The organism is Neobacillus vireti (assembly GCF_036962465.1).
Taxonomy (GTDB): Bacteria; Bacillota; Bacilli; order Bacillales; family Cytobacillaceae; genus Neobacillus; species Neobacillus vireti_B.
In genome coordinates this window covers 1-47,260 of the sequence record NZ_JBALNF010000031.1, presented here as the reverse complement: position 1 = coordinate 47,260, position 47,260 = coordinate 1, and the positions used below count along the sequence as shown (strand labels likewise).

General features: G+C 38.6%; 39 protein-coding genes and 1 pseudogene. 18 read left to right on the top strand and 22 right to left on the bottom strand.

Annotation, left to right across the window (positions count from 1 at the left end; genetic code table 11):
- Positions 1 to 1,216, bottom strand: a 1,216-nt coding sequence (locus V7077_RS14010; protein ID WP_335502598.1) for an AraC family transcriptional regulator, incomplete at its 3' end; no start/stop codon positions are given.
- 151 nt (positions 1,217 to 1,367) lie between these two features.
- Here V7077_RS14010 and V7077_RS14005 point away from each other — a divergent pair.
- The 3 genes and pseudogenes from V7077_RS14005 (at position 1,368) to V7077_RS13995 (ending at position 3,667) form a co-directional block, all read left to right on the top strand.
- Positions 1,368 to 1,961, top strand: coding sequence for a sugar-binding domain-containing protein (locus V7077_RS14005; RefSeq protein WP_335502595.1), 594 nt, complete (start codon positions 1,368 to 1,370; stop codon positions 1,959 to 1,961).
- A 14-nt stretch (positions 1,962 to 1,975) separates the two neighbouring features.
- A pseudogene (locus V7077_RS14000) lies at positions 1,976 to 2,125 on the top strand (hypothetical protein); the annotation flags it as partial.
- Between the two features lie 6 nt (positions 2,126 to 2,131).
- Complete coding sequence (locus V7077_RS13995) at positions 2,132 to 3,667, top strand: glycoside hydrolase family 2 TIM barrel-domain containing protein (RefSeq protein WP_335502592.1); 1,536 nt, start codon at positions 2,132 to 2,134, stop codon at positions 3,665 to 3,667.
- A gap of 53 nt (positions 3,668 to 3,720) precedes the next feature.
- On the opposite strand, the gene nasC is transcribed toward V7077_RS13995, so the two are convergent.
- Together nasC and nirB are read right to left on the bottom strand one after the other, a co-directional pair.
- Positions 3,721 to 5,853, bottom strand: coding sequence for an assimilatory nitrate reductase catalytic subunit NasC (nasC, locus tag V7077_RS13990; RefSeq protein ID WP_335502590.1), 2,133 nt, complete (start codon positions 5,851 to 5,853; stop codon positions 3,721 to 3,723).
- Positions 5,850 to 7,943 carry a nitrite reductase large subunit NirB gene (gene nirB / locus V7077_RS13985; protein ID WP_335502587.1) on the bottom strand — a complete coding sequence of 698 codons (2,094 nt, stop codon included), beginning with the start codon at positions 7,941 to 7,943 and terminating at the stop codon, positions 5,850 to 5,852. The genes nasC and nirB overlap by 4 nt, the downstream gene beginning before the upstream one ends.
- A gap of 353 nt (positions 7,944 to 8,296) precedes the next feature.
- On the opposite strand from nirB, the gene V7077_RS13980 reads away from it, so the two are divergent.
- Positions 8,297 to 9,502 (top strand): MFS transporter, encoded by a 1,206-nt coding sequence (locus tag V7077_RS13980; RefSeq protein WP_335502584.1) that lies wholly within the window; start codon positions 8,297 to 8,299, stop codon positions 9,500 to 9,502.
- Positions 9,503 to 9,777: 275 nt separating this feature from the next.
- On the top strand, positions 9,778 to 11,160 hold the full coding sequence (locus tag V7077_RS13975) for a L,D-transpeptidase family protein (protein ID WP_335502581.1): 1,383 nt from the start codon (positions 9,778 to 9,780) through the stop codon (positions 11,158 to 11,160).
- A gap of 152 nt (positions 11,161 to 11,312) precedes the next feature.
- On the opposite strand, the gene V7077_RS13970 is transcribed toward V7077_RS13975, so the two are convergent.
- The gene (locus V7077_RS13970; RefSeq protein WP_335502578.1) at positions 11,313 to 12,173 is read right to left on the bottom strand and encodes an NAD-dependent epimerase/dehydratase family protein; all 861 of its coding nucleotides are present in this window, start codon (positions 12,171 to 12,173) and stop codon (positions 11,313 to 11,315) included.
- A 198-nt stretch (positions 12,174 to 12,371) separates the two neighbouring features.
- Here V7077_RS13970 and V7077_RS13965 point away from each other — a divergent pair, with 198 nt between their 5' ends.
- The 3 genes from V7077_RS13965 (at position 12,372) to V7077_RS13955 (ending at position 15,680) form a co-directional block, all read left to right on the top strand.
- Entirely contained in the window at positions 12,372 to 13,361 is a 990-nt protein-coding gene (locus V7077_RS13965; protein ID WP_335502576.1) for a glycoside hydrolase family 43 protein, read from the top strand.
- Positions 13,362 to 13,626: 265 nt separating this feature from the next.
- Positions 13,627 to 14,472 carry an alpha/beta fold hydrolase gene (locus V7077_RS13960; RefSeq protein ID WP_335502573.1) on the top strand — a complete coding sequence of 282 codons (846 nt, stop codon included), beginning with the start codon at positions 13,627 to 13,629 and terminating at the stop codon, positions 14,470 to 14,472.
- Positions 14,472 to 15,680, top strand: a complete 1,209-nt coding sequence (locus tag V7077_RS13955; RefSeq protein WP_335502569.1) for a PP2C family protein-serine/threonine phosphatase — start codon at positions 14,472 to 14,474, stop codon at positions 15,678 to 15,680. The genes V7077_RS13960 and V7077_RS13955 overlap by 1 nt, the downstream gene beginning before the upstream one ends.
- A gap of 79 nt (positions 15,681 to 15,759) precedes the next feature.
- Here the strand turns inward: V7077_RS13955 and V7077_RS13950 are convergent, their stop codons facing one another.
- Positions 15,760 to 16,545 (bottom strand): SDR family oxidoreductase, encoded by a 786-nt coding sequence (locus V7077_RS13950; RefSeq protein WP_335502566.1) that lies wholly within the window; start codon positions 16,543 to 16,545, stop codon positions 15,760 to 15,762.
- A gap of 107 nt (positions 16,546 to 16,652) precedes the next feature.
- Positions 16,653 to 18,536 (bottom strand): N-acetylglucosamine-specific PTS transporter subunit IIBC, encoded by a 1,884-nt coding sequence (gene nagE / locus V7077_RS13945; RefSeq protein WP_335502563.1) that lies wholly within the window; start codon positions 18,534 to 18,536, stop codon positions 16,653 to 16,655.
- Positions 18,537 to 18,761: 225 nt separating this feature from the next.
- On the opposite strand from nagE, the gene nagA reads away from it, so the two are divergent.
- The 3 genes from nagA to V7077_RS13930 all read left to right on the top strand — a co-directional run bounded on the left by nagA (position 18,762) and on the right by V7077_RS13930 (position 21,506).
- Positions 18,762 to 19,967, top strand: coding sequence for an N-acetylglucosamine-6-phosphate deacetylase (gene nagA, locus V7077_RS13940; RefSeq protein ID WP_335502558.1), 1,206 nt, complete (start codon positions 18,762 to 18,764; stop codon positions 19,965 to 19,967).
- Positions 19,964 to 20,704: a glucosamine-6-phosphate deaminase gene (gene nagB, locus V7077_RS13935; protein ID WP_335502555.1), complete on the top strand. Its 741-nt coding sequence runs from the start codon at positions 19,964 to 19,966 to the stop codon at positions 20,702 to 20,704. Before nagA ends, nagB begins: the two co-directional genes overlap by 4 nt.
- Before the next feature lie 79 nt (positions 20,705 to 20,783).
- Positions 20,784 to 21,506 (top strand): GntR family transcriptional regulator, encoded by a 723-nt coding sequence (locus V7077_RS13930; protein WP_335502553.1) that lies wholly within the window; start codon positions 20,784 to 20,786, stop codon positions 21,504 to 21,506.
- Between the two features lie 315 nt (positions 21,507 to 21,821).
- On the opposite strand, the gene V7077_RS13925 is transcribed toward V7077_RS13930, so the two are convergent.
- From V7077_RS13925 to V7077_RS13885, 9 genes are all read right to left on the bottom strand, one after another.
- Entirely contained in the window at positions 21,822 to 22,805 is a 984-nt protein-coding gene (locus tag V7077_RS13925; RefSeq protein WP_335502550.1) for a sugar kinase, read from the bottom strand.
- Positions 22,789 to 23,445, bottom strand: a complete 657-nt coding sequence (locus V7077_RS13920) for a bifunctional 4-hydroxy-2-oxoglutarate aldolase/2-dehydro-3-deoxy-phosphogluconate aldolase (RefSeq protein WP_335502548.1) — start codon at positions 23,443 to 23,445, stop codon at positions 22,789 to 22,791. The genes V7077_RS13925 and V7077_RS13920 overlap by 17 nt, the downstream gene beginning before the upstream one ends.
- Before the next feature lie 58 nt (positions 23,446 to 23,503).
- Positions 23,504 to 24,991, bottom strand: a complete 1,488-nt coding sequence (locus V7077_RS13915) for a UxaA family hydrolase (RefSeq protein ID WP_335502544.1) — start codon at positions 24,989 to 24,991, stop codon at positions 23,504 to 23,506.
- A gap of 13 nt (positions 24,992 to 25,004) precedes the next feature.
- Complete coding sequence (locus V7077_RS13910; RefSeq protein ID WP_335502540.1) at positions 25,005 to 26,474, bottom strand: tagaturonate reductase; 1,470 nt, start codon at positions 26,472 to 26,474, stop codon at positions 25,005 to 25,007.
- Between the two features lie 88 nt (positions 26,475 to 26,562).
- Complete coding sequence (locus V7077_RS13905) at positions 26,563 to 27,561, bottom strand: LacI family DNA-binding transcriptional regulator (protein ID WP_335502536.1); 999 nt, start codon at positions 27,559 to 27,561, stop codon at positions 26,563 to 26,565.
- A gap of 142 nt (positions 27,562 to 27,703) precedes the next feature.
- Entirely contained in the window at positions 27,704 to 29,104 is a 1,401-nt protein-coding gene (locus tag V7077_RS13900) for a glycoside-pentoside-hexuronide (GPH):cation symporter (RefSeq protein WP_420489654.1), read from the bottom strand.
- A gap of 247 nt (positions 29,105 to 29,351) precedes the next feature.
- Positions 29,352 to 30,758, bottom strand: a complete 1,407-nt coding sequence (gene uxaC, locus V7077_RS13895) for a glucuronate isomerase (RefSeq protein ID WP_335502530.1) — start codon at positions 30,756 to 30,758, stop codon at positions 29,352 to 29,354.
- 357 nt (positions 30,759 to 31,115) lie between these two features.
- Entirely contained in the window at positions 31,116 to 32,672 is a 1,557-nt protein-coding gene (locus V7077_RS13890; protein WP_335502527.1) for a histidine kinase N-terminal 7TM domain-containing diguanylate cyclase, read from the bottom strand.
- A gap of 196 nt (positions 32,673 to 32,868) precedes the next feature.
- Positions 32,869 to 34,371 (bottom strand): malate:quinone oxidoreductase, encoded by a 1,503-nt coding sequence (locus V7077_RS13885; RefSeq protein ID WP_335502524.1) that lies wholly within the window; start codon positions 34,369 to 34,371, stop codon positions 32,869 to 32,871.
- Positions 34,372 to 34,731: 360 nt separating this feature from the next.
- Between V7077_RS13885 and V7077_RS13880 the strand changes: the two genes are divergently transcribed.
- On the top strand, positions 34,732 to 35,052 hold the full coding sequence (locus V7077_RS13880) for a YbjQ family protein (RefSeq protein WP_335502522.1): 321 nt from the start codon (positions 34,732 to 34,734) through the stop codon (positions 35,050 to 35,052).
- A gap of 3 nt (positions 35,053 to 35,055) precedes the next feature.
- Positions 35,056 to 35,280, top strand: a complete 225-nt coding sequence (locus V7077_RS13875; RefSeq protein ID WP_335502520.1) for a hypothetical protein — start codon at positions 35,056 to 35,058, stop codon at positions 35,278 to 35,280.
- A gap of 64 nt (positions 35,281 to 35,344) precedes the next feature.
- On the opposite strand, the gene V7077_RS13870 is transcribed toward V7077_RS13875, so the two are convergent.
- Positions 35,345 to 36,100, bottom strand: a complete 756-nt coding sequence (locus V7077_RS13870; protein ID WP_335502518.1) for a ribulose-phosphate 3-epimerase — start codon at positions 36,098 to 36,100, stop codon at positions 35,345 to 35,347.
- Positions 36,101 to 36,469: 369 nt separating this feature from the next.
- Here V7077_RS13870 and V7077_RS13865 point away from each other — a divergent pair, with 369 nt between their 5' ends.
- Positions 36,470 to 37,657 (top strand): amidohydrolase, encoded by a 1,188-nt coding sequence (locus tag V7077_RS13865; protein ID WP_335502515.1) that lies wholly within the window; start codon positions 36,470 to 36,472, stop codon positions 37,655 to 37,657.
- Between the two features lie 66 nt (positions 37,658 to 37,723).
- Here the strand turns inward: V7077_RS13865 and V7077_RS13860 are convergent, their stop codons facing one another.
- Complete coding sequence (locus V7077_RS13860; RefSeq protein ID WP_335502512.1) at positions 37,724 to 38,026, bottom strand: hypothetical protein; 303 nt, start codon at positions 38,024 to 38,026, stop codon at positions 37,724 to 37,726.
- A gap of 144 nt (positions 38,027 to 38,170) precedes the next feature.
- Here V7077_RS13860 and V7077_RS13855 point away from each other — a divergent pair, with 144 nt between their 5' ends.
- Complete coding sequence (locus V7077_RS13855; RefSeq protein WP_335502509.1) at positions 38,171 to 38,665, top strand: CarD family transcriptional regulator; 495 nt, start codon at positions 38,171 to 38,173, stop codon at positions 38,663 to 38,665.
- 45 nt (positions 38,666 to 38,710) lie between these two features.
- Here the strand turns inward: V7077_RS13855 and V7077_RS13850 are convergent, their stop codons facing one another.
- The 3 genes from V7077_RS13850 to V7077_RS13840 all read right to left on the bottom strand — a co-directional run bounded on the left by V7077_RS13850 (position 38,711) and on the right by V7077_RS13840 (position 41,414).
- Positions 38,711 to 39,157, bottom strand: coding sequence for a MarR family winged helix-turn-helix transcriptional regulator (locus V7077_RS13850; RefSeq protein WP_335502506.1), 447 nt, complete (start codon positions 39,155 to 39,157; stop codon positions 38,711 to 38,713).
- 74 nt (positions 39,158 to 39,231) lie between these two features.
- Complete coding sequence (locus V7077_RS13845) at positions 39,232 to 39,684, bottom strand: AEC family transporter (protein ID WP_335502504.1); 453 nt, start codon at positions 39,682 to 39,684, stop codon at positions 39,232 to 39,234.
- A gap of 395 nt (positions 39,685 to 40,079) precedes the next feature.
- Positions 40,080 to 41,414: an amino acid permease gene (locus V7077_RS13840; protein ID WP_420489653.1), complete on the bottom strand. Its 1,335-nt coding sequence runs from the start codon at positions 41,412 to 41,414 to the stop codon at positions 40,080 to 40,082.
- 365 nt (positions 41,415 to 41,779) lie between these two features.
- Here V7077_RS13840 and V7077_RS13835 point away from each other — a divergent pair, with 365 nt between their 5' ends.
- The 3 genes from V7077_RS13835 to V7077_RS13825 all read left to right on the top strand — a co-directional run bounded on the left by V7077_RS13835 (position 41,780) and on the right by V7077_RS13825 (position 44,247).
- Positions 41,780 to 42,235 (top strand): staygreen family protein, encoded by a 456-nt coding sequence (locus tag V7077_RS13835; protein WP_335502499.1) that lies wholly within the window; start codon positions 41,780 to 41,782, stop codon positions 42,233 to 42,235.
- A 90-nt stretch (positions 42,236 to 42,325) separates the two neighbouring features.
- Complete coding sequence (locus V7077_RS13830) at positions 42,326 to 43,207, top strand: ABC transporter permease subunit (protein WP_335502497.1); 882 nt, start codon at positions 42,326 to 42,328, stop codon at positions 43,205 to 43,207.
- Entirely contained in the window at positions 43,204 to 44,247 is a 1,044-nt protein-coding gene (locus V7077_RS13825) for a hypothetical protein (protein ID WP_335502494.1), read from the top strand. Before V7077_RS13830 ends, V7077_RS13825 begins: the two co-directional genes overlap by 4 nt.
- Positions 44,248 to 44,359: 112 nt before the next feature.
- On the opposite strand, the gene V7077_RS13820 is transcribed toward V7077_RS13825, so the two are convergent.
- Both V7077_RS13820 and V7077_RS13815 read right to left on the bottom strand, forming a co-directional pair.
- Positions 44,360 to 45,916, bottom strand: coding sequence for an ArnT family glycosyltransferase (locus V7077_RS13820; RefSeq protein WP_335502492.1), 1,557 nt, complete (start codon positions 45,914 to 45,916; stop codon positions 44,360 to 44,362).
- Between the two features lie 60 nt (positions 45,917 to 45,976).
- Entirely contained in the window at positions 45,977 to 46,975 is a 999-nt protein-coding gene (locus V7077_RS13815; RefSeq protein ID WP_215045338.1) for a glycosyltransferase family 2 protein, read from the bottom strand.
- Positions 46,976 to 47,260 lie beyond the last annotated feature (285 nt).

The following is a 47,260-nucleotide window of genomic DNA, read 5'->3' as shown; positions in this document are numbered from 1 at the left end:
GAGAACCGTCCCTCTGCTTTTGATTTTTCATATACTGTGAAGGAGTTTGTCCGGTGAATTTCTTAAATACTCTTGTAAAGTAATTTAAATCGTTATATCCCACCATTAGTGCGATATCGGTGACTGTGGTGCTTCCAGCCTGTAGATGCAGTTTAGCTTCCTCCACTCTTTTTTGATTGATGTAGTCAATGATTGTTAAGCCACTATCCTGCTTAAATTTACGAGATAAATGGGAAGGATTGACGTGTAAGGCAGCAGCGATATCACTTAAAGTTAAGGGCTTTTCCAAATTCAAGTGGATATAGTCCAACGCCTTTCTAACAATCATGCTGAAATTCTTGGTTGAGTGTTTCTGAACGAGGTCACAGTATTCATTCATCATTTCGTATGCTAACTTTTTCAAATAGGGAAGGTTTGGCGCTCGTTCAATTAAAATGGCAAATTTCTCTGATGCATGGTGAACACTGATTGGCCGCAGTCCTCCTTTTTCAGCGGAAAGCCTGCATATCGTATTAAGAACAAACAGTATATTTTTAGCAGAACGAAAAGGGCTCTCCGGAATGCGGTCCGAAAAGTCCAGCAGGTCTTTAACCTCCTTAGATAACCAGGTAATTTCTTCTTTATCCCCTTTTTCTATCGCCCTCATTAATCTCTTTTCTGCTTTATATCTCTCCTCAATCATGTTTTTATCTTCTTCGTAAAGAACCTTGTGAACTACATCTGATGTTTTCCTTACTTCACTATTTACTAATCTTCCATCTATATAGGAATGTTGGCACATATTAACCAGCAGATCACCCAGATAGGTTGACTTATTACTGCCAATAATTGAAAGCGACTGATAATAGTCGTGAAGATGTTTCCGCTCACTTACCGGAAGCCTATGTTTTGAGATAAGATCACTAATGAGCTCATTGGAGGGGATACTAGATAAAAACGGACCCAAAACCATAAATCCCATATATTGATGATTACTCCAAATCCCTGCTGCTAAGGATTCAAGCCCAATGCTATTTATGTAATGAAAATACTGGTCGTTCTCTGCCATCATTAATTTTTCATTCATTGTTGGATCATCATTGGCGAAGGGTTGAAGGAGCAGGGGTGTTTGAATTTGTGATTTTTGAAAGATGATATTCTCCTCGCGGTCTATAATCTTTACGTCTAAATAAGTAATCGAATGCAGCAGCTTTCCTTTTTTAATGATTTCCATCATAGATTCATCTCCACTAGTTTATTTCCCCTATTAAAACCGTTCAGAAGATAATATGCAATATTTATACTAATAAAGTCAAATTTGTATGATTACTAAATGAAAACGTATACTATAATGAATTTGGTTTAAACGATATTTAGGAGGAAGTCAAATGAGAAAAGTCTTAAATATTAATGCTAATTGGAAATTTATTAGACAAGATGAAGAGAATGTACAAGCAATAAGCTTTAATACAGAAGATTGGCAGGAGGTTCAAATCCCTCACACCTGGAATGCCATCGATGGTGCCAATGGCTTTGATTATTATAAAGGTGCCTGCTGGTATCGAAAGGAATTTGTACTAGATGCAATAGAACAAGGAAATAGAGTATATATTGAGTTTAATGGCTCTAATAGTATTACGGATGTATTTGTAAATGGCCGCCATCTTGGGCAGCACCGCGGCGGTTACTCGATTTTCCGTTTTGACATTACAGATGACGTCGCGTTTGGTAAAAGGAATATCCTATCCGTCAAAGTAGATAATACCGTTGTTGATGATGTGTATCCACAGATGGCCGATTTCACTTTCTACGGCGGGATCTATCGTGATGTAAATCTCGTGATTGCGAATTCCATCCACTTTGATTTACTAGATTATGGTTCCAAGGGTGTTTATATCATTCAAGAAAATATCTCAAACGAGCAAGCTGTTTTAACGATCAAATCTAAGGTTGCAAATGACCTTGACGTAGAAAAAAAGTAAGAGTTTGGGCGGATATCTTAGATGCTAATGGCAAGGTTGCAGCCTATGGAGCAAAGGAAGTCCTTCTTGCAGCAGGGGAAACCACTGAAGTAGAAATACCTGTTACAATTGAGAATCCGATATTATGGAACGGAAAAAAGAACCCATACCATTATGAAGCGGAAGTCTCATTGGTCAGCTTTAACGATACTCTTGATGCACTAACAATTCCATTTGGGGTAAGATACTTCCACGTTGACCCGGAAAAAGGGTTCTTTTTAAATGGAGAACCACTCAGATTGAATGGCGTATCGAGACACCAGGACCGCAAAGACATGGGCTGGGCCATTACGAAAAAAGAGCACCTAGAAGATATGGAACTAATCAAAGAGGTTGGCGCCACTTCAATCCGTTTGGCCCACTATCAGCACGATCAGTTTTTCTATGAACTTTGTGATCAGGAGGGTTTGGTTATTTGGGCTGAGATTCCCTTTATCTCGGTCATGTCAAAACATGAGCTAGAAGGAATTAATGCCAAGCAGCAAATGACCGAATTAATCCGACAAAATTTCAACCATCCTTCGATTATGTTCTGGGGAATTCAAAATGAAATTCAAATCAGCGGAGAGCGCCCCGAGCTGAGAAGATTAGTCAATGAATTAAACGAGCTTACGAAAAAAGAAGACCCTACTCGTTTAACGACCATGGCAAATGTCATGTTTGTCCCTGATAAAGATGAATACAATTATGTGACGGACGTGGTTGGCTATAATAAGTATTACGGCTGGTATCAAGGAAAAGCGGAAGATTTCGCTGATTGGTTAGACGGTTTCCATCAAACCAACCCGCAAGTGGCTCTAGGTATCTCCGAGTATGGAGCAGAAGGAATCCTGCAATATCATACCAATCATCCGCAGGTAAAGGATTATTCAGAGGAATATCATGCTCTTTATCATGAAAAAGTATGGGGAATTTTCTCAAAGCGTCCATACCTATGGTCAACGTATGTGTGGAATATGTTTGATTTTGGGGCTAATATCCGCGACGAAGGCGGCGTTCAGGGTCGAAACAACAAGGGGCTGATCACCTATGACCGCAAAATTAAAAAAGATGCTTTCTACATGTATAAAGCAAACTGGTCTGATGAGAAGTTCGTTCACATCACGAGCAAGCGCTACGTAGAACGGATGGATGACCAAATCACCATCAAGGTTTATTCAAACTGTGACAAGCTGACTCTTTATGTTAATGGCAAAGAGATTGGAACGAAAACAAGTGACAATCATGTGTTTATTTTTGAAAATGTGGGGTTAGCAGAAGGAATGACCGAAATCAAGGTGACTTCCAACCAAGATGGCGTCATTCTTGAAGATACAGCTAGGTTTACTAAAGTAGCCCAGCCAAATCCAAGCTATGAAGCTCCAGAAGAAGATAAAGGCGGAGTAGTCGGAAACTGGTTCCAAATGCCAGACATTGAGGATGTCGAAGTAGAAGAAATCGAAATCACTGATGACGTCTATTCCACACGTGATACCTTTAAAGCATTAATGGAAAATGAAGAAACAAAAACAATCCTAGAAAAATATCTAGGCAACTTTACTGAACATCCAATGTACGGAATGGCAGCAGGAATGCAAGTCGACTTCATCGCCTCCATGGCACCAGAACAATTTACCGATAAAATGATATACACCTTAAATAAAGAGTTAACAAAAGTTCAGAAGTAAGCGCAGGGACGGTTCTCCTGCTTCGAAAGAAGCAGGAGAACCGTCCCCTTGTTTTACACTGGGGTTACCTTAACGGCACTTAATTTAAACCCAGGCATCCTGCAGACAGGGTCTAATTCTTCTCCGACAAGATCATTCACATTTTGGGAGTCTGACCAATGAAATGGAACAAAAATGGTATCCGGACGAATCGCCTCAGAGTATTTGCTTCTAACCATTATACTTCCTCTTCGAGATTCAATTTTAACTAAGGATTGATCTACAATTTGATAATTCCTCGCCGTTGTCGGATGAATTTCCATATAGGATTCAATATTTCTAGCAGCTAGGGCTGGACTTCTCCTTGTTTGAACTCCGGTTAAGTAATGAGACAGAACTCTTCCTGTTGTCATATACAAGGGATACTCACTGCATACCTCTTCCTTTGGAACAATAGGTTTGTTGGGCACTACAACCATTACAGCCTTGCCATCAGGATGAGCGAAGGACGTTTCAAACAGCCTCATGGTCCCTTTATGGTCAAGATCAGGACATGGCCACAGAATGCCGCCTTCCTTACGCAGCCTTTCATAGGTAATTCCGTAATAATCCGCGATTCCACCCCGGCTTGCCACTCTTAATTCATTAAAAATTTCCTCAGCAGATGAAAAGGAAAAGTACTTTTCTTTCCCCATCACTCGGGCAATCTCCACAATGATTTGCCAGTCATGCTTCACTTCACCCGGGCATGGGCAGCTCGCTTCCCGTAACGTTACCCTTCCCTCCACATTCGTCATGGTCCCTTCATCCTCTAAGTAAGATGAGGCGGGCAGAATTAGATCTGCTAGTTTGGCTGTCTCGGAAATAAACAGATCAACCGCGACAAGAAATTTTAGCTTTTTTAATGTGGTCTTAACAAAATGAGCATTTGGATTGGAGACGATGGGATTGGAGCACATCAAAAACATCCCCGTAATTTCTCCTTCATCGATTTTCTCCATTATTTCATAGGCCGAGACGCCTTTCCCAGGCAAGTCCTTGGGATTGATTCCCCAAACATTTGCTATATGTGTTCGATGTGCTTCGTTTTCAATCAATCGGTACCCGGGAAGCTGGTCAGCCTTTTGGCCATGCTCTCTCGCTCCTTGACCGTTTCCTTGTCCGGTAATCGCCCCAAAACCACAATTCAGCTTTCCGAGCTTCCCGGTTGCTACAAGGAGATTAAGGAAGTTACGGACCGTGGCCGAACCATCTGTTTGCTGCTCAACTCCTCTCGCGGTAAAAATCATTCCTGTTTCTTCCTTGCCAAACGAAATGGCTGCTTCTCGAATTTGGTTTATCGAGACACCTGTCATTTCTTCTATTTCCTCTAACTTTAATGACCTTACATACTCTTTAACCTCATCAAAACCATTCGCACGTTCTTGAATAAATGCCTCATCGGTATAATTCTCTTCAATTATCACCTTTAACAGCCCGTTTACTAGTGCTGCATCTGTTCCCGGCTTTACTTTTAAATGTAAGTCTGCGAGTTTCGCAGTCGACGTTTCCCGTGGATCAATCACAATAATAAATGCCCCATTTTCTTTTGCCTTTTCGAAATAGGGCATGATCGTTGGCTGGCATTCCGCTACATTCGTTCCGGCTAATATGATACAGCGTGTAAAGGGAATTTCAGCGAGACTATTGGTAAATCCTCTGTCCATCCCAAAGGTTTGACTGGCGGCTGAAGCAGCGGCCGACATACATAATCGGCCATTATAATCGATATACTTCGTCTGTAAGGCTACTCGTGCAAATTTACCAAGGATATAGGCCTCCTCGTTCGTAATGGAGGCACTTCCGTACACAGCTAAGGCATTTAATCCGTCTTCCTCTTGTATTCTAGTAAATTGATCTTTAATCTGTTCCAATGCCTGTTTCCACGTAATTTGAACAAATTCTCCATTTACTTTTAACATCGGATATTTTAAACGTTCCTTATTAAACGCATGCTGGTAGGCATTCATGCCTTTGACGCAGACACGCCCCTGGGTGGTTGGATTATCTATTCCAACCGTTTTATATTGCTTTCTTGAAACTATAGATTGTTCGATCAGTTGCATCTTGCACTGCATACTACAAAAGGGACATTGTGTATTATATATTTTTTCCGTTTGTACTTCCTTTTGCTTTTTTCGGAAATACTTTAACATTAATTCCGTCACAATTCCTCACCTTTTCTAACTGATAGTTCTTCATCCAGGCGCTCTAGTAATTCCTGACGAAGCTCTTGGTCGAATAATACTTCTCTGACATGAATTAAGCCCATTCTTTCAATCCACTGCCATGTTTGCTCCTGGTAATGAGCTGATTCCCGATAATATTGAATCAGCCCCCTAATGATTTGAACAGCTTCTTTATCCGTGGGGACAACGGCTAATAATTCTCCTGCTTGAATCATACTCCCGCTGCTGCCTCCCACATAAATTTCCCAGCCTAATCCTGTTCCAATGACACCAATATCCTTAATTGTAGAGCCTGCTCCGTTATGCATACAGGTGGAGACAGCTATCTTTAACAGGCAGGGCATAGCTAAAAGCGCTAATCCCTTTTTAAAAGCAGCCGCTAATTTCAGGGATCGCTGTTTATCACATTGGCAATTGTATTCCTCTATGCATGTGATGATCTTGTCACTGCCTCGTTCTCTGTCATCTTCCGGATAAATCATTCCTAGGTAATAGTTGATTGCAGGACGACAAATGCTGCAGCCATTCTTGGTATTCCAATTCAGCTTTTTTATTGCTTCTATGAAGGTAATGACACCGAGCTCCAGCAGCTCTTGTACGATTTCATCCTCTGTTAGGGAGGTGCAGGAGCACATTGATTTCTGTTTGCTGATTTCATTACATGCATCGCTCTTCATATAGGCTAGCAGTTCCGTAACTAAAGATTTACAGCCACCGCAGGAGCTTGATGCCTTCGTCCATTTTTCCACTTGGTCAACGGTGGTCAATCCCTTTTGTTGAACTGCTTCCAATATCGCTCCCTTTGTCACCGCATTACAGTTACAAACTAGTTCACTAAGAGGCATCGCAGCAACTGAATAACCGGTCTCACTTGCTGATTGCAATAAAGCCATTTTTTCAAGGTCTGATACTTCCCGCTGCTTGACGATCATATCTAGCAATTTTGTACGTTCCCTTGTATCTCCAAAAAGAACAGTACCAATCAATTTGTGACCTTGAAAGACCAATTTTTTATAGACTCGATTAACCTCATCGTATAGTTTAATAGACTTCGACAAGATATCGTCATGGAACTTTCCAGCAGAAAACACCTCTATCCCTGAAATTTTTAATTGTGTGGAAAGAACAGAGCCCTTATAGCCTTGGTCTCCGATGCCGCAGATATGTTTGGCTGCTATTTTTCCTTGTTCATATAGAGGCTTTACAAGTCCATAAACATGGCCGTGATGTTCCACGCATTCGCCGACAGCATAAACATTCTCTGCGCTTGTTTGTAAAAAGTCATTCACGAGAATGGCACGATTCGTTTCAATTCCACTTTCCCTTGCTAATTGGATATTCGGTCTAATGCCTGCCGCCATCACCACCAAATCCGCATCACTCTTGGTCCCGTCTTTAAAAACCAGTCCTTCTGCCCGGCTGCCGCCGGTAATTTCCTGCGTTTGTTTTTCAAAAAGAAACTTCATTCCTTGTTTCTCCAATTCAACTTGAAGCATCCTCGCTGCCGTATGATCTAACTGCCGTTCTAATAAATAACTGCCAATATGGACCACACTCACATCCATTCCTAGGTTGAGAAGCCCTCTTGCCGCTTCAAGCCCTAACAAACCTCCACCAATAACAACCGCCTTTTTAAAACGCTTCGCTGCTGCCATCATCATCTGACAGTCTTCAATTGTTCGAAACGCCGTAACCCCCTTTTTATCCACACCCGGAATGGGGGGAAGAAATGGAATTGACCCAGTCGCTATAATGAGGCGATCGTAGGGAACCTCTTGGTTTTTATCGGTCTTTACAACCTGTTTTACCGTATCAATTCCCACAACTGTTTCCCCTGTAAACAGTCTAATTTGGTGCCTTTCATACCAATTACGATTATTTAGCGTAATATCCGCAAGTGCAGTATCGCCTTGCAGCACCGTCGACAACAGTATCCGATTATAGTTCACATGTGGCTCACTGCCAAAGATTGTCATATCAAAACCCTCAGGATCTATAGTTAAGATCTCCTCAATACAACGCACCCCAGCCATCCCGTTGCCTATTAATACTAGCTTTAGCTTCTTCATAACTAACCTCCAGCATTGTAAGAGTACCTGCCAATCGCATGAATAACGTTTATTATTTCATAAGTTAAATGATTAGAAATCAATCATGTTAAATTTCCTAACACAAAAGTTTTTATGTTAGAGGACCTTACATCATTCATGACAAAAAACCAGAGGCAGACTATTCTAACAACATGCAAAAAATTTAAAAAGGCTGGAGGGTCCTAAATGAAAAATAAGGTGAGTCTGATCTCATTTATACTGTTGCTTGGGAAAGTTATCTTTTCCAAAAAGCCTAATATCGGCTGGTAAAACGATGCTAAATGTAAAAGCAGTTGTCCCTATTTACTGGACTAAAGGAGGAGATGTAGAGGATGAAGTTAGCAGAGCTAAGAAAAAGTGGTCATACACCGTCATTGGTTGCTTCATTTTTATATTTTGATGTCAGTTTTATGATTTGGGTAATATTAGGAGCACTTGGAGTTTTTATTACGAAAGACTTCGGCTTAACTCCGGCGCAAAAAGGCTTCATTGTAGGGGTTCCCATACTTAGTGGTTCCTTCTTCCGCTTAATCCTCGGTCTGCTGACAGATCGAATTGGGCCCAGAAAAACAGCTATTATAGGAATGCTTGTCACGATGGTCCCTCTCGTTTGGGCATGGTTATTTGGGAAGACATTAACAGAGCTTTATATAATAGGAATTCTTCTTGGTGTAGCAGGAGCAAGCTTTGCAGCGGCTATTCCAATGGCTAGCCGCTGGTATCCTCCTCATTTACAAGGATTAGCAATGGGAATTGCAGGTGCCGGTAACAGCGGAACCCTGTTCGCCACACTTTTCGGTCCCCGTCTTGCAGAAAAGATTGGCTGGCATAATGTAATTGGATTAGCGATCATTCCTCTTTCTATTGTCTTTATCCTTTATATCGTTATGGCAAAAGATGCACCACTAAAGTCTTCAGCAAAGAAGCCAGCCGGATATTTCACTGTTTTTAAACAGAAGGATACCTGGTATTTCTGCCTGCTTTACAGTGTGACCTTTGGTGGATTTGTAGGGTTATCAAGCTTTTTAAGCATCTTTTTTGTTGATCAATATCAATTATCAAAGGTTAGTGCTGGCGATTTTGTCACTCTGTGTGTGGCAGCTGGAAGTTTTTTCCGTCCTGTTGGCGGGGCGATTGCTGATCGAATTGGCGGGATCCGTCTCTTGACCTTTTTATTTATTGCCGTAGCCCTATGCATGTTCGGCGTAAGTCAGCTTCCATCTCTCCCGCTTGTCACGACGTTATTATTTTTCGGAATGCTTTTCCTTGGGATGGGAAATGGAGCTGTCTTTCAATTAATACCGCATAGATTCCAAGCGGAAATAGGCACGATTACGGGGATTGTAGGAGCAGCTGGAGGCGTTGGCGGGTTCTTTGTTCCTAATATTCTCGGAACGCTTAAACAAATAACAGGAACCTACACAACAGGTTTTATGGTATATGCGGGAATTGGTTTAGCTGGTTTGGTGATCATATTACTCGCTAAGCAAGCTTGGCAAAAAGCATGGACATCCAAAGAAGTCTCTGAGCAACTATAAGATCACTTATCGTTAGGGACGACTGTTTTCGCAGGATGCGAATTACCAATCTTTATCCCAACCACTAAACTTAAACCAGCCTATTATTCATATTTGCGATAATTTGTATGTCTTTTTATCTATCTTTTGTAGATATATAGACTAACATCTAAGTGAAATTTTGGTATTATCTTGGTATAATTGAAATAGTAATAAATACTCTAATAGATTACTAGATTCTTATTTTGAATAATTTTAATATTAGGAATCTTTCAATTATCCTTGAGGTGAAGGTCTTGCATAAAGTTAAAGTCATCATTGGAAGCAGTCTTATTGTAATCATTGCACTAGTATTTGCCGGCATTTACTACCACCAATCAACCAGGTTCAATGCGCATATCATGATCAATCACACAAAGGTGGGCGGATTGACGGCTGATAAAGCATTAAAAAAATTAACATCCACTGTATTAAAAAACGATGTCTTTGTCGGAGAAGATCGAATTTTCAACGGAAAAGATACGAAGATGGAATTTACCGGTAACGATTTACCTAGTGTAAAGAGATTTTTAAAAAGCCAACAGACATTTTGGCCCTCCTCAAAGGAAATAAATTTTTCACTACAGCCAGGAAAAATGGACCAGTATCGCAGCCAAACAATGAAAAAGCTTGTAGAGGCTAAGCTCATTTCCATGAATAAGAGCTTACTAGCCCCGAAAGATGCAGAAGCTCGTTTAGTGCAAGGAAAAATTATTGTCTCGAAAAGCGTTGCTGGGAAACAGTATGATGTTGCACAATTAATAAAAAGTTTTCAAAAACAGGAATATACAAGTGAGATCCACTTAAAACCTGAATATTTGCAGCCAGTCAAAGCAGGCAGCTCAATTGTAAAAAAGGAAAAGACAATCTTGCAGAAACTTGTTCAACGTACCGTTGATTATAAGGTACAGGACAAAGTCTATTCTTTAACAGGCAGTGGTTTGATAAAAAATGCATCGGTGACAAAAGAGATGCAAGTAATCATTGAATCAGATGGTATTAAAGACAAGCTGAGTAAAATTAATAATTCTCAATCGACATTAAATAAAAATTTCCATTTCAAAACTCATTCAGGTTCAGTGGTAACAGTTAAAGGACAATCATATGGCTGGGCCATAAATGTCACAAAGGAAACGAAGCGGGTACAGGAGGCCTTTGAAACCGGGAAAAAGTCACTTGAAGCGGACCATATTTATGGAGTTGGCTGGAGTACTTATGGTACAGGCTATAATGCAAAAAGCAATGATGGCATTGGTCATACTTATGCTGAAGTGTCTATTGCAGAGCAGCGTATTTGGCTTTATAAGAATGGGAAATTAACCTTTACCACCAATGTGGTCACCGGCAGACATAATACCCATGAAGATACACCGACAGGAGTATGGTATGTTATGTATAAAGAAACACCATCCATTCTTCAGGGCAGTGAAGTGGGAAATGCAAATTATTCTGTTAAGGTTCAATATTGGGCACCATTTACCCTAAGTGGATGCGGGTTCCACGATGCCAGCTGGCGAAGAAATTGGGCAAGTACTGCTTACCTAACCGCAGGGTCTGGCGGCTGTGTCAACACTCCATCAAGTGCTATGAAAGTCGTGTATGACAATCTTAGTAAAAATGAACCAGTTGTCGTTTACTAAACGTGATCCATTTTATTGTGTTAACCTAAAAAACAAAAAATCGAATTTACGATTTTTTGTTTTTTTTTACCCTTTGAAAGTGGATGAAGGAGAAAAACAAATCACCTCTACTATGCAATTGAACTGAAGGTGTAGGGAAGGCAATTGCTGAATCAAACGTTCCCCGTGAGGATTACGTAATCTCTCCACCGATGAACAGGCTGCCAGTTCAACAGCTTTTTTGCCTTTTCATTGTCTAACAATGGTGCAAAACCTGCTAAATTCTTACGAAAATCCTTAACATCCGGATAGCAAATTTCCATTAATTGTTTACTTTCAATGTCCATACTGGTTTCATCTGCACCAATATTAAGGGCAACTGAACCGAGTCCGGCCGTCTCAATGGCCAGCCGGTAAGCAGTCGCAGCATCTCTTGTATCAATATAACTCCAAAGAATGGTTTTTCTTTGTTCAGGGTCATGGATAAATCCAGGGAAGTTTTTGTACATTTCAGGAGAAATGACATTTCCTAATCTGAAGGACACTACCTGCATACCTGTTCTTCGGTGAATCATATCGGCTGTTTTTTCATTCACAATCTTGGATAATCCATAACTTTCTTCCGGCAGTTGTGGATGTTCTTCATCTATCGGTACATATAGAGGCTGCAGATTCTGCTTTGAAAAACAAATACCATAGGATGACTCACTTGAAGAAATGACAGCCTTTTTAATTCCTAAATTCCCAGCGGCTTCTAAAATGTTATAGGTGGACATGACATTGTTTTGAAAGGTCACTTCATTCGGATGGGAGTATGCAACTGGGATAGCTGCGAGATGAATGACAGCATCCGCACCAGCCAATACTCCATATACCTCACCTAGTTTGGTTAAATCGGTAATAACGGTCCGGCAAAGCTGTTCTTGAGGATATTTCATATCGGCATTGACAACCTCATATCCATGATCCAGAAATTCTTTTATGACGTCTCGACCCAGAAGCCCGCTTCCACCTGTTATGACTACTTTTTTCATGTCTACTCCTCACTTTCCAACATGTCACGATTCAGTGATTGACATTTGTTTGTTGTTTGCATAAACTAAGTATATTACAAAGGTTTTTATTTTCAAGCATTTTGTTTTACTATCTGTTCTTTATAAAACGCTTCCTATCGAGCACTATCTTCATGCCTATAAACTATTAAAATCTTAAAATAGTAAGGAGATTAAAAGATGGCAAAAATCGTAAAACCCAATAAACCCTTAGTGGAACATATCTATACAGCCGATCCTTCGGCCCATGTATTCGAAGGTAAAATTTATATCTATCCTTCCCATGACCTTAGTCATGAAGGACCTCTAACCCAGGACGGGGAACACTATGCAATGGAAGATTATCATGTTCTCTCGATCGAGGATTTTAGCTCTCCTTGTGTAGACCACGGAAAAGTGCTCCACGTGAAGGATGTACCATGGGCAAAGAAACAGTTATGGGCACCCGATGCTGCCTATAAAAACAATAAATATTATTTATTTTTCCCTGCCAAGGATCACAATGATATTTTCAGAATCGGGGTTGCCACTAGCTTAAATCCTGCTGGCCCTTTCATACCAGAAGAAAATTACATACCAGGCAGCTTTAGCATTGATCCTGCTGTTTTAGTGGATGATGATCAAAAGGCCTATATGTATTTCGGCGGACTCTGGGGAGGACAATTAGAAAAGTGGCAGACAGATACTTTTCTTGCTGACGGGGAAGGTCCTGCTGAGTCAGAACCTGCTTTAGGGCCCATGATAGCGGAATTAACGGAAGATATGCTGACTTTTAAAGGAAAACCGCAAGAGATCTCCATTGTGGATGAAGAAGGTAATCCAATCCTTGCTGGAGATGAGGAAAGAAGATACTTTGAAGGTCCATGGGTCCATAAGTACAATGGAAATTATTATCTCTCTTATTCTACTGGAACTACACATACCATTGCGTATGCAATGAGTAAAAGTCCACAAGGTCCATTTGTTTTTAAAGGGACCATCCTTACTCCTGTAATCGGATGGACAACCCATCATTCTATTGTGCCATTTGGCGATAAGTGGTATTTATTTTATCATGATAGTTCTTTATCAAATGGAATAGACCACCAGCGCTGCGTAAAATACACAGAACTAAAATATAACGAAAATGGGACCATCCAAACGATTGATCCCTATAATGAAAATGAATAAAAACGGGAAAACCAACAAGTAAAATATTTTCAGTAGTTTAGGCCATCTCTAAGAGTTGGCCTTTTTTACTTCATAAAATTGGTGGAACCCCCGCCGGCATCTTCAATAGAGAGATTAAGGACAATGGCCTCAAAAATATAGAATATAGCCCAAAGGTTTAGCAAATCCAGTGTGTAAAGTGAGGTCCTAAGTACTATAAGAGAAAATGCCAATCTTAGGAAGTTAGTGTTATGATATAAATATAATACTAGAAAGGAGCATCAGGATGGATCAAGATATTCTAGTTCGGAATAATGTGAAGGTCAAAGGCCAAGGCCGACAATCGATTATTTTTTCTCCGGGCTTTGGCTGTGATCAAACGGTATGGAAGTCAGTGGCCGGCGCATTCGAAAAAGATTACCAAGTCATTTTATTTGATTATGTAGGTTCGGGGCGTTCAGACATTCGTGCTTATGACTCAGAAAAATATAGTAGTCTTCATGGCTATGCACAAGATGTACTCGACATTTGTTCAGCCTTAGATCTAAAAGAAACTGTATTTGTTGGACACTCTGTTGGGAGTATGATTGGTATACTGGCATCATTGAGGCATCCTGAGTACTTCTCTCATCTTGTTATGATTGGCCCTTCTCCATGCTATCTAAATGACCCACCGCATTATTACGGAGGCTTTCAAACAGAGGAGCTGTTAGGCTTAATTGATATGATGGAGAAAAATTACATAGGCTGGGCAAATATGTTTGCCTCTACGGTAACGAATAATCCGGAACGGCCGGAGGTTAAACTTCAGCTGGAGGAACGTTTTTGCTCCACTGACCCGATAATTGCCCGTCAATTTGCAGAGGCTGCCTTTTTCGCAGACAACCGCAAAGATTTAGGTAATGTAACTGTGCCATCACTTATTTTACAATGTTCAAATGATATTATCGCTCCAGCAGCAGTGGGAGAGTATGTTCATCAGCATCTTCCTAATAGTAGGCTGAAAATAATGGAGGCAACGGGACATTGCCCGCATATGAGTCATCCCAAGGAAACAATCGGTCTCATCCGTCACTACCTGGAGGATGCTTCCGCGGCAAGCAGCCTAGTGGTTGGAGGAGTTACTACTTAATGGACGAACAACTCGATCATGCACCTTGTGGATTTCTAACTCTATCAGAAGATGGTCTTATTTTATCCATTAATCATACACTACTTAAAATACTTGATTACACCCAAAATCCATTAAGAGGACAGCATGTCAATTCTATTCTCACTGTTCCAGCCCGTCTGTTCTTTCAATTCTACTTTTTTCCGCTCATAAAACTAGAACAACAGGTAGAGGAAATGTATATTTCACTCGTTTCTAGTAAGGGAGACGAGATTCCTGTTCTGATCAACGCTCTCCAAAAAAAGAGAAAAGGGACAACGGTATTGGAATGTATTCTGATCCCCATGCGTAAAAGAAGCGAATATGAAAATGAATTGCTGCTAGCGAAAAAGGAAACAGAAGCGGCATTAAAAGCAAAGGATCAAGCGAATGCAGAATTAGAGGCTACTCTTAAAAAGCTGGAAAAGCAAAAAGAAGAACTGCTTGAACTGAACAAACAAAATCACAAATATAAAATAGAAACAAAGAAAGAGTTGGAGCTTGCTAGAATCATTCAGGAAACTTCATTAACTAACCCGATTAACAACGAAAAAGTAGAAATGGAAGTATTCTATAATGCCTCTAGCGAATTATCCGGTGACATCTATGGGATTTATCAAATCAATCAGCATCACTATGGAATCATCCTGCTTGATGTGATGGGCCACGGGATTTCTTCAGCCTTAATTACGATGACTCTTCACTCTCTGTTTCAACGTTTACTATCAGCAGGAGTTGCGGTTGATACTGTGATGAAAGAGCTGGATCGCCACCTTCACAAATTGTTTCAGAACAATGAGGAAGCTAGGCATTATTCTACCGGTATCCTTCTTTCAATTGATACATCCAGACAAATAATAGAGTACATCAATGCAGGCCATCCGCCTGCTTTATGGCAGGACTCTGACGGAACACAATATGAATTATCTTCCACGGCCCCGCCACTTGGAACCTTTGAAGGTATAGAATTTAAGACTAAAACATTCACTTTCAGAGAGGGAGGCAGATTGCTTCTTTACACAGATGGTGTTGATCCCCTTGCTTCCAACCACTTAGCTCCTTTACTAAGGGAAACAGGCTCGTTACCTTTAGTAAAACTAAAAGAAAAAATTTTACAGTCCCTAAACCACGAAAAAAATATCTATCATAAGAGCGATGATGAAAGCTTTATTCTCATTGATTTAAAATAATAATCAACAATACTAAAAAATGTCCACGCTACGTGGACATTTTTTAGTATTTGTCTTTTTATGGTGTCAGGCACCAATATTATAATAAGGATTCTGCCCCGTCGATATAGACTTCGCTTCCGGTGATGTGGCTTGATTGGCTGGAGGCCAGGAATAGGACGAGGTCGGCGACTTGTTCAGACGTTCCTGCTTTATGTTCTAAAGGCTGGCTGCCTTGCGGGTATTCAACAGGTATTTCAATCTTTTTTAATTTCTCCTTCTCTTTCCATGTATTCTCATTGATATTCGTATCTATTGCTCCTGGACAGATCATGTTGACTCTGATCTTATAATTTGCGAGCTCAAGTGCTGCCATTTTCCCAAAGCCCATCTGGCCGATTTTAGATGTACTATACGCAGACATACCAAAGTTCTTATATACTCTGTTCCCATTAATTGAACTCGTAATAATGATACTGCCGCCCTTTGACTTTAAATGAGGAATGGCATATTTAACAGTTAGGAAGGTACTTGTTAAATTATTAGAAATAGTCAGCTCCCAATCTTTCGGGTTCAAATCCTCAATTGGAGCAACTTCCCCGTTAATGCCGGCATTCGCAAAAACAACATCTAGTCTTCCCCACTGGTCAACCGTTCTTTTGTAACATTCCTCTACTTCCTCCGGGTGAGAAACATTGGCTTCTAAGACAAGTGCCTCACTGCCCATTTCTTCAATTTGCTGTTTCACTTCTTCTACATTTTCTTTATGCAAATCGACTAGGGCAATCTTGCCTCCATTTTGTGCTAGCTTTATAGCAGCTGCTCTGCCGATCCCTGATCCAGCCCCTGTAACAAAAGCAACTTGATTTTGAAGTAGTTTCTCCACGAAAAAGCCTCCTTAAATGATGATGTATTTTACTATAACCATCCTCAAGGTTTTAAAACGGAAGAAACACATCTAATGTAAGAAATGGTCCAAATGTCCTGCTGTTTCTACTCTATTGAAATAATACCCCTTTCCCCCTGCGGAACTTTCCCCTGCTTCTTAATGTTTAATTTCGTTAAGTTTGTAAAAACAACAGGTGAAACAGTCGAAGATGTTGAATGTCTAATCTTTTCTAAATCAAATTTAATTATTTCTTGCCCTTTCGAGATGGAATCTCCATCCTTCACTAGGACAGTAAATCCTTCCCCTTTTAAATTTACGGTGTCCATACCAATATGAATCAGTATCTCATATCCTTGTTTTGATTTAATGCCCACTGCATGTTTTGTTGGGAAGACATTGATGATTTTCCCATCAACCGGAGAAACCACAGACCCTTTTGCAGGAATAATCGCAAATCCATCTCCCATCATTTTTTGTGAAAATACTTGATCCTCTACTTCAGTGATGGGAATAATTTCACCTTCAATCGGCATCACAAAATCTTGTTCACTTAACGGAAGATAGTTTTGAGCTCCAACAGTTAAATCCTGCGCCAAAGGGAGACTTTCTGGCTTTGTATCCAATCTCTTCATCGCATCCGCTACAAATTCAACTTCCGTCCCGACAATAATTTGCAGGTTTGTTTTGTTTAATTTCATCACACCCTTTGCCCCGTGAGATTTTAACGAAGAATCTCTTACTTTATCCATGTCTTTAACATTTAAACGGAGACGGGTGGCACAGTTATCAATATTGATAATATTTTCCTTGCCGCCAATATCATGAACAAAATGGTAAGCCATCGTGTCGTATTTATTTGATCCACTAACGGATTCGGTCGTTTGTTTTTCTTCCGATTCTTCTTCGTCTTCACGACCAGGCGTTTTAATATTAAACGCTTTAATTACACCGTAAAAAACAACAAAATAAACAACCCCGTAAATCAAACCAACTAGTAATAAAAGCAGCGGTTTGTGCGCAATATTAAAGTTTAAAATATAGTCAATGGCACCAGCTGAGAAGGTAAAGCCATCCTTAATCCCTAACAAAGTTACGATTACAAATGAAAGGCCTGTTAATAGAGCATGAATTCCATACAGCAACGGTGCAATAAACATAAAGGAAAATTCAATTGGTTCTGTAATACCTGTAATGAATGAGGTAAGTGCGACCCCAATAAACATACCGGTAATCGCTTTTCTCTTTTCCTTCTTAGCAGCTGCAATGATGGCAAGGGCTGCTCCAGGCAATCCAAACATCATGATAGGGAAGAAGCCCGTCATATAAGTTCCAGCCGTTGGGTCACCGGCAAAGAAGCGGGCAATATCTCCTGATTTACCCTGGAATGTCCCAAATTGAAACCAAAACAAACTGTTTAAAACATGATGAAGACCAAGCGGGATTAACAGACGGTTTAAAATCCCAAAGATACCTGCTCCAAGTGCTCCTAAACCAATGATCCAGTTACCGACCCCATTTATAGCATCCTGTATTGGAGGCCAGATAAATCCAGCAATGCCAGCAATGATAACCATAGTTACAGAGGTAATAATCGGTACAAATCGTCTTCCACTAAAGAAACCTAACCATTCAGGTAATTTGATATCATGAAAACGGTTATATAATAGTCCGGAAATAATTCCAGTAAGAATCCCTCCTAGGACCCCCATATTAATATCTTTATCAATGGCTAATGTGCCTTGCGTTAAAACCAAATATCCAATCGCCCCGGATAATGCGGCCGCTCCATTACTATCCTTTGCAAATCCCATGGCAACGCCAATGGCAAAAATTAAAGCTAAGTTTGCAAAAACGGCATTACCTGCATTTGCAATAAATGGGATATTAAGCAGATCCGGCTGACCAAAACGTAATAACAGACCAGCTGCTGGCAAAACGGCTATCGGAAGCATTAATGCTTTTCCAATTCGCTGTAAAAATCCTAACATGATACATCTCTCCTCTTTTTATGTGTAAGCGTTTTATATCACAGGGACCATCATACCATCCAACTATTATAGTTGTCTATACCAATAAATTTGAAATAATTGGTAAACAAGCAGATAATAAGCATATAATATTAGTAGATAACAATAATCCCTTTTAAAAATTGGTATAGACATCTATATTTTGTAAATGATAAAATTACAGTGTCTAGAAAGGGAGTAATGAACATGACTGCTAAATTTACACCTATTTTGCTCAAGGGAATTCAAATATATGCTGAAGGTCAATGGATTGAAGATGGATATATAAAAATTAAAGATCAAAAAATCGTGGAGTTAGGTCCAATAAAAAATCTTACATTCGAGGAAGAGGAAGAATGGGAGGCACTTGACATTCCTTCATCCTATCAGGCAGTTCCCGGTTTTATTGACGTTCACATTCATGGCGCCAACGGAGCCGATACGATGGACGCTACACAAGAAGCTTTGGATACTATGACTCAGGCGTTGCCAGCTGAAGGAACCACCAGCTTTTTAGCCACGACCATGACCCAAGAAGAAAAAAGGATCGAAGAAGCCTTACTAAACGCAGGTCACTATATTAAAAAAGATCAATCTCCAGGAAAGGCGGAAATACTCGGAATCCATCTTGAAGGTCCGTTTGTTAATAAAAAGAAAGCTGGAGCTCAGCCTATTCAACATATTGTTAATCCGAATCTGAAACTGTTTAAAAAATGGGAGGACCTCGCTAATCAATCTATTAAGCTTGTCACACTTGCACCCGAGCTGCCAGACGGGCTGGAGCTGGTAAGCTACTTAAAAACAAAGGAAATTATTGCTTCAATTGGCCACTCTGATGCAACATTTGAAGAGGTAATTCAGGCTATTGACGCTGGTGCAAACCATGTCACCCATCTATACAATCAAATGCGGAGCCTGCATCACCGTGAGCCTGGCGTGGTAGGAGCAGCCTTTTTAAGGGAAGAGTTAAAGGCAGAATTAATAGTGGATGGTGTGCATGTCCATCCTGAAATGGTGAAACTCGCCTACAAACAAAAAGGGAAAAAGGGAATTATTTTAATCACCGATGCTATGCGGGCAAAGTGTCTAAAAAATGGTCATTATGATTTAGGCGGACAGGATGTAGTCGTCCAGGATGGAAGAGCAACCTTAAGTGATGGAACCCTTGCAGGCAGTATTTTAAAATTGGGCCAAGGGATAAAAAATATAGTAGCTTTTACCGGATGCAAACTAGAAGAAGCAGTTGAAATGGCCGCGGTAAATCCAGCCAAACAACTGAAAGTATTTGATCGTAAGGGCAGCATTTCGAAAGGAAAAGATGCGGATATTGTAATCCTTGATGAGAACTTGGATGTCTATCTGACGATATGCCGCGGAAAGGTTGCCTATGCTAAGGGAGGAAAAACAAAATGAAGATTATAGAAGCAATAGATTATCAAGATATGAGTAAAATAGCCGCAGACTATATTATTCAAAAAGTGAATCAATCTCCGAAAATTAAGCTTGGGCTTGCCACAGGCGGAACACCTCTGGGTATCTATGCCAATATAATTGCTGATCATCAAAAGAATGGGACTTCGTACCGGGATGTTATGACCTTCAATCTAGACGAATATGTCGGGCTGTCCGGAGAAAATCCCAATAGCTATCGTTATTATATGGACCATAACTTATTTAATCAGATTGACATTAATAAAAATAACACATTTGTTCCACGTGGAACTACCGATAATGTCTTAAATGAATGCGCCCTTTATGAAGATTTACTGACTAAACATAACGGAATTGATTTACAGATTCTCGGGATTGGGGCAAATGGCCACATCGGATTTAATGAACCTGGAACGCCCTTTAATACTGCAACCCATGTGGTTGAATTAACAGCTTCCACAAGACAAGCAAATGCAAGATATTTTAACAGTTTGGAAGAAGTTCCGACAAAAGCCTTGACGATGGGAATAGCCACGATTATGAAAAGCAAAGAAATTCTCCTACTCATTTCCGGTGAACAAAAAAAGGATGCACTGAAGAGGCTTTTAACTGAAAATACGATCGATGAAAGATTTCCTGCATCCGTGCTGAAAAATCATCCATATGTTACAATTATTGCAGATAAGACTGCAATTGCTGGTTTAAAGGTTCACAGTTGAGTTCTCCTCTTTCGTGTCCTTTTAAACGAGAAGCAAACAGGTTTCCCGAGTTTAAATGGAAAGGATGCACGAGAGGAGTATGATCAAAAAGGATTCCCCCATCCCGATATATTATCAACTTCAAGAGCTTATAAAGGATTTAATTGAAAAAGGTGAGTTAAGACCAGGTGATTCCATTCCCCCTGAACGAGTGTATGCGGAAAAATATCAAATCAGCCGGATGACAGTGAGACAGGCTTTAACCCAGCTTGTGAACGAGGGCTATCTGCACCGAATCCAAGGCAAAGGGACTTTTGTGTCGGAGCGAAAAATTGAACAACCGCTCCATCGATTACGAAGCTTTACGGAAGATATGGTTGCTAGAGGGTTAAAACCAGGAAGTCAATTACTCTCCTTTGAAATTATTCCTGCAACTAGCCAAATTGCCAGTCAGCTCGGTATTCAAGAACATGGCCCCGTGTATGAGATTAAGCGTATTCGGCTGGCTGATGATGTTCCAATGGCATTAGAATCAAATTATATCTCAGCAAATCTTGTAAAAGGCCTAACAGAGCAGATTGTGAAAAAGTCTGTTTATGCCTTCATTGAAGAACAATTGAATTTTCAAATAGACCACGCTTCCCAAGTAATTGAATCATCAATTGCGAATCAAGTTGAAGCTAAATTTTTAAAAATAAAAAAAGGTGCCCCGATTATGCTTATTCAACAACAAACCTTTTTAAAGGATGGAACTCCTGTTGAATACGTCCGATCCTCTTATCGCGCAGACCGGTATAAATTTATGATTCAGATGAAGCGATAAAGTCGAAAAGCGGAGGCGACCTGGTCAATTTAAAAGAAGGTGTCCCAAAAGTATAACTTTTAGGGGCACCTTCTTATTTTTATACATTAAACTAGTCTGTTGATTTCCGCTCCAGGCGCTTCGCTTTCCGCGGGCGGTACGGGGAGCCTCCTCGTCGCTTCGCTCCTGCGGGGTCTCCTCTGCCCCGTACTCCCGCAGGAGTCTGCGCGCCTTCCGCTCCAATCAACAGAGTGTGCAAAAATTATTCATCAGTCACCTTTTATGTCAGCCTCTTTTGCGTGAGTTTGTCATTTAATGCCTATTGAGTTAAGAATATTATCTTTTTACTTCCATTTTCCCTGAAGCAATCGCCTCGAGCTCTTCCAACGCCGGTATACCTTCCCAGTCACCTTTAAATTGGGTTGCTAACGCTCCCATAATATTAGCTCGAGTTAAGGCCTTTTCCAAAGAAGATGTCGTCATAGAAGATTGATTATCTAAAAAGACAGAGACAAAGCCAGCCGCAAATGCATCTCCAGCACCGACTGTATCAATTACATGTTGAACCGAATAAGGAGCCACTTTCATTGAATTCCCGTCTATAAAACCAATCGAACCTTCTGCGCCAAGCTTTAATGCCACTACTTTTGGTCCCATTTCAAGAAATTGCTTACCGTAATCTTCTATTGATTGTTTCCCGATGAGAAACTCTGCTTCTTCTACACCCGGAAGAAACACATCGCATAATGGGATAAGAGATAGCAGCACCTTTCTTGCCTGCTCCTCACTCCAAAGCTTTCTCCTTAGGTTAGGGTCCAAAGAAATCGTTAATCCCATTTCTCTGGAAAGTTCCATTGTTTTTTGAATAGCCGCGGCAGCATTTTCACTTAATGCAGGGGTTATTCCTGTAACATGTAAGTGCTTTGCACCTTCTAGCCACTCTGGACGAACATCAGACGGTTCTATTTTGCTGGCTGCTGAGTTTTTTCGGTAATAGTACACGGTTGGATCTCCAAATGCTTTTGTTTCCTTAAAGTAAACAGCTGTAGGCGCCCCTTCATCGTGGAGGGCATGGGATACATCTACCCCTTCGCCGGCAAGCGTTGATAAGATAAAATCACCAAAAGGATCTTTGCCTACCTTACTAATCCAGCGAACCTTTTTCCCTAAACGGGTTAGCCCAATGGCAACATTTGATTCTGCTCCAGCCAATGACTTTGTAAACAGGGATTCATATTTAATTCCCTTTTCGCCCATTGGCTGAAATAGGACCATACTTTCACCGATTGTCACAACATCCGCTCTATGATTTTGCTGCATGCTCCTCCACCTCTTTGGCTAGTTTGGTATACGATGCTGCCATATGAGTAATTTTCTCAAAATCGCCTTTTTCAATCAAGCTATTATTTACGAGATTTCCACCTAGGCCCACTGCAACTGCGCCGTAACCAAGTACTTCTTTGATATTCTCCAAGTTAACTCCACCCGTGGCAACCATTGGAATATGGTGAAGAGGCGCTCGCAGGTCCTTAATATATTTCACACCCAGGGAACCAATTGGAAATACTTTTACTGCCTTGGCCCCGAGATTATAAGCCCGGACAATCTCGGAAGGAGTCATGGTTCCTGGCCAAACCTCCACACCCTGCTCAAGTCCATATGTTAAAACTTCCTCATCGAGGTTTGGTGAGATGATGTATTCAGCACCAGCTTGTATCGCTTCCTTGGCCATTTTAAGATTTAAAACGGTCCCTGCGCCTACTCTTATTTGTTCTCCAAATTTCCCCTTGATTTCATCAATCATATCTAAGGCGCCATCTGTATTTAAAGTAACTTCTAAAAATGAAATTCCTCCTGCAGCCAGAGCCTTGGCTGTTTGCTCTCCGCTGTCTTTTGGAATCCCCCGGATAATTGCGATTATTTTTTCCTTTGCAAGTAATGACAGTAAATCGTGTGCCAATGTCTTGTCCCCCTAAAGTAGAATTTATTGTTCCTACGGCTTCATTGTAGTAAAAAGCTTATAAAGTAACCCCTGTTTTAAAAATAGCAATCTCTTTAAATTCATTTTTTTCATTGTTTACGAGTTCACCGCTCGCTACTTTAATAATATAGTCGATAAAATCCCGTAAAACGACCTCTCCTGACTGCTCAAGCAATACCCCTGCATTATAGTCAATCCAATGAGGTTTTGCCTCATAAAGCGGTGTATTCGTTGACACCTTCATCGTTGGGACGTATGTTCCAAATGGTGTACCTCTGCCAGTAGTAAAGAGAACTAATTGACAGCCCGCTGATGCTAATGCAGATGCTGCAACAAGGTCATTACCAGGAGCACTTAATAGATTTAAACCATTTTTCTTGATTCTTTCTCCATATTTAAGTACGTCCCTAACCATCGATGTTCCTGCTTTTTGGGTACAGCCTAGCGATTTATCTTCTAGCGTCGTAATGCCGCCCTCCTTGTTCCCTGGTGATGGATTTTCATAGACAGGCTGGTTATTGGCAATAAAATATTGTTTAAAATCATTGATTAATTCAACAGTTTTAGAAAATACCTCTTCATTGGCTGCCCGTTCCATGAGAATGGTCTCAGCACCAAACATTTCAGGAACCTCAGTTAAAACTGTAGTTCCACCTTGAGCCACAAGGAAGTCGGACAACCTGCCAAGCAATGGATTGGCGGTAATACCAGACAGTCCATCCGAACCGCCACATTTTAGACCTATTTTTAATTCAGACAATGGTACAGTTTCACGCTGGTCATATTTGGCATTTTCATAGATTTCCTTTAATAACCTTACGCCTGCTTCAATTTCATTTGAAACCTCTTGTGAAACAAGAAACTTTACTCTATTCTCATCAAATTCGCCAAGGCTCTCTTTAAATTCATATAAATTATTATTTTCACATCCCAGACCTAACACCAGGACACCACCCGCATTTGGATGAAGGACCGCATCTCGCAATATGTCTCTTGTATTAGTATGGTCATCCCCAAGCTGGGAGCATCCGTAGTTATGTTTTAATACAAGAACATCCTCAAATGGACTGATATCGCCAACTTCTTTTACAAACCGCTTAACAATTGTTTCTGCTACGCCATTAACACAGCCAACTGTTGGGACAATCCAGAGTTCGTTACGGATTCCAACAAGACCGTTTTGACGTTTGAAGCCCTTAAAGTATAACGGTTCTTGATTATATGGATTTTCAGTTAGCTTTTGGTTGAATTGGTAGTCTTTAATGCCATCAAGATTGGTTTTCGTATTGTGAGTATGAACATGTTCCCCAGCATGAATAGCCCCTTTTGCGTGCCCGATTGGATAACCGTATTTGACCACATTTTCATTTTCCAGAATATCCGTTATTGCAACCTTATGGCCTCTTTTAATATCTTCTGTTAAGACAACTTCTCTGTTGTTTACGTTAATCGATTGACCCATTTTTAGGTCCATTAAGGCAACTACAACATTATCACTCTCATTGATTTGAATAAATTCTAACATGCTCATTCTCCCCTTATTGTTCGACTTTTACTTTTAATACACCTTCAATGGCATTTTTCATTCCCTTTGTTTCGATTTCATACAGATAATTTGTTACCATATCCGTTAATCCTGGAATAGCATTTAAATCCATTTCCCAATTCTTCTCATACCCTAAGACCATTTTGACAATGGCGCTTAAACTTTCAATTGTTCCATCAAATGTTTTCCATTGCTGATTAAATAAAGCAAGAATATCCTGGTCATCTGACAACTGAATATCTTCTGTTCCTCTTTTTCCTTTATAAAACGAAATAAGCGCTGCAAGAGAAAAGACAAGTTTTGCTGGCAATTCTTCTTTTCGGCCGATAAATTCCAATAACGATGGCAGATCTCTCGTTTTATATTTAGACATTGAATTAAGTGAAATACTCATAAGAAAATGTTTAATAAATGGATTCATAAATCGTTCAAGAACGGCATCAGCAAAATAGTTTAATTCCTCAATTGGAAGATCCAAAGTTGGAATAATTTCCTCAAAAATAAGCTCTTTAATGAAGGAGCCCACTACAGGGTGATCCACTGCTTCCGCAACTGTGTCTAAGCCATATAAATATGACACTGGCGTCATGGCTGTATGAGCGCCGTTTAGAATACGTACTTTTCTGGTCCGATAAGGTGTTAAATCATCAACAAATAATGTATTTAAACCGGCTAAATGTGCAGGAAACTCATCCTTAATCCATTGTGGACCTTCAATAACCCATAAATGAAATAGCTCGCCGATTACCACTAAATCATCCTTGTAGCCAAGTTCTTCCGTTATTTCACCGATTGTATCTCTTGGAAAACCGGGGACAATTCGATCCACAAGGCTGCAACAGAATGTATTTGCTTCGTTTAGCCACTGAATAAATTCCTTACCAAGGTTCCATTGGGTTGCATATTGGAGAACAATCTTGTTCAGCTTTTCGCCATTCCGGTCAATTAACTCACACGGGATAATGATAAATCCCTTGCTTTTATCCCCATTGAACGCTTGGAAGCGGCGATAAAGGAATGCTGTTAGTTTTCCAGGATAGCTTTTCTGCGGCTGATCTTCTAAACTATCTGTTTCATCATAAGCAATTCCAGCTTCTGTTGTATTAGAAAAAATAAACCGCAGGTCTGGATTTTTTGCTAGCTCAACAAATTGATCGTATTGGGTATATAAATCTAATCCCCTGCTGACTGCATTGATTAAGGAATGCTCTTTAACAGGCTTTCCTTCTTTCATGCCTTGTAAATAAAGGGTATACAAGCCATCCTGTTCATTCAGTTTTTCGACCATACCACTTCCCAGCGGCTGGACGACCACCACACTGCCATTAAAATCTGTGGTCTTGTTCAAAACATCAATTTGCCAATCTACAAATGCCCTTAAAAAATTTCCTTCTCCAAATTGCAATACCTTTTCAGGATAGTTTTTATAATCTTCGATTGTTTTTTTGTTTAGTTTTTGCATGATGGTTCCTCCTCTTATTATGCACACGTGAACATTTTATTTTATTTAAAACCCGTTTATAAGCATTAACCTACAAACGGGAAAATAATTACTTCCATGTTGAAACGGACTTTCTTATCATTAACTCTGTTTCAACAAAAATCTTTTCACCCTTAATCTCTTCACTTTCGATAGCCTTCAGTATCTTTTCAGCACCGATCCTGCTTATTTTCTCAATCGGTTTCTTGACGGTTGTTAGTGAAGGATTGGTATATCGTGCAGATTGAATATCATCAAAGCCTATGACGGAAATATCCCCAGGTACAGTTAATCCCTTTGCAAATACAGCATTGAGAGCACCTACTGCCATATCATCATTGGAACTAAAGACGGCTGTTGGCGGGTTTTTTAAAGATAACAATTTTTCCATAGCCCTATAGCCGCTTTCCATATCATAATTTCCGTTCACAATATATTCGCTCTGAATGGGGATTTGCTCATCTATCAGTGCCTTTAAATATCCCTCTCTCCGCTCCAAGGAAGATTTAAACCCTTTTATACCTTCAATAATCGCGATATCCTTATGGCCCTTTTGGATTAGATACTTAACAGCCTGACAAGAGCCTTCTCGATCGTTCGATAAAATATTAATAATAGACTGATCGCTTACCTCTCTATTAATCACAACAAGAGGAATTTTTTGATTAAGGACATGATAGATAAAAGCATTATCCACTTCACTTTGGCTCATTAAAATAATCCCATCGAATCGTCTATGATGAATCGATGAAAAGTCATGATAATCATCTATGCCTCTTACAAATAAATTGTAATTCTCATTAATAACATTATTTACACCTTTTACAGTGTCTACAAAGAAACTAGGTGATGTACCATTTGAAATACTTGTAAAGAAAAGACCTATCGTATAAGACTTTTGCATAACAAGGCTTTTGGCATTAAAGTTAGGAATATAATTCAGCTGCGCAGCTATTTCTTGTATTTTTTTTTTGGTCCCTGGCTTAATAAGCGGACTGTCATTTAACGCACGGGAGACAGTCGTATGGGATACATTTGCCAGTTTTGCAATATCTTTAATTGTAACCATGTTTGTTCACCCTTTATCTAACCTTCCGCTTCTCATTTTACCAGTAGAACCGATTTTTGAATATAACTATAGCCGCTTAATTGCTGATCTAAAAGACGGGGGAGTGGTGATCCCTCCCCATACCTTTATTTATTTGTCATTCTTAGAGACTTCCTTTTTCCCAACGGCCATTATTTAAATCATTAGCAATACCTTTGAATTTATCATCAGACAAATTGTATAGCAAGCCAAGAATAACCGCAGCCAGCAGTAAGGCAACCGCTGGATAAAGAGTCATTGTCCCTTTAATCCCTAGGAGTGTGCCTGCAGATTGGTGAGCATTTGCAATATAGCCAGTTGCCGCAAGAACACCGGCAGATACTAGTGCAGCAAGTGACTGTGCAATCTTACGAGAGAAGTTAAATGCTGCATAAGTAACACCTTCTTTACGAACACCAGTATGCCAATGTCCATAATCAATTGTATCGGAAACAAATGCCCATGTAACACCATTTGAAATCGCTAATGCGGCATACCCAATTGAAACTAAGACGATAAAACTATAAATATTTGTTGGGATAATAAAGTTTAAACCATCGGCAACGACACCGATTAATAATCCGGCCATTGCTGTTTTCTTTTTTCCAAAGCGGCGTACTAACATTGGAATTAAGGCAATACCTGCAACCGAACTACCCATTTGAATGAAGTTAATAATTGGCTGTAAACCAACGTGACCAAGGTTATATTGGCAGAAATAAATCATCATGGCGTTATTCGTATTCATAGCTGAAATCGTAAACAAAGTCATTAAAATTAAGCACCATAATGGACGGTTTGTGAAGACAACTCGGAAATAGTCTTTTGCTGACTGCTTTTCTTTACCCTTAGAGTTTTCAGTTTTAATATGTTCTTTTGTATTTTTATAACAAATGTAGAAACCAACAATACCAATTAACGCCATTATAGCAGCTGTTACTGGATACCCTATTTTTTGACTTGGAAATAGCATCAAAATGGGAACAAAGGCCACTCCCGTAATCAATTGCGCTCCGATTGATCCCGCTTGGCGTGTCGATGCCATTATCGACCGTTCGCCAACATCCCTCGTCATAACGGAAGCCAAGGAACCATAAGGAACATTTGTAAATGAATAAATTAAACCCCATGCCATATAGGTACCATATGCCCAGGCAATTTTTCCACCCATTGACAGATCAGGCATTGTAAAGGTAACAACCGTCATAACTGCCAGCAAAATAGAAGCAAACATCATAACAGGGCGGAATTTCCCGCGCTTACCAGGTGTCCTCGAGTCAATAAAGGAACCTGCCAAAGGATCCATAAAGGCATCAAAGATTTTCGTTAATGAAAAAACGCCTGCTGCCGCCGCTGCGCTAATGCCAGCAATGTCCGTATAGAAATGCATTAAGTAAGATTGACCTAAATCAAACATGAAGCCGTTTCCAAAGTCACCAAAACCATAACTTACTTTTTCTTTTGTAGTAATTTTTCCCGATCCTTGATCTGAAGTACTATTTTCTTTATTTAATGTTCTTGCCATATTGTCTGCCATAAATACACCACCTTTATATAATAAGGACCTGCAGTTCTTACTGATTGTTAATTTAAACCAATCAATTGAAGCCGTTTCTATAAGTCTTAAAATCTCTTGTTTTTATCGTTGTAAATGATGTGTCTCCTTGAAATAAGAAGTGCTTTTTTGATATACTTTTAGTGATCAATTTTTTCTAGTGTTCCACCTTACCAGTATTACTCGCAATAATACTAGTAACAGGGTGGGATTTTTTTTATAGTTCAAAGCCAAAGTATTCTTTGGCATTTTGATAACAAATACCTTGGACAATACTTCCTAAAAACTCAATGTTATCCGGAACTTCCCCGTTTTCAACCCATTCGGCAATCTGGGAACATACGATTCTTCTAAAATATTCATGTCTTGTGTAAGATAGGAAACTTCTTGAATCTGTCAGCATACCAATGAATCGGCTGAAAAGCCCCATATTGGATAGTGACTTCATTTGTTCAATCATTCCATCCTTATTATCATTAAACCACCAGGCTGTACCGAATTGAATTTTCCCTGGGATTCCGCCGCCTTGAAAATTACCAATCATAGAGGCAATGGTATTGTTGTCGTTAGGATTTAATGAGTAGATAATGGTCTTTGGAAGTCCACTTTCCTGTTCAATCAAGTTCAATAATTTAGATAATGGCTTCGCAATGGATTCATCGTTAATGGAATCCCACCCGGTATCTGGGCCCATTGCTTCAAACATTCTGCTATTATTGTTTCTTAATGCATTAATGTGGAATTGCATAGCCCAGCCTAACTCACTATAAAGTTTGCCTAAAAACTTATAGGTGAATGTTTTGTATTTCTTTTCATCCTCGATGGAAACCTTACTCCCCTGTAATGCTTGCTTAAAAATGGCAGCTGCTTCTTCTTTAGTCGTATCAGCATACATCATTTGATCAATAGCATGGTCAGAGACTTTACAGCCAACCGAATCAAAAAATCTTACCCTTGATTCAAGTGCGTCTAGGAAATTTTCATAAGAGTCAATTGAAACACCTGATACCGTTTGAAGCATTTCAGTCCATTGCTGAAAGGTGTCTCTATTAATTTCTAAAGCCTTGTCAGGTCTAAAGCTTGGCAGAACTTTGACAGCAAAATTAGTTTCCTGTTTTAATTTTAGGTGATACTCAAGACTGTCAGTAGGATCATCGGTTGTACAAACGACTTTTACATTTGATTTGCTAATAAAATCTCTTGCTCCAAAGCCCTCACTATTCAATAAAGCATTAACCTTCTCCCAAATTTGCGGGGCACTTTCTTCATTGAGTAAATCATAAATCCCAAAAAACCTTTGTAATTCCAGGTGTGTCCAGTTATACAATGGATTACCAATTGTCATTGGGACTGTTCTTGCCCAAGCCATGAATTTTTCGTAGTCACTTGCACTTCCAGTGATAAACTCTTCCTCTATTCCATTACTTCTCATTAAACGCCATTTATAATGATCACCATATAGCCATATTTCGGTAATATTTTTAAAGGTTTTATTTTCATAAATCTCCTTAGGGCTCAAGTGGCAATGGTAATCTATGATTGGCATTTGCTTTGCATAATCATGATATAAAGTGACAGCTGTTTCATTTTTTAATAGAAAATTATCATTCATGAATTTCTGCATATTCTTCACCATCTTCCTATAATTTAGATTTTGGCCATTTCAGGCCGTAAAACATTTTGTTAACGTTAACATGGTGACGTAAAAAAAATTAAATTCTAGTCATTTGAAGGGTTATGTTTTTTGCTTTTTGTTTCTTTAATGTTAACGTGAACATTTTTCCTGTCTTTATAATAACTCGGATAAAGTCATCATTCAATCGTTTTTATAAAATTTCTAAGCGTTTTCAAAAAATGTTCAAAATTCTATAGAAAGTGTGTCACAAATCTGTCATTACACTTTATTTGGCTGAACTATATTGATAAACTATCATCCTTCAAAAAATGCCACCAATTCTGGTGGCATTCACTTATTCCGTTTCTAAATTTCTTTATAGACTTGTACTTGATTGCGTCCTTCTCGTTTTGCGGTATATAAAGCTTTATCTGCTTTATTCAACAGCTGATGCAGTGTTTCTTCTGTGTCTTTTGTTGCCTCAGCTACTCCACTGCTTAAGGTAACGGATATAACTCCCTGCGTAGTTATCAGCGGCTGTGCTGCTATATGTTTTCGCAGTTTATTAGCCAACAATTCACCCTCTAATACTGTCCTTCCCTTTAGAGCCAGAACAAATTCCTCACCACCATATCGCGCAAATAACATGCCTTCCTTCAACTGCGTTTGACACACCTTAACTACATGCATAAGCAGTTGGTCGCCAACATTATGACCATAAGTATCATTGACTCTTTTAAAATAATCTATATCACACAATATAATTGTAAATGGTGATAAATCCTTCTTTGCTGCAGAAAATTCTTGCTCACACTTCTGAAAAAATGCCCGGCGATTATAAATTTGGGTAAGTTCATCATAATAGGCTTGATGCTCCAATTTCATCTGCAGCCTTTTTAGCTCGGTAATATCAGTAAAGATAATTAATAGACCTTTATTATTATTAGCATGTTGTAAGGAAGAAGTACGAACTTGATAGATACACTCTAAATGGCCGACAGCTAACTGCATTTCCCAAATGGAGGCTTCTTTTTTTGGCTTAAATGAATTCGATCTGCCTGATAACATTGACCAGACCATATCAAAGTCCAATCCGAACATCGATTTATCTAAAGGTGGAAACATATTTTTACATGCTTGGTTAAACTCTATTAATCGATTGAACTCATCTAACACAATCACTCCATCATTAATACTATTAAATATCGCGTCCTTCGCAACTGGCATAATGGTAAACATTCGTGATGTGTTAATAGACCATAAATATAAGAGGGAAGAAAGCCATAAGACCATCGGTACGGGATCAATACCTGAAGGTGTAAAACCAATTAGATAAACAAAAGCCGTAAGCATCGGAACTAGTTGACCAAACAATAACGAGATTAATTGTGGGCGATAAACCTTAGCGGTCTCTCTCCAATGAAAAATAACTAGTAAAAAGGCTATAAACATGCAGGCAAATATGAAAATGCCATGAATCATATACCAGATACCGATCTCCTGATGAATGTAAGGGGAACCCAAGATTGGATTAATTTCAAACACTCGATAATGCAAATGGTGCCAGTCGTTCGTAGCAACCATTATCAAACTAACGAGTGGGATCGTAAGAAGAGCTGTAATCCTTTTTTTGGTTATCTTTATTCCCAAATACTGCATGATGAACAATAATCCTAGGGGTGGAGAAAATGGCATGCCAATATATTCAATGATTGTCCAAAACTTTAGTTCTTCAAGTGTCGTAGCCATTAAACCAACAGCAGAAGCAAAACAATAAATGGTGATGGAGGCAGTATAAAGAATAAAATAATAAGCTATATTCGTATAATGGTGCCGCTTTACAAAGGCGTATAAACATAAATACAAATTAAGTACGCCCGATGTACAAACCAGCGTAATATAGGCTGTCAGTTGTGAGTTCACGTTTTGATACCTCTTTTTGGGTCACACTTTTTCCTTTAATGTAGCATAGATAAAAACAAATGTGGATTATTATTAAATAACATCATCTAGATAATAGCTGCTGTAATTGAAACTGAAACGGGAATTGGATCATCCAATTCCCGCTTCTCTACTCGTATTTTTTATGATAAATCTATCACACTAGGATTTAACGAAATTAACTATAGACCAATTCTTTTTCGCTTAGACCAAGCGTCTGTGCTGTTGCAGTATGAATGTCGTGGAAAAACTCTGGATTTTCCACTAGCGACAAGCCATAGGAAGGAATCATTTCCATTATTTTTGGTTCCCACTCTTTCATCTGTTGTGGGAAACATTTCTCTAACACTTCCAGCATAACGTGAACCGCAGTAGAAGCACCTGGAGAAGCCCCAAGCAATGCAGCGATTGAGCCATCAGCAGCGCTGACTACTTCTGTTCCAAATTGAAGTGTCCCTTTACCGCCTTTCTCCGTATCCTTGATTACTTGCACTCGTTGGCCGGCCGTCACGATATCCCAATCCTCAATTTTAGCATTCGGAATAAATTCTCGTAACTCTTCAATTCGTTGTTCTTTTGACAACATAAGTTGTTGAATTAGATATTTTGTTAATGGTACATTCTTTGCCCCAGCAGCTAACATGGTCAGGACATTATTCGGCTTTACTGAATTTATTAAATCCATATTAGAACCAGTTTTTAAAAACTTAGGCGAGAAGCCAGCAAAAGGCCCAAACAGTAAGGATTTTTTATGCTCAATATATCTTGTATCAAGGTGCGGGACAGACATTGGGGGAGCCCCGACCTTAGCTTTTCCATAAACTTTTGCATGATGCTGTTCGACAATCTCTGGTTTGTTACATACCAGAAACAATCCACTAACCGGAAATCCCCCAATATGTTTTGATTCAGAGATACCAGTTTTTTGCAGAAGCGTCAGACTGCCGCCACCACCGCCGATAAAGACGAATTTTGCTGTATGATATTCTATTTGATCATTGTCGATATTATGGACTTTTACTTCCCAAGAGCCATCGCTTGAACGTTTAATATCTTTAACACCATGGCTATAGTTTATCTCGACGTTTTTGCTCCTTAAGTGGTCAAACAACATGCGGGTTAAAGCACCGAAGTTGACATCCGTTCCGGAGTCTATTTTTGTTGCAGCTATGGGTTCATTGGATGTGCGCCCTTCCATGATCAGCGGGATCCATTCCTTCAGTTTTTCAGGATCATCGGAAAATTCCATCCCTTGGAACAAGGGATTACTTGACAGCGCTTTAAATCGCTTTTTCAAAAAGGTTACGTTATTTTCCCCTTGTACCAAACTCATATGAGGAATTGGCATGATAAAGTCTTGCGGATTTTGAATTAAATTACGGTTTACAAGATAAGACCAAAACTGTCTAGAGAGCTGAAATTGTTCATTAATTTGTATTGCTTTGCTAATATCAATAGATCCGTCAGATTTTTCGGATGTATAGTTTAGCTCACACAGAGCTGAATGGCCGGTACCTGCATTATTCCACTCATTTGAGCTTTCTTCTCCAGCGTTTGCGAGTTTCTCAAACACTTTAATTTCCCATTCCGGTGCTAACTCTTTCAATAATGACCCCAAAGTCGCACTCATGACTCCGGCACCAATTAAAATAACGTCTGTTTTTGTCTGTATGCTGCTCATTATAACCGCTTCCTTATCTCTATATTTGAAAAAAAGATGCAGGCGTTCCTGAATAGGTGTCACAAAAGCAAGGCGCCGCCTAGGAACACACGTTTTAGTACCAATGATAATCACGTGACAATTAATATTTATAGATTAATATATTTAGCATTATCTGATAATTATAAACTATTTAAAGCTGGTAATAAAGTGGGACGTTCCCCTTCAAGACCCTACTAACATAAAAAAAATAAAAGGACAACCATTTTAACTGACATTCCTTCACACAAAGTGAGGTTGCTACAAAAAGTAATGGTATTTATATCAAGCGAAAAGTAAAATAAAGGATGTAGTAATCATTTTGTTAAGGGGCGGATCGATATGATTATCGTAACAACTGAAAATATTGCTAATCATAAAATTACAGAAGTGATAGGTCCAGTATTTGGCTTAACTGTAAGAGCAAGAGGAATTGGTAAAGATATCGTTGCTTCTTTGAAGGGACTTGTAGGCGGGGAAATCAGTCAATATACTGAAATGCTCGAAGATGCCAGAAAACAAGCAATTGACCGGATGGTAAAAAATGCTTCGGCCATGGGTGCGAACGCAATCATAATGATGCGCTTTGACTCTGGAGAAATCGGCCAGAATATGAGTGAAATTGTTGCTTATGGAACAGCCGTTATTGCCGAAAAGGTATAACTTATGAAATGGATTGTTGGCTTTTATGGAATTCAACTCATAATTTTAATCATCTTAATCATTGGGTCTTGGTTCATTTGGGACCGCCGCTTCAAAGCCAAGCCTGGAGAGCAAGTACCTAAGGGCTTCGTCCGAACAAATGAGGTATCATTTGACCCAACAACAAATAAAAGATTAGTCGTTTATTTCAATCAGGAAACAGGAGAACGCTTTTATAAAGAAGAATGATGCCATTTCGATCATTAAAGCAAGAAGGAGCCCGTTTAATGTTTAAAAACAGGCTCTTTTTGTTTTATTTTTCAAAACGTTTTCTTCTCTCCACGTCATTTACCGCTTTTTTGCTTGGGATGGAAAGCAAGTCCTCTATGCGTTTCTTTGTGACTGGTTCATTCGGATCAATATTTTGATGGGTTATTTTAATTGCTTCCTCATAATTTGAAGCGTGATAGATACCTGTCCCGATCACAACTGCATCAGCACCTGCCTGAACAAATTCCGAACAATTATCCGGCTTCATTCCACCATCTATTACGACGAAAAGATTAGGGTTTAATTCTTTAGCCCGTTCTCTAATTTCAATAATTCGCTGAACTGTTTCGGAAGATGGCTTTTGACCGCCAAATCCTACCGTAACCGCCATGATTGTTAATGCATCTATCGACTTGAGTACGTCATCCGATATTTTGTCGAGGGGTGTTTCTTTAAGAATGGCGATACCTGCCCGTAAACCCCGTGCGTGGATGGAGTCAATAATGGATAGTGGATCATTTGCTGCCTCTATATGGAATACAATCTGGTCTGCTCCCGCATCGCAATACGATTCAACATGGTTCTCTGGATTACTAACCATTAAATGTACTTCAATAGGTACATTTGTTAAATCCCTAATATCAGAAACATCTTTTGGTCCAAATGTTGTTCTAGGAACGAATTTTCCATCCATAACGTCAATACTAAAACCATCTACTCCTGCACGATCCACATCACGTATTTCATCTGATAATTTTGACCAATCTGCATCTAGAATGGACGCAAGTACAATTGCCATATATTTACACCTTCCTATGGATAAGTTAACAATTTCAAGGTTAGCTTAGAAATTTGATTAATTCAATATTTCCCTATAGAAAGCTTCAGGAAAATATACCCACTAATTGTACTTTACCTATAATAAGGTAGTCAAGATTCCATGATTTCAGACTAATTAAATACCCGGAAACAGTGTAGTATGCGATCGAATGGGCATGCTGTTCTGACTGTTCAAAAAGGTTTTAGAATATTTCTTACATGGCTACGGTTTACGTAACCGCGCATTTTTTTAAAAATGGGAATTATATAGTTGAGAAAGAAAGGAATGGGCAGATAGAGGTCTTGAATACCGACTCTGAACAAGTTTTGAGAAAGGATGCTAATAAACATGAGAAAACAATTAATGGACATGTTAGACGCTCGGCAAGAAGAAATGATTCAAATTCGCCGATATTTACATGAAAACCCTGAATTATCTTTCCACGAGAAAAAAACAGCACAATACATTTTGGATTTCTATAAGGAAAAGGACGTAGAAGTTCAATCCAATGTTGGGAATGGCCATGGGATTATCGTGACCATTAAAGGTGGAAAGCCTGGGAAAACGATTGGACTTCGTGCCGATTTTGATGCCCTCCCAATTACAGAAGAAACGGAGCTTTCCTTTAAATCGAAGAATAAAGGGGTGATGCATGCTTGTGCCCATGATGGACATACTGCTTACTTAATGGTCCTTGCTGATTGTCTGATTCAATTAAAAAGTGAGATACCTGGTACTATCAAAATCATTCATCAACATGCCGAAGAAGTACCGCCAGGCGGCGCAAAAAGCATTGTTGACTCTGGAGCACTTGATGATTTGGATAATATTTTTGGAATTCACTTACTTCCAATGAATCCAGCAGGTGTTGTAGGATACCACAGCGGCTATTCGATGGCAGGTAGATCCTATTTTAAATTGGGAATACAAGGGGTAGGGGGACATGGCTCTTCCCCGCATATGGCCAATGATGCAATTGTTGCCGGTTCTTATTTTGTGACAGCCGTACAGACGATTATTAGCCGCCGTTTAAATCCCTTTGATATGGGGGTCATCACCATTGGTTCATTTGACGGAAAAGGAACATTTAATGTAATTAAAGACCGTGTGGAGATTGAAGGGGATATTCGATATATGACAGGAGACACAAAAGAGTTAATAGAAAAGGAAGTTCGCCGCATTGTAAGCGGGATTGAAGCTGAGTTTGATGTGCAATGTGAGTTAACCTATACATCTGATTATCCGCCTTTGTATAATCATCCAGAAATTACTGCAGGAGTGAAAGCCAGTCTTGAAGGGGCAAATGATCCGGACATTGAGCAGGTTGTGGAATATCCAATGATGTCACCCTCAGATGACTTTGCTTATTACTTAGAAAAGATTCCTGGATGCTACTTTTATATTGGCTGCACCCCAAAAGGCGTCGAAAAACCTTATTTCAATCACCATCCCAAATTTGAAATCGACGAAGACGCCCTCATAGTCGCAGCAAAATCAGTCGGTTATGTAGTCTGTGGCTACTATGGATTAGATTAGAGCAAAAGGTGTCAGGCACCATGTGAAAAATTCACATGGTGCCTGACACCACCGAAACTTTGGTTCTTATTTGTTTTTTCGAGGATCAAAAATTAGATCCTTGCTATAAAAATATCCAAAACGATTTTCGTTAAATTGAACTCTATATGAATATGCACCAGATATACTCTGCCTTTGTTCACTAATAACCCCTGTTTTACTCTCAAACCCTTTTAAATAAAAGTAATCCTCAGGTTCCATTCCCTTTATCGATTCTTTATCAACCGCTTTTATCCTCACTCTTTCCCCAATCTCAAATCGCATCGCCGGAGACGCATCGTTTTTCTCTCTTTCAGAAAGCTGCTGGTGTTGTTCTTTCACAATCTCCATTTTCTACATCTCCTATTTTTAAAAAATCACCTTCTAACTGTACATAAGTCTATCAATATTGTCAACGAGGTTGACAATATATGAAAATAGGAGTAAGATAAATTGTAAACTAGGTTTACAATCATGCGATAGGGGGATATAAAAATGTTTAATGTCGGAGATATGGTTATTTATTCTATACACGGTGTAAGCAGGATTGATGATATTTGTGAAAAAACTATTTCTAATGTGACCAAAACATACTATGTTTTACATCCTCTTGATCAGACTAATCTCATCATCAGTGCGCCTGTTGACAGCGATAAAGTTGTGATGCAAAAATTGCTGGATTCAAATGAAGCTAAGGAAATTTTACTTTCCTTCCAACAGCCGGAGGCAGACTGGATTGATAATCCGAAACAAAGGTACAGACAATACCAAGATATAATTAGAACAGGGAATCGAAGGGAGATTGCTAAAATAGCCCGTACGTTAATGAGGAAAGACATGGAGTTGCATTTGGAACATAAAAAATTGTATGAGCAGGACCGCAAAATATTAGACCCTATTCAACATTTATTGTTTAAAGAATTAGCAATGTCTTTGGATACTACTTTTGAAAAAATAGTTGAGAAGGTAAATCGTTTATTAAAACAGTAATCAAAAAAAAAGAGTTGGAGATCATAGGATGATCCTCACAACTCTTTACTCTTTATAGGCTTCCTCTAATCCCCAATCAGATTTTAATAAATCCTTCAGGAATGCTACTTGCTTTTCTCCAATATTCTCAGCGACCTTTTTCACAAGTGAAGCCTTTAGTGCCGCGTTTTTTTCATAACATTCTTCACCTAATAAAGTTAATTTTATGCACTTTTCTTTATTGTTGTTTTTTACGTTCATTACCTCAACTAAATCTTTTGACTGCAGACTTTTGATAAATTTATGGACTGCCTGCCGCGAAATATCTACACTTTTTGAAATATCCGCAATCGTTGGCTGCTTTTTATAAATTCTCGCCATGATAAACCATTCAGAATTGGAAATATGAATATCACTGTTATTATTCCACAATCTCTCTGTGATTCTACGAAGCAAAAGATGACGCTCACTTAGTAAGTCAATTAGGTCCAAGTAGTCCAATTCCGGATTCAAGTGTTTTCACTCCAATCATCTAATTGCCACCTACTATATAAAAAAACTTCTCAAATGTCAACCGTGGTTGACGTTTATAGTAAATACAATTTATTCAAACAACTGCCACCATGAGGTTTTAGACTTAGCCCTTCCTCTGAAAAATAGCTGCCTAAAATATAGGCAATCCCAAAGACTGTAAAAGAGGTTCCGACATCAAACATACTAAAATAGGTTAATCCCTTCACTCCCCAAATGGCATGAACGAGAGGAAAGGCAAATAACCCAACATTAAATCCGGAAAGCATGAGAAAGGAACCCTTTAGTTCCCTTTTTTCATTTTTGAAAAATAGAACACCGAGTAATGCAGTCATGATTCCAAATATAAAGACAATCACTGGTATTAAAATTAAAGAGGTTTCTATTTTTACAGAATCGAAGGTAACTAGAACTAATGCAGGAAGGGTGATTTTAAAAATGATTTTTGAGATGACTTCTCCATCTGTTTCTTTTAAGACCCGTAAACGTTTTAAAACATAACCAAGCAATAATGAAGATGACGTAAAGAAATTCCTGATTCATAAAAAAAGCATTCCTCTAAGGTGTATATTTCCTTATGCTGCTCTAAGAATAAATATCTCAAACATTAGGATAACCTCCGCAAAAAAAGCTGGAGGTGACAGGCACTTATTTCCTATTAAAAATTATAGAAAATAAAAAATAGTCTACTAAGTGATTAGTTAGACTATCTAAAAGACAAATTTCATAACCTTATTTATGGTACGGTTCACTGCACCTTTTAGGAGGCGTTTTTTTTACATGTGGTTATACTCTACACAAACCAGATCATAATGCTGACTACTCGCCTAGCCAATCATTTTTATTCCAAATAAAAACAGAGGCATCGTGTGACTGCCCCTGCTAATCATATTTTTAAGAAGTCTTAAGAAACACGTTTGATATGGCCATCTTCCTCTGCACGCTTGCCGATTCCAAAAGCGTAATAACTAATGGAAATAAGCGCCAGAAAAACAATCCCAACCACAAGCGATACACGCGTGTCCTTATTAAACCACATGGCGATTAATATTAGAACAAGAAATGCGATGGTCAGGTAGTTTGATACAGGAGTAAACGGCATTTTAAATGGATGTTTGTCCATTTTTTCACCCTGAACTTTTCTGAAGTTTATTTGACTGATCAAAATAACAAACCACGGAATCATTCCCGGAAGTACACTGGCACTATAGACATAGACGAATAAATTTTTGGGTGCTATATAACTTAAAATAATGCCCACTGCCAAACCAAGCAGGACACCAATAGTACTTAACAATGGTACCCCATTAGAAGATAGTTTCGTAAAGATTTTTGGTGCTTGCCCATTAATGCCCAATGTGTATAGCATTCGGCCTGCACTGTAAATCCCGCTGTTGCACCCGGACATTGCCGAAGTGATGACAACAAAGTTAATAATTCCTGCTGCCGCTGTCACTCCAAGTTTTGCAAATGTTGCTACAAATGGACTGCCAATTGAATGCAGCTGGTTCCAAGGATAAACTGTCACAATCACAAAGATTGCCCCAATGTAAAAAATTAAAATCCGCCAAATAATGCTTTGAGTCGCTTTTGTTAGCGTTTTTTGCGGGTCTTTTGCTTCTCCGGCAGTTATCCCAATTAATTCGACCCCTTGATAGGCTCCAATAACAAGTGATAAAGCAAATAAGAAGCCTGACCAGCCGCCAGTAAAGAAGCCGCCATGTTCCCAAAGGTTGGTCAACCCAGTTGCGATTCCTCCATTGCCAATTCCAAAGAAAATGAGTCCAAATCCGGCAACGATCATGACTAAAATAGTGACGACTTTTATCAACGAGAACCAAAATTCAAATTCACCAAAGGATTTTACTGAAATTAAATTGGCTGCCCCAAGAATCACAAAGGCAACTAATCCCGGAATCCAAGCGGGAAGATGCGGGAACCAATATTTCATGTATGCCCCAACAGCAATAATTTCGGACATCCCAACAATCACCCATTGAAACCAGTTGCTCCATGCCGTTAAATATCCTGCTAGCGGATGAATATACTTATAGCCGAATGTTGCGAAGGAGCCAGTACTGGGCTCCACATATAACATTTCTCCCATAGCCCGCATAATAAAGAAGATAAAAATCCCTGCTATGATATAGGCAAGCAGGACAGACGGACCCGTCCATTGAATTGTACTTGCTGACCCCATAAATAATCCGACACCGATTGTACCGCCCAACGCAATCATCTGAATATGACGTGATTTCAGGCCTCTCTTTAATTCTTTCGTTTCCACTACGGCACCCCTCTTCCTATTAATTTCTCTATCTACTAATCTTTCTGAATTATTATTCGATTATAATACCTCCACGCGAAAAATACAAATGTATTTTTCAGGAAAACACTATTTATCTAGCTTTTTTTGATGATGGCTTTAAGAGACTAAGCTGATTTTTGAATATTTGAATAATTTTATTGGCGCTTTCATCAGTTACTTTAGCTACTAACTCATCATTTTTAAGGTGCCCTTAAAGAGGTACCTTGATCTTTTAACGAGAATTAAAAAACGAAAATCAGCATAAAGATTAAAAAAAACGATTGGAGTAGATTGCTTTGAGCAATTTCAATCCTGAAAAACTATCAATAGAATACAGAGATGAAATCACTGCTACTGAACCCATTATTCCCAGATGCTACACATTAACTCACTCTGATTTAACCGGAGATTTATTTTTAACTATTGGAGTTCAATATGCTTGGGATAAGATAAATCCGATGAGAGATGAAGTATTAGGTGAATGGAAACAAATTGGAGGTTCCTTATATTATTTTGTTTATTTGCAAATAGATCAAGGACAATATACCAAAAATGTGTCAGCAAAACGCAATGAAATATTTAGACGGGAATTACCGCTAGCATTAACAGCTATACGATACGGTGATAGATTTTTGTTCAACACATACCCTAAGCTAAACCATGCTTCTATCATCATTAATTTTATGTCTGCCTATCCTCAGTTTGCTAGACAAGAAAGTTGGGGGACCTTCCATAGTTATTCGATAAGATAATTATTTGTACACATTCAAATGACAATCATGGTCAGAATAATTTATAATAGAATCACGTTATTGTATATTATTTCCAGGGATGGATAAAATTTGGTTAAAAAAGTGTTGTATCTCCCCATACGCATAACAGCCATTTTGGCTGGTTTCGTCTTTTTGATGAATATTCCTATATTTCTCCACTTTAATGCTAAGGAAAAAAGAATAGATTTGGATATTAGCTTATATTGGGAGTACTCCAAGAGTAACCTAAGCTGGTTTCTTCATATCAAAGACGAAGTTCCATTTATATTTGAATATTTAAATGCTTCAACCATTGATAAATACTTATATACAATGAGCATCTTATTACTTGCTCTCCTATTTGTAATTATAGTGGGGCTGGTTGTCTCAACCACCATCATGATGCTGCCCACATCCGCAAGAAAAAGATTAACTGGTTTCATTGATTTCACAACGAGTGCACCCGAACTATTAATCATCTTCTTGTTACAATATTTAGTCATCTATCTATATAAAACTTACGATATTAAACTGTTTCAGTTATATGGCGGAATGAGTACACAACCCTATTTTTTACCAGCTTTCGTATCGTCCTTTCTCCCCGCCCTTTTCTTAATTCAGTTTTTATTAAAAGAATTTTTAAATGAAGAGTTAAAGGATTATGTCATATTTGCAAGAGCAAAGGGCCTGTCACGCATGACGATTTACTTAAAACATATCATACGTAACATAATTCCTTTATTACTCATTCATTTAAAAGTAATTATCTGGTACATTCTTACGAATATTATTGTAGTAGAATACCTATTTAACATTGACGGGTATATAGGAATTGTAAAATCTTTCTTTGCTAAGCGGATTGTCCCATATGTTATAAGTCTTCTGCTTTTTGCCGTTCCTGTTATTCTATCGAATTTACTTTCTTGGATTGTAACCATTAGAATGAATAGAAAGGAACGTAACAGTATATGAGGATATTAAATTATAAAAAGACCATTTTGGGCTTCTCGATTTTGTTTCTTATCTTAATTCTAAGCTTTCTCTATCCTTTATATGGTCCGGCGGATTTTAACAAAATTCGAATTCTTTCCGATGAAAATGGGAATAGGCTCGGTCTTCCGCCTTTCCCGCCTTCATTTCGTTTCATTCTTGGTTCTGATCGAAATGGAGCAGATATTCTTTTAATGATGATTTATGGTGCAAAATATACAATCCTTATTGCCATTGGCATCACCATACTGAGAGTTTTGATTGGTGGTCTGCTGGGAATCCTTTTTTCCTTTTGGCTAAAGCTATTATTGCCAATTGTAAAAGATTTGTTTGTTGTATTTCGAATTATTCCGCATATTATTATTACATTATTACTTATTACAGCTACTTCAACTACCTATGTAAAAGATGGTGCATTGTTCATTATTGCCTATCAGATGATTATTTTAGTGATTGTGGGTGTTCCTTCTGTCCTAATTAGTACATCGGATATCATCCAAGAACTAAAAGGAAAGTCCTTTATTCAAGGTTCATATTTGATGGGGGCAAGTCATTTTCATATCATAAAAAGGCATCTGAAGCCTTTTATGGCCTCTTATGGTTTGCTCTTATTTGTTCAACAATTACTCAATACCCTGGTGTTAATTATGTTCCTTGGTACCTTCAATATTTACTTGGGTGGTATCTCACCGGAGGAAATTGTCGGGACAGCAGAGACAGGGAGCTTGGGGATAGGTGCTCACAATGTTCCAGGTCAAGTTAGTTCACTTACGAAAGAATGGTCGGGATTAATTGGTCAAAACTACCGGGAATTCTATCGGGTCCCATGGATTGTCCTAGATCCACTGTTTGCCTACTTTTTTTTAATCTTCCTAATTAATATGATAAAAAAAGAGCTGGAAGCAGTAATGGCAGGCAATTACAAAAACCGCCGACCTAAGATAATAATGAAAAATAACACTCAAGATGACCGTACTGCTCCTGATTTTACTTTTCAAACTAAAACAGAGTTGGAAAATTGACAACACAAGAAGGTGTTTCATCCTAAGAAAATGAATTTTTAGGATGAAACACCTTCGATTGGAATTAGTTATAGAAAGTTATTTAACAAGTGTCTATTTTTGACCAAATTTATTAGTTTAACTTAAATAGGAAAAATTTATAGGATAATCCTTCCACATTTTGATTTTGTTGTGAAACCAAATGGTAATTTTCATGAAGATAAGGAATTTGGAGCTGATTAGGATTCATCGCTGGATTTCCTCTAATGACAACAAATTGAATCATTTTTTCTTTTATATAACGATTCTGCTCGTCCCTATTTTCAGGATATACACTATAGTCAATGTTTTGCATTTCAAAATAGCGAATATTCGGCAGAATATTAGCTACAGTATAAAAACCGCCATCTAAAGTTCCATAATTTAATAACGTTGGATGAGGCTCTTGATTCATTATTCTTGCAAATGTCTGTTGAGCCAGAGGGGCTTTTATATACAATCTTGAAGAATTCATATTTACATTATAACCAAAGCACATGAAAATAGTTGTTAATGCGACTAAGAATAAAGCAAACCACCGGCTTGTATTATTCATGTGAATCTGCAATTGCATTTTAGCGTTTTGCAAGTAATGGCCAATTGCTAAAAGTCCCATTAATCCCAATGGAGTTATAATGAGGAAAGAGTATCGGTGGGCTTGTCCTCCTATATATACCCCGGTTATCAAGAATATGATTGTACTTATTAACATCCATTTTTGACCTTTAACTTTTAAATATTTCCATGTGAATAGAAAATCAAGTAAACCAATCGTAATCAATACTTTACTTTCAAAGTTTCTATTAAATTCTGAACCAAATGTTATGGCAAATTTAACAAGTTTTTCGATTAGATTCGTTTGGGATGAATACATAAAAATGTTAAATTTTAAGTACACATCTAAAAAATCCTTCAAAGCATGATTCATTCCAAAATAAATGAACCATGGAAAACTTGATAAAACTAGACCCACAATAGTAAAAAGGATCGCCTTTATTAGTTCCTTCCACTTCTTTTCGCCTACACAAATGAACAAAATGGCAAGGTAAAATCCAATCCACGCCCCTACAAGAGTGAATTTTATCCAAAAGACGCACCCAATCATAATCCCATTCAATAAATAAATAGGCCATTTAAAAAGAGAGACAGAGTCCTTCTTAAAATATTTCAAGATCAAATACAATAGGGTCATTAAGAATGGAATAGAAAATTCTTCTGCACTATCCCCAAACCGAAATGCTTGTTGATTTAATATGAGTAATGGGAAGAAAATAGATATAATAGCTGAGGGCATCCAATTAAAGTAAAGTCGGGCAATTTTGAAGGCTAAAATAAGATTAGCAAACATTGCTAGGCTTTCAAATATATAAACTCCTAGAAACGTCGTATGTGAAATCCAGTAAGCTATTGCATGGATGCCATATAGTAATGGACCTTTTTGTTCAAAAAGATCGCGATACGGAATTAGACCATTCGCCATACCTTTACCAACTGTAAAAAACGCATTTGAATCCACCCACTCTGTTATCACAAAGAAGGGTGAGGTTTGTGTGAAAAATAACATGATAAAAAAGGAATAAAAAAACAAAAAAACAGTAAGTTTTTCATTAAACATCCCAAATAATCTGGTCTCTTTCCATGTATTGTTCATTTTTGTCTCCCGTGCCTTTTTGATGAATCTCAAGGGTTTCATACAGTTCCTTGTTATCCTCTATTTATCCCTTTTTAAATAGGATAAGTTTTTCTTTTGTTTCTCAAGTACACTATTTTGTTCAATGGTATATCTCGGCCGTCCTTTTGTCTCATTAAAAATTTTACCTATGTACTCACCAATAATTCCAACTGCTAATAATTGTGCCCCTCCAACAATCCAAATGGATAACATCAATGATGTCCAGCCACTAATGGTATAGGAAAATATTTTTGCTAATAGGGTGTAAACAGCTATCGCAATCCCGATTAGTACCATTAAAAATCCTAACATCGAAACAAAACGTATTGGTGCAACGCTAAACGACGTCATCCCATCAAAGGCGAATGCAATCATTTTTTTTAATGGATACTTTGACTCCCCAGCGAATCTTTCCTTGCGATTATAATAAACTTTAGTTGTTTTAAAACCTAAAAGAGGAATGATCCCTCGAAGAAATAAATTTACTTCTTGATACTTTACTAATTCATCTAGAGCCCTTTTACTCATTAAACGGTAATCTGCATGATTGGGTACTAACTCGACACCCATTTTCCTCATAAGGCTATAAAACCATAAAGCAGTTTTTCTTTTAAATAGAGTGTCAGTATCACGCTTATCTCTGACTCCGTAAACAATTTCATAACCTTCTTGATACTTCTCAATAAATTGATGAATAATCTCCACATCATCTTGAAGATCAGCGTCGACTGAAATCACACAATCTGAAAAATTTCTTGCGGTTTCTAAACCAGCAATTAATGCCCTTTGATGGCCAAAATTTCTACTTAATTTTAACCCTTGAACATATTGGTTTATTTCGATGTTTTCCTCAATAATATCCCAAGTATGATCGGTACTACCATCGTTGACAAATAAAATAATACTCTCATTACTTATAGATTTATTTATAACCAAATTTGTCATTATTCTGGTTAGTTCTTTGATTGTTTCCTCTAAGGTAGCTTCTTCATTGTAACAAGGAACAACAATCGTTAGTAACGGTAAATTATTTTGCATTATTTTACTCCTAATTTCAAAAAATAATAGTTTCTTTTTTTATAGGTTATCTAGGATATCCTAATTTTACTCTTTTCACAAAAAGAAGTACCACAAAAAAACTCATTTACTTATGATACGGTTCACCACACCTTTTTAACCAGTAGTTTTTCATAAAAAAATCATTTAAAAATACGGTAACGGGGTATTTGTGATTATTTGGTATTTCTTCAGACACTTTTTTTGTTTTGCCCTTGTCCGATGTTGGCTCATCTTCGAACACAATTTCGCTCTTTTAGCTCTTCC

Coding starts and splice junctions, on each gene's coding strand:
- nagB (WP_335502555.1), top strand. CDS start 19,964: ATGAAGATTATAGAAGCAATAGATTATCAAGATATGAGTAAAATAGCC.
- uxaC (WP_335502530.1), bottom strand. CDS start 30,758: ATGCAGAAATTCATGAATGATAATTTTCTATTAAAAAATGAAACAGCT.
- V7077_RS13870 (WP_335502518.1), bottom strand. CDS start 36,100: ATGGCAATTGTACTTGCGTCCATTCTAGATGCAGATTGGTCAAAATTA.
- V7077_RS13855 (WP_335502509.1), top strand. CDS start 38,171: ATGTTTAATGTCGGAGATATGGTTATTTATTCTATACACGGTGTAAGC.
- V7077_RS13860 (WP_335502512.1), bottom strand. CDS start 38,026: ATGGAGATTGTGAAAGAACAACACCAGCAGCTTTCTGAAAGAGAGAAA.
- V7077_RS13915 (WP_335502544.1), bottom strand. CDS start 24,991: ATGTTAGAATTTATTCAAATCAATGAGAGTGATAATGTTGTAGTTGCC.
- nagE (WP_335502563.1), bottom strand. CDS start 18,536: ATGTTAGGATTTTTACAGCGAATTGGAAAAGCATTAATGCTTCCGATA.
- V7077_RS13905 (WP_335502536.1), bottom strand. CDS start 27,561: ATGGTTACAATTAAAGATATTGCAAAACTGGCAAATGTATCCCATACG.
- V7077_RS13930 (WP_335502553.1), top strand. CDS start 20,784: ATGATCAAAAAGGATTCCCCCATCCCGATATATTATCAACTTCAAGAG.
- nirB (WP_335502587.1), bottom strand. CDS start 7,943: ATGAAGAAGCTAAAGCTAGTATTAATAGGCAACGGGATGGCTGGGGTG.
- V7077_RS13910 (WP_335502540.1), bottom strand. CDS start 26,474: ATGCAAAAACTAAACAAAAAAACAATCGAAGATTATAAAAACTATCCT.
- V7077_RS13965 (WP_335502576.1), top strand. CDS start 12,372: ATGGCAAAAATCGTAAAACCCAATAAACCCTTAGTGGAACATATCTAT.
- V7077_RS13980 (WP_335502584.1), top strand. CDS start 8,297: ATGAAGTTAGCAGAGCTAAGAAAAAGTGGTCATACACCGTCATTGGTT.
- V7077_RS13825 (WP_335502494.1), top strand. CDS start 43,204: ATGAGGATATTAAATTATAAAAAGACCATTTTGGGCTTCTCGATTTTG.
- V7077_RS13885 (WP_335502524.1), bottom strand. CDS start 34,371: ATGAGCAGCATACAGACAAAAACAGACGTTATTTTAATTGGTGCCGGA.
- V7077_RS13900 (WP_420489654.1), bottom strand. CDS start 29,104: ATGGCAAGAACATTAAATAAAGAAAATAGTACTTCAGATCAAGGATCG.
- V7077_RS13955 (WP_335502569.1), top strand. CDS start 14,472: ATGGACGAACAACTCGATCATGCACCTTGTGGATTTCTAACTCTATCA.
- V7077_RS13815 (WP_215045338.1), bottom strand. CDS start 46,975: ATGCAAAATAATTTACCGTTACTAACGATTGTTGTTCCTTGTTACAAT.
- V7077_RS13970 (WP_335502578.1), bottom strand. CDS start 12,173: ATGAAAAAAGTAGTCATAACAGGTGGAAGCGGGCTTCTGGGTCGAGAC.
- V7077_RS13925 (WP_335502550.1), bottom strand. CDS start 22,805: ATGCAGCAAAATCATAGAGCGGATGTTGTGACAATCGGTGAAAGTATG.
- V7077_RS13880 (WP_335502522.1), top strand. CDS start 34,732: ATGATTATCGTAACAACTGAAAATATTGCTAATCATAAAATTACAGAA.
- V7077_RS13960 (WP_335502573.1), top strand. CDS start 13,627: ATGGATCAAGATATTCTAGTTCGGAATAATGTGAAGGTCAAAGGCCAA.
- V7077_RS13840 (WP_420489653.1), bottom strand. CDS start 41,414: ATGATTGCGTTGGGCGGTACAATCGGTGTCGGATTATTTATGGGGTCA.
- V7077_RS13875 (WP_335502520.1), top strand. CDS start 35,056: ATGAAATGGATTGTTGGCTTTTATGGAATTCAACTCATAATTTTAATC.
- V7077_RS13865 (WP_335502515.1), top strand. CDS start 36,470: ATGAGAAAACAATTAATGGACATGTTAGACGCTCGGCAAGAAGAAATG.
- V7077_RS13820 (WP_335502492.1), bottom strand. CDS start 45,916: ATGAACAATACATGGAAAGAGACCAGATTATTTGGGATGTTTAATGAA.
- V7077_RS14005 (WP_335502595.1), top strand. CDS start 1,368: ATGAGAAAAGTCTTAAATATTAATGCTAATTGGAAATTTATTAGACAA.
- nagA (WP_335502558.1), top strand. CDS start 18,762: ATGACTGCTAAATTTACACCTATTTTGCTCAAGGGAATTCAAATATAT.